Here is a 55,856-nt window from a genome sequence, read left to right as displayed (position 1 = left end):
AACGCTCAACAACAACGCCGGCCTCATCAGCGCCGGCAACACCGCCACGGTGCAAGACAGCGCCGCCATCCCAGCAGCCAGAACGCTGGCCATCACCAACAACGCTGGCACGCTGATCGCCGGCCAGAGCGCTGCCATCACTGCCGCCAGTGCTTCGGGCAACGGCAGGCTACTGTCACGCGGCGCCTTCAGCATGGCGCTGAACACCGACTTCAACAACACCGGCGAGATCATCGCCAACGGCAACGCCAGCTTCAGCACCACCGGCAACATCGCCAACAGCGGAAAGCTGCAGGCCGGCGGTACGCTGGACGTCTCTGCCACCAACATCGACAACACGGCCACCGGTGAAATGACCGGTGCCACCACTCGCGTCACCGCTACCGGCACGCTCACCAACCGCGGCCTCATCGACGGGCAAACCACCGAGATCAACGCCACCACGCTGAATAACATCGGCACTGGCCGGATCTACGGCAATACCCTCAGCATCGCCGCCACTACCGTCAACAACGACGCCGAAACCGTAGGCGGCGTCACCCGCGCCGCCACCATAGCCGCGCGCCAGCAGCTCGACATAGGCGCGACGACGATCAACAACAGCAATGGTGCATTGATCTTCAGCGGAGGCGACATGGCCTTGGGTGGCACCCTGGATGCCAATCGCAAGGCAACGGGCATGGCGCAGGCGATCAACAACAACGGCGGAATCATAGAGGCATTGGGCAAGCTGGATGCGTCTGCGGTCCAGATCAACAACACCAACGCCGGCTTCGCCTACAACCTGCAGGCCACTACCGTAGCGGGCGCGCGGGAATACCTGACCTCCCAGGGCGCATTCAGCAGCGCAGATGGGGCCTGGACATTGGGCGGAGATGCATTGACGCCCGCTGGCCATGGCGGATACTTTACGGGCGGCGGTGCTGCGATCCAGGGCAGAGTGATTCCAGGAAGCAGTCCTTATTCCACGGTTTTTTACCGAAATCTCTACAGCAACGACGGTGCCATTGCACTCGTCAATACCGCCGACAACGGCCTCTCTATGAGAGTAATGCCTCCTGCAGACGCATCGTTGTGGGCTTTTTTTGGGCTGACTGTTCCCACTGTGAGCCCTCCCGCTGGAGACAGGCCCCCCTTCTATTTTTGCTTTGACTTCGAGGGGCTGGGAACATGCCCGCCGATAGGAGACACGCCAGAACAGCTGGCTTGGGATGCAGCGGCTGCACCGTGGCTCGAATTCAATCGCCGGCTAATGGCTGTCAAGGAAACGATCATTGCAAATGCGGTGTCCTACGACGGTTTTCGGGACTACAACAGCACGGCTTACACCGCTGCCATCACGCAAAGCGCCCCCGGCCGCATTCTGAGCGGCGGTGCCATGACGCTGAACGCCCGTGACGCCCTAGTCAACGACCAGAGCCAGATCATCGCCGGAGGCGCGCTCAACATCACGGGCCGCGCCGTTGAGAACCGTGCCCGCGTGATCAATGTGACCGGGCAGCGCAGCGGCACAGCCTACTTTTGGAGTAATTACAACGAGGGCTGCGGCAGCTGGAGCGGCTGCGATTACAACTACGATGCCTACCGCGATACCCCCTATGTGCAGGATGTCCCGCAGACCTTCACCCTCAACCTAGCCCGCAGCCAAAGCCTGACCTCTCCTGCCGCTCAAGGCCTTGCTTCAGGGATGCAGCTCGCGAACGCTGTGATCGCCAACACCGGGGTGAACACCAGTGCCGCTGGCGCCGCTCTCGCGGCTGCGCGCAGCGCCGGGATTGTGCAGGTCACGTCCAGCGTGGCAGCCGTGGGTGGCGTCAGCGGCACCATGCCCGTGGTGCGCACCAGTACACCGAACCTGGGTGTTCCCAATACCAGCCTGTTTCGCACCAACCCCAACCCGGCAGGCAGCTTCCTGATCGAAACCGACCCGCGCTTTGCCAACTACCGCAACTGGCTCAGTTCGGACTACATGTTGCAGGCGCTTTCGCTCGACCCGGCGGTTACGCAAAAGCGGCTCGGCGATGGTTTTTACGAGCAGCGCCTGATCCAGGAGCAAATCGCGCTGCTCACCGGCCAGCGTTTTGTCGGCAACTACGTCAACAACGAAGACCAATACAAAGGCCTGATGGACGCCGGCGTGACCTTCGCCCAGCAGTGGAACCTGCGACCCGGCATTGCCTTGACTGCAGAGCAGATGGCGCGGCTCACCAGCGACATCGTCTGGCTCGTCGAACAGGAAGTCACTTTGCCCGATGGCAGCAAAGCCAAAGTCCTGGTGCCCCAGGTCTATGTGCGCGTGCAGCCCGGCGACATCGACGGTGCAGGCACCCTGCTGGCCGGCCGCGAAATCAACATCAACCTCACAGGCGACCTGACCAACACCGGTACCGTGGCAGGCCGTACTGTGGTCAACCTGACCACCGAGAATGTGCAAAACCTCGGCGGCCGTATCACCGGCAATGCCGTAGCCATTGCCGCGCGCAACGACCTCAACAACATCGGCGGCACCATCAGCGCCGCTAACAGCCTGTCGGCCGTGGCCGGTCGCGACCTCAACATCGTCACCACCACAAGCAGTGCCAGCAACCAGACCAGCGGTACCAGTTCCAACAGCTTCAGCATGACCGGGATAGACCGACTGGCGGGCCTGTATGTCAGCAACCCCGGCGGCACCCTGGTGGCCAGCGCGGGACGTGACGCCAACATCATTGCGGGTGTCATCGCGAATAATGGTGCCAATGGCAGCACCGTGATCAGCGCCGGTAACAACATCAACCTGGGTACTGTAGCCACCAGCAGCGACACCAGCCTGGTCCGCGGCGTGGGTTCTGATTACCTGGAAAGCCACCAAACCGCGGAGGTCGGCAGCCGGATCAAGACTGCAGGCAGCCTGAGCCTGAACGCCGGCAAGGATCTAAACGCCACCGCTGCCAGTGCTCAGGCTGGTGGCGACCTGACGGCCACGGCCGGCAACAACGTCAATATCACTGCGGGCCAGCAGACCAATAACTTTGGCTGGGGCCTGACCACTGCCGAGAGCGACCTTTTCGGTTCCACCAGCACCACCGAGCGCCGCTCCGCAGCGCAGGCCAATGCCGTGAACTCCAGCTTCGGCGGCAACACCGTGACCGTGGTGGCCGGCAAGGACATCAACGTCAAGGGCAGTGCCGTCATCAGCGACCTCGGCACGACCTTGGCGGCCGGCAACAACATCAACATCGAGGCCGTGCAGAACACCAGCAGTGCGACGTCCTTCTATGAAAAGAAGGAATCCGGCCTACTCAGTGGCGGCGCGGGCATCACTATCGGCACGCGCGAGCAGTCCACCGATCAAAAGAGCCAAGGCACCACCGCTGCGGCTAGCACCGTGGGCAGCATTGGTGGCAACGTCACGCTAGTGGCCAATGAGGTTTACAAGCAGGTCGGCAGCGATGTGATGGCACCGGGCGGAGATGTGACTATCGTCGCCAAGAAGGTCGACATCGTTGAGGCCCGTGAGACCAATCGCAGCGAAACCGAGCAAAAGTTCAAGCAAAGCGGCTTGTCGCTGGAGGTCACTTCCCCGTTCCTCAGCGCGATGCAAACCATGAGCCAGATGAGCGAGGCTGCCGACAATACCAAAGACAGCCGGATGAAGGGTCTGGCAGCTGCTAATTCCGCCCTCGCAATCAACAATGTCGCCAATGCCGTCAAAGCAGGTCAAGGCACGAAGATGAACGGCAAGGAAGGGCAAATTGCGACGGGAGGCCAGAACCCCGACGGCACGCCCGCCAGCCGCGACTCAACCGACGCGGACAAAGCGGGCGGCTTCAACGTCGCCCTCAGCATCGGCAGCTCCAGTAGTCAGAGCAACTCCCTCAGCCAAAGCGATACCGCCCGCGGCAGCACCATCAGCGCAGGCGGCACCGTCATCATTGCCGCCACTGGTGCCGGACAAGGCAGCAACTTGACCATTCAAGGCAGTACGGTAGAGGCCCAGCGGGCTGTGCAGCTTCTGGCGGACAACCAGGTCAACCTTCTGGCCGCGCAAAACACCTCCAGCGAGAAAAGCACCAACAGCAGCAGTTCCGGCAGCATAGGCATCAGTTATGGCACAGACGGTCTGCTGCTGAACTTAAGCGCCAGCGCTGGAAAGGGCCGGGGCGACGGCGCAGACACCGGCTACACCAACACCCAGGTCAAGGCCGGCCAGCTGGTCACGATCACCAGCGGTGGCGATACCACCTTGCAAGGCGCGGTTGTCAAGGCCGAGCAGGTCAAGGCCGACGTTGGAGGCGATCTGCTGATCAAGAGCTTGCAGGACAGCAGTACCTATACCAGCAGCCAGCAAAGCTTGGGAGGCAGTCTGAGCGTCGGCTTCGGCAAGATGAGCGGTAGCGTCAGCGCATCGAACAGCAACATCGACTCCAACTTCAACAGCGTCGGCCTGCAAAGCGGCATCAAGGCCGGAAGCGGCGGCTTCCAGGTCAGCGTGGCGGGCAATACCGCCTTGCTGGGCAGCGTCATCGCCAGCGACACCCAGGCTGTCAATGCCCAGAAGAACAGCTTTCGTACAGGCGGCACGCTGAGCATTGCGGACATACAGAACAACGCCAGCTACACCGCCAAATCCGTCAGCATCAGCATGGGGACAAGCCAGCAGCCAACAGGAAAGCTGGACCTGAGCGGCATGGGCTTGGGTCTCGGCAGCGAGAGCGGCAACGCCAGCAGCACCAGCAGTGCGGGCATCAGCGGCATCGCTGGAAACACCGCCGTCAGAAGCACCGATGCGGAGGCGGGACTGCAGAAGATATTTGATGCCGACCAGGTACAGCGAGAAATCAACGCTCGAACCCAAATCACGCAGTACTTCGGACAACATGCGTCCAAGGCCGTAGGCGACTATGCCCAGATCAAACTTAACGAAGCCATTGCGCTGCGAGATCAGGCGGACAACGAAGCCAATGAAGAACGCAAGAATGCATTGAAGGCGCAAGCCACAGATCTCGAAGACAACTGGGGCAGCAAAGGTGTGTTGCGCCTGGCTTTGCATACCGTCATTGGCGGCCTGACAGGTGGCGCCGACGGAGCGGTTGGTGCGGCTGCCGGGACTCTGACTGCGCCGATGGTGGCGCAGGCGCTTGCTGACGCAGGCATCAGTGGACCGTTGGCTAGCACCCTGACGGCTATTGCTTCAACGGCGGTGGGTGCGACTGTGGGCGGCCCTGCAGGTGGGGCTGCTGCGGGTAATGAGGTGGTGAATAACTGGCTGAGTCACGACGAAGAAGCAAAGCGAAATGCCCTGCGGGCAAAAAAAGCCAATGGCACGTTGACCCAGCGAGAAGAGGCCGAGCTCGCGGGTCTGGAACTCGTGGACGGGCTGCGCAATCAAGCTCTGCTTAATGCCTGCATCAACTTATCACCGACAGAGTGCAAAGCTCAACTCGCACTCGATCCGGCGGCAAAAGCTTATGGCCTAAATCACCTGAATATCATTGTTGTGGGGAACATTCTCTCCAAATTTGGTGAGCGTAACGCGGAAGCCTTACAACCCTTGGCTAAAGAGCTGGAAAAATTTCAAATCAAAGCCTTGGTCAACTGGAAAGGCGAAATCACCGGCTGGGCGGTGGACTTGGGTAGCGGGGGCGACCCCACCAGTCTTAAAAACATGCTGGGTGCCGGCGTCTATGTGGGTACGGAGCTTCTCCTTCCCACCAATGCACTTGAAGTCATTCCACTAGGGGCGCTGGGCGTTAAAGTAGCAGTGAGCCAGGGACAGCGCTACCTGGTCGACGCGGCAGGGCGGCGGTTAGCCGGTCAGGAGGCGGAGGCTGCGCTTGCCAGGGTGCGGATTGAAAATAACATTGGGGCAGCTGCCGGAAATGGTGAAGGCCTATTTACGAACACTACCCGTTTGCCGTATACGCCAGCAAACCCGACGCTTGGTCAAGCCTTTGACTTTTCCTGTGCTGCAGCAAGTTGCAGGATGGCCGCGAATCTGACGAATACGCCAGAGGCTTACGTAAGAAGCGCGATACTCACGGACGGTAGTGGGACATCGCTCGCAAATATCCCGGGGGGTCTAAAAAATCTTGGATTCACCGGTACAGCCGAATACTCAACAGCGACCACAGTTGAATCGATTTCTGCAGCTACAAAAAATGGCGCATCAGTTATTGTCAATGTCAAGACTGAAACCGGTGGTGTTCATGCCATTGTTGTGGATTCTGTGAAGGGTGGCATGGCAAATATTCGCGATCCTTGGCCGTTAGGTACAGGATCAAGCTACTCGGTCCCCATTGATTCCTTGGGGTCAGTTCTTACGGGCAAGGGCGTCGTTGTTCGTCCTTGAGCCCACGATTAGTATTGTTGGAGATGATATGCAAAAAAAGTGTGATCTGTATTTTTATGATGCTGTGAAATCAGATCGACTCAAATTCATCGAATTGTTCGATGAGAGCTTTATCTATGACAGCGAGAAGTCGTATGTAGGTTTCTTGCATGCCAACGTAGATAGGCTTAAGTTGGTATCTGTGGTGTCGGACTTGAGGCGTAACGGGATAGCCTGCTTTAGTGTTCCGATTGCATACAGGGATCATGAAACCATAGCAATGGAGACTGCTCTTGATCTCGCTACTAAACATGCAAAAACCTTAGAGGCATCTGTGGCGATCTCAATACGCCATCAGAAGGTTCCACCTCTATTTTGGGCTTTTGATCTCATACCGGGCAACGCAGAGGCAGAAAAATCGGGCGGCGTCGTCATGATTGATAGGTTAGACGGGCACGTTTGGACTTACTCAGAATATGAAGAATATTTGTACGACTACAACAACGTGCTGTAAATGTGTTGAATACCGTCGAAATCTGACACGGTTAAAGCAGAAACGCAATTCAACAGTGGGGTGATCGAAGAGAGAACCATGACCGCTTATGTTCGCGCTACCTATGAGGAGATAAAAAGAGAAGTCGCGTCGTACTACCTTCGAGGCTGTCGAGAGATGGGGATTGCGCAGAATTATTCCCACCAGGATGTCATTTCTTTGGCCACAACGGAGTGGTCATACCGTCTACCAGTTGAGATTCTCATGCTCGAGGTGACTGCTCTGATGTTGTTGGGTGGTTGGTATCCTGAGCAGGCACAGTATCACCTGGGCATAGTTAATAAGCTGCTGGCAGACCCTGGTCTTGATGTTGTGCTTAAAGATATTCCCAAAGAAGAAGTTGACGACTTACTTCATGAGATGCGGGTAATGAAACTCCTTCCTACGGAAGGCAACTAATCGTTCAACTTCCCCGCCGAGCACGACGAAAGCTGGCCGACTTGCTTGTTGAGTTCCGTCGAAATCTGCCCCACTGGGTCAACTAGCGGCGCAACTCAACACCATAAGAGCCGTTTAAAACGGATTAATGTTTTTTTTAGCAGCATTTATGTGATGTCACCCATGAACGTTGTTAACAACTTCACCCTGCACGGCTCCAGCGGCGTAGAGGTATTGGATGCCGAATTCTTGGATTGGTTAAAGAACCACAAGTCTGAAGAACTCGGGGAGAAAATCGTTGCGTATAGCTGGACAGTAGCAGGGCGTCACATAAAGAGACCCGTTGATACTGCAGAGATGACGTGGCATCTCCTTCCTGACGCCAGTGGATTCCTCTGTTGCGAGCGCGCGCATACTCCCAATAATTGCACTCTTCTCGATGCGTTTGGTCAAGAACGCATGCGTCTGACGGTCCCTTGGCCGCTTACCACCGCCAATAATCCCGCATCTAATGCACCCCCAACCTCTTTTTGGGGAGTAAGTGGCCCCTACGCACACCCCACAAACGGACAAGTTGGTCAATTCGGAATCAAGGCTTGGGTAGAACTAGCCGGCGAATACTATTTCGAACTAGATTGGCGGACGGGTGAGTTTCTATGGGGTGGGGAAATTCGTTTCTGAAATACATCAGGCAGGCCGGGAAGGTCCGGCCAGCGTATCAGTTCATCTCTTCCTCGTGGCCCAGTCCAAGGGGTTCACTCCAAACTCGGGTCAGACTTCAGCGCAGTTCAACACGATGGGCACTGCGAGATCAGATGTCTATCCGACTGGGCCTTTCGCATTGAACACGACATTAGAGCTCTTCAATTTGGCCGGGTGCCCGCAGTTGACGGCAGAAGTCAGCGAGTGTGCCAGTGAGCCAGTTGGTGCCGAGTTCAGTGAACTCGCCGCTAGCAAGAGCCTGCTCACGCGCGCGGTTCAATACCGCCGCCAAAGGGCCGAGCGAATCTTCGAGCGATGTGAAATCGACCACCTTGCCGCCCCAGTGTTGAGCTCGTTCTTCGGAAAGAAGTACGGATACCGGATCGCTAATGCCAAGCATCTCAACCGAAAGATCAGCTGCGCGGAATAGAACGTCTTCGATTGCGCCGGACGTTCCCCAGCAGATGGACTTCCCAAACGCGAATGCGGAACTCATTGCGGCCTAGCGTTCGACGTAAGGGCAGCCTGTGCCTTGACGCAAGACGTCCCTTGGACCGATGGATTAAGCACCGCGCATCTCATGAAGCACCTGGCGAGCCAAATAGCCGAAGGATGGGCCTGTTCCGGGTCGTGCCTTGAGGGCTGGATACGACGACGTGGCATTGGTGAATTCCTCAACGTTAAGCATTTGCTGGTTGCCCCGCGAAACCATAACCTCAAACGCCCAGAACTCCAACGAATCGGTAAGCCAGATGCCTGCATGGAGATCGCCTTCTTGCTCGGGCACCGTGAAGTAGCGTGCCAACAGACCGGCTTGTGGCGGCAGGGCGCACTGTTGCAGTGCTGAGCGAAGCCACTGAGGCAGGGCGGCGCCAATGGACGCCGCTCGTCTGATCGTGGCTAGCGTCTCGGCCGCCTGCTGCTGGACGTTGCGTTGGATTGCCATGATGCCTAACGTTCGATACGAGGTGCTGGAAGCAAGCGAGACTTACTGAAAGACGTCCGTTCGATGGGCAGGTTAGATATCGTATGCATAGGGCTCCACCTGGAGGTACGGATCAACCCAAACCCTAAAGCCATAGGGCGCCGGGGCCGTGGGGTCATAGCGACCTACGAACAGATTGGCACCTGCGAACTCAATGAATTTGCTTCGCTTGTCCGAGACGATCCTGGCACCCGGGCAGTTCAACAGATTGAATTTCACAAGAGGCTCGGCTTGAGATGCCGAACATATGCTCAGCGCGACATCGGCGCTCATAGGCCATACAGTGAGTTCGAGGCGCAAATCAGCCCGCATCACGACGTAGTGGTACGAGGTGCCATCTTCCTCTTCATCCGGCGCGACGCCGAGCGTCTCCATGAATTCCAGAGGTTCCCACGCGAATTGAGGCATATTGAGACCTAGCATTGGGGATAAGGGGCGCGCTGCCGGCTTGTTGGCGGGGCGTTCCGCTTGACCGAAGGGCTAAGCGGCGCGGGGTTGAAGAAACTGCACAAAGGTCTCCACCTCTTCCTTGGATTTCCAATTGGGATGACCTAGAGCGCAATACTCGGTGATCAAACCCAAAACGGCGGGTGAATAAACAACCTGAGCGCGCCAGTTGGTGATCCAAGCAGAGGGTATGACCATTCGAACAAAGCGCTTTGACCCACGATGYCTACCGACAACCACAGTATTTTCGTATCCGTCCCCCCACCGCGCGGGAAAACTGTAGACCTTTGTCCCGCCAGAAAAATGCGGTGCGCCATTTTTCTGAAAACCGCCCTCAACACCAGCCCGCCGGTGCTCAACTATGTTTCCAACAAGACACCACTGCGTCGCTGTAGGTTGCTCAGACATGGAGGGGGTCGCCTAACTGAAGCAACCGGGCAACAACCATTGCGGCGACGACGCCTTGCAGTTGTGGCTCGGTGTTGACCGACTTGCTAGCTCGGAGCATCGAAGGCACCGTCAGCCAGCAAAGAATCCAATTCGGTCCACAAGGGGTCACACAGCCCAGCTCGGTAGGCTGCGCCCTTGAATGTGGTGTGCTCACTCCGGTAAAGCTCCCAAAGCGCTTGCTTGTGGTCCTGAACGCAAGCCCGAACATTTGCTAGGCGATCCGCAGCCTTTACCAACAGAGCGAGTTCGGTGGGCCCACTGACGACTGCCAACTTGGCGTATGTCTTGGCCTTTCGCTCTTTTCGATTGGCACCTGACTCATCGGTCAGGAGACTAACGCAGGCTGCGACCTTTGACCCAAACCGGCTGTCAATTTCAGCAACGGTTGCGTCCGTGTCTTCGACCGTGTCGTGCAGATACGCCACCGTAACGGCTTCGGCGCCGTAGGGTGCGGCTATAGCTGCGACGGCATCAAGATGGAACGAATACGGACGGTCACCGTATTTCTGCTCACCGTGTGCGGCAACTGCGAAGGCGCGGGCTTCTTGAAGCGTAGGAGTCGGCATAGGTAGCAGCATACTCAATTGCTGGCAGGGAAGCGATGAAACATGAAAAATTGCTCGTCTTGTTTCCAACCGCGCGCAGTGTAGACCTGCTGAGCCGAGACATTGGTACGCGCAACGTTCAGCGTCACGCGTGATGCGCCAAAGGACCAGGCGTACGACTCGACGGCGGCAAGTAGCTGCGAGGCAGCCTGCTGGCGACGCACAGCTTTCTGTACGAAGAGGTCATTGAGGATGAAGACCCGTGAGAGAGAGACCGACGAGTAGCTTGGATAGAGTTGAGCAAAGCCGACGGCAGTGCCACTGGCCAGGGCGATGAAGACGACAGACTCACTATGAGTGAATCGCTCGATGAGGAATGAACGACCCGCAGCGAGATTGGCTGCCTGGCCTTGGAACTGGCGGTACTCGTCAAACAAAACAGCGAGTGCTTCGAGGTCTTCGACAACAGCTTGGTGAATGGAAATGGTGCGCATGATCGGAGTGAAAAACGGCGTGTCTCTGCTGCCTAACGTCGGACGTAACTGGTGGACAGTAGGCGTGCAACGCTCGCCGATAGTATGTCCGCGTCGATTGAACTGTTAGCCCGTGTAGCACGCATAGACGATATCCGAGACCCTCCGTTCTTTCAAAGTTATCACGAGAACGTCCGCCCCTCCCCCGTGGAAGCGCCACTCTCCGTCTGCCATCTGCCCCTTTCCTACTAGCTTAGCCAATTCGCTAGCCTTTGCACCGACACGGAGCGGCGCGCCAATATCCCAGTCTGGACTTGAGATGTGAATGGTCCCCCACAGGGGAGGAGCTCCGCTTGAAGGCGTGACCAGGTCGATGGAGAGTCCTTTGAATAATAGGCTGCGCGTCTTTGGAGCGAACCGGTTCTCCCCTTCATAGATATTTTCCGATACGAAGCCAGGCAAGTGCCGGAGTTTTCGGTAGTCCTTTGCCAGTCGCAGTGTATATGGCCCCTCATTGCATGCAAACCCGCTCAAGTGGCTTTGCCCGATGGGTGGCTGTTCAGGCGAGCAAGCGCAACAGGCTAATACGACTACTACAGCTGCAGCAGATTTGAAATGCATGTGGGCTAACGTTTGACGTAGGCAGGTCTGCTTTGAGGAAAGGTTAGGCCGCTGCCGCCCTGACAAGACTTCGGCCGCCATTTGCAAGCAGTGCTTTGTGATACTCAAGACTTCGCATGGTTGGACATGCGAGTACCCCCTGAATGAACTCCTCAGGCGGAAGATACCAGTGAGCGGCAATGTAGTGAACAACCGCTACGGGTGCGACGTAGATGCTTCCCTGGTACGGGACAAAGACGTTGTTGCTGAACGAAGGCGCCTCAAACTGACACAGTTCGCACGCATGCCGACCCGCGCTGACTGCGGGTTGCCACGGCTCTGCGCAGAGCTTTTTGAGCTTCTGAAGGAATTCGTCCGACACCCTGCCTCGGGTGTACTCGCTCTCAGGCGAAAGCCAGCCGATAGCCCGGAGTGCGGTGCACTCCAGCGGTAAGTAGTGACACGGCTCGAGGTCTTTGATAGCAGTCATGTGTGAGGGCGGCCTAACGCTGGAGCCGACCGGCGGACAGCAGGCCAGCAAAGCCAGCCAATAGAACGTTCGTGTCGAATGACCTGTTAGGCCGAGATGGGGCGTTAAGCATATGCGGAGATTGCCAAGACAGCAGGCTGGCCCCGTTCGATGCGTCGCCAGTTTACAAAGGCAGCGCATTCAAGTAAATCTCGCCAAAGATCGGGGCAGCGCAACTTGAGGGCGCCGGCATTTTGAACCAGCAGCACAAGGACCTCGCCGGGCTGCACCATCACCTGGGACATGCCGTCGCTCGGATCGTCCAGGGAGCTCATACAGTCGATCCATGCATCCATGTTCCGACCGTACCAGGAAGGAAAGCCCAGAGCTGAGGCAAACACCTCATGGAAGGAAGCCTTGCCGTCAATGGTGCGAGCGTCGATCAAGACGGTTTTCATAGCGGCCTAACGTTTGACACGAGAGGCTTGGCCCGCTTGCCGGGACAAGTCCTCTCGATAGAAGGGTTGAGCGTCTCGTGCATTGTGCTCAGTGCCCTACGAACACGCCAAAGCCGGCTAACTGGCGCTGAAGCTCAGACGCACCGCTTGAGCCAAAGAAAACCATTGCGTTGAGCCCTGCTTGTTTTGCAGCCTCGACGTTTTCAGCTCTATCGTCCAGGAATAGCACGGCGCTTGCATCGCAGCCAAGTTGTGCAACGACTTTCTCGAAGAAACCAGCCTTGGGCTTAGCTACGCCGACGACGCACGAATAGAACTCCGTGTCGAATAGAACCCTGTAGTTCAGCGCTTCAGACATATGCTTTGCGCGAGAGGTCTGCTGATTGCTCGCGATGTGGCATCGAATGCCCGAGCGGCGAATGGATTGGACGGATTGCATGACATCTTGGTGAATTTCGATTGCATGAATTACGCTCAGGGCTTCGGAGAGAAAGCCTGATCGGCCCCACTTTGCTAGTACTGCATCGAGCCGCTCAGTGAAACCGCCTTCGCCTTCGAGCACTTCGGTTTCAGCTTCGAATACGTCAGCTAGGATAGCTTTGGCTTGCGTCTCGTCTTCGAGCTTGAGAACGGACTGAAGCGCAGGTTGCCAGTGTCTTGTTGCGTACTGGAGAACGCCATCAGCATCAAAGAGGATGTTTTCTATGGCCACGAAACACTCATAGGCTTTGGCAAGTATGGAAGGACGCTCAACGAGCCTGCAGTAGAGGGTCCGCCTTGACTGACCTGTTAGAGCTCACCACCTGAGCTCATTGCACGAAACGCACCGAAGTTCTTTCGCCGGCGGAAAAATTGCACGGCCGACGAATAACAGCATAACCGCGAGCGTGATCGCGGGCCAACTCTTACGCCCTACAAACTGCTCCGACCCGCAGCGCGCGCACCGCATGACTTCAGATGGATAGGACTCGGCTAAGGCAGCTTCAAGTTCTCCGCGATCGCGCAATGTCAGGACATCCTGCGCTTGCTCCACATGCTCGCGACGGACGAGCAAACGAACGCCACCGAAAACCATAGACATGGGCCACCAAACCGCCACGATATGCTCGCTTCCAAGGAAGGCCGGAATGCCCTCAGATTCCAGAAGGGCCCGAGCGACGTGAGCTTCCCACGGGCTCGTATGAACCTCGACGACGATGAATGCAATGACTTGGTTCAAAAGTGAGCTCTAACGTTTGAGATGAGAGGCGGCGCCCATCTTGCCGGGAGACGTCCTCTCGATTGAAGGGTTAGGTCTCACGCGCCAGCTTTGGGGTAGAAGGCCTGAAACATTAACTGAACGGCCTGGCGTGCTTCCGATTCCAAAGCCGGACGATCATCGTATTGGTTGTCCAATGTGAGTCCCGGGCTACCCTGAGTAACGTGTACAAGAGCATTGCGGCGAAGACGAAGGTCGTCATACGGCTTTCCAAGTTTCAGTTCCTCCCACAATTTTCCTGCCCGCTTTCGTTGGCCATTTGAAAAGACCTCTACGCCGTTCGCCTCGATTACTGCACATGCGAGTATCAGCACGGCGGCCCACGCTCCGGCACAGAAGCAGCACTGAACTTCAAAGATCAGAGCTGTCGCCTGTTCGCCAGTCAGGCGGGAATGTCGATCGCCGTAGGCATGAATAAGCTGTTCGAACCATTCCCTTCGTTGGTTCCAGAGTTCCTCAATTGGCGGTTCGAGTTGATCCATTTTTGAGGCCTAACGTTTGGCAGGAGGGGCAGCCGAAGGCCGTCCGCTCAATGGAGCTGTTAGACGCTTGTTGGAAAACGAGCGGGCCACGATATTGAGGACGCCACCAAAGAGGCGAACCCGGAACAGAACGTACTTTTCGGCCGCCAGAAGCTTCTTCGGAAGTGGATCAATGCTCCGCTCATAGGAAACGTTCCAGTGGCGCTTTTGTCTTTTCATCGCTTGCCGAATCGCATCGACGTCTGCTGTGGCTTCAAGCATGGCCGTGTTTGACGGCGCGTTGCCTACTAGGACGTCCGCATCCAGGGTAACTTCTAAACTCGCACACTGCCTAAAGCGAAGGTCTCGGCGCTTGTCTTCCCAACGGCGGAATAAAACAACTGACACTTCTGCCCCGGCACCGCGCTTAACTGCCGGGACAAAAGCAAATCCTTCGACGGTTTCGTCGTGCGCGTCAATGGAATTGAACTTCTCAGCTAAGTCGACAGGTGTTGGCATGGGCTAGCGTCTAACGTAAAAATGACCGAACCACCACCCTTTGCGGCGAAGCCGCCTCCTGCAGGTGTGCGTCCGCGTCGATTGACATGTTAAGGCGCACTACTTCCATTGCTCGAAAATCTCCCCGGAGACGAAGGCATCGAGAAACGCCTTCTGCTCCTCGGACACGAGCTTACGCGGCGTGTACCCATGCTCGTCTGGCTCCGCCAGCAGCTGTTTGCGAGTAGCAACGGCGACCGCAACTAGGGCAGATTTCTCTGCCTCAGTGATACCTTCAAATTGAGCAGAGAGCGACTCTTGGCATTGGACAGAGTAGTCCAAATCGATCATGTCTTCTGTACCGAACATGATGAGCCAGATGTACTCGAACGAAAGCTCGGCGAGGGTTTTCATGCGCTTTAACGTCGAAGTTGACCGGCACGCGGCGGCGGTGCGCCGCATGGCGTAGGCTTGTCCACACGCCTTGCGACGCACTGCCGGTGCGTGTCCGCGTCGAACGACCTGTTAGACCCCATGGCGCCCACTAGTGCTTGACGATGGCGCACTTGACTTGCTCGGCCTTCTCCAGGCCTCCGATGATCTCGTCTACGTCACGGATGAACCCCATGTCGTAGACCAGGAACCACACTCTCTCGTAGGCCGTCGAGTAGGCGACGATGTCCGCGTTCATTTCGTCGGTGATCTCGGCGAGTTTTCCGGGGCGGTTGCAGAACTTGACCTCGAGGACCATTTGCTCGTTCTTGAAGAGGAAGTCTGGGATCGACTCTTTCCCGGCATGCTTGACACGTCCGGTCTCGCGGTCGTAGGCCAAGCCCTTTTGCATTCCTTTTCCGATCAGGAGGGCCTCAATCGCGTTCTGAACTTCTTTCTCGTTCTGCGGCTCAACGTGAATCGCCTTCCGTAAGTTCGCACTCAGGAAATTCAGGATGTTCTCAGCTTCAACCTCGCCCAAACCACCGTTCGCCTCGATAAACCCTTTCAAAATAACCAGGTTCGTGTACACCTCATCGAAATAGATGCGCTGCTCAATTGTCGTCGTGCTGCCTGCGGAAGGCACTCTATCCAGGTTGTACAGGTCGATGGGTGCATCGACGGGAATGAGTGCCTGTGTAGCCCGTGCAAGCTCGTCGTACTTCCGCATGAAGGTCTTGAAACTTGAGTGAAGCCATACGTCATCGGCACGCGCCGTGCGAGTTGTGTCCATCGCCATTTGCAGCGCGACGCAGTGATTGCGCAGTTCCTTGAGCTTTGACGAGGAAGTTGCCATGAGATGAGGTCTACCGTTGGAGTTAAGCGACGCCGTCAGGCGTCCGCTTGAACGACCTGTTAGACCGCTTGGCTCCGGAGTCTAGATACCCCTGCTCCTCTGCCAAGCCCAGGAAATCGTCCTGTAGATACACCCGAGATCCCCCGTAATCGAGATTGAATTCTTGATCCAAATCGCCAACAAATGAGCTTCCGTCGATCATTCCGAGGACAAGGGAAGCGGCATCAGAAAGAGGGACAGCCAGAAAAGCCAACAGGGCTTCTCGCGCTGGTGTATCCAGTTCCCTGAACGCACGCATGGCACCAGCGAACACTGGCAATGCCTTATCCGGATCGCCCGCCCCAAGGTAGCTGCGGTAGTCCGCCATCCGCTTAGCGAACAGCTCCTCCACAAGGGCAACTGCTATCCGGCGCTCGATGCGTTCTTGGGTTTCCATGCGGTCTAACGTAATGTATACCGCAAGGTCTGCGGTATAACTTGGCGCCTGCGGTATAACTTGGTCGCTGGAAACCCATCCAAGTGCTTGTTATTAAAAGACTTATTGTCCATTTTGAGTTCCATTCAGCTCGATGAAAAGGGGATCACCCCCGCAAATTGATTCTAGGCGGACAGTGTGGTTACCGCCTCCTCAATATGGACGAGCACAGGCCATGCAGTCGATTCTGTTGCGTTTGACCATCGCTACCTGCAACCCAGCCCGGGTCAAGATTCGATGAAAAGATTGGTTCAGACCTCAACGCAATTCAACAGCTTCTGGCAATTCCGCAGTCTGGATGAAGTTTCACTCTGATAGAGTTTGCAAAAACTTATGGGAGTGATTCTTTGTTCGGCCTAGGGAAAATATTCAACAAGCCACCTACCAAAAACAAGTTCGCCGACCTGGCAACTGAACGGCTCAGGCAAGACTTTTCTCATCTAAGTTTCACTTGCGACGAGGGGACAGTTCTGCCTCCGCGGTGGCAACGGTCAACCTTATCAACAAACCATTCGTTGTAGAGCAATTGATGCTAGTTCCGGATGGTAAAAATTCCCGGGATGAAGGCAAATTCGTCCGAGTATGCTTGTGAGAAGATTCAGAACATCAATCTCTAACCGTGCGTAAAACAGCCATCCCCGTTATTAGCGCGCTTACGGCAATTGCTGCTGCGCTTGTCTTCAGCTCCGCACTTTTGGGCAGGCCCGTCGGACTGTGGGAGTTGATTCTCTGCGGAACAGGCGGGGTGGTGCTCGCGCTCATTATCTTGAAGTTACGACAGCGCCAGGAGCGCAGACATTTGGACTCCATCCGCGATTCAGCTCTCTGGTAGTGCGGCGCGACAGACGGCAGGCAACGATGCGGCTTGACAATTTTGTTGCAAGTAGCGTCTCAGCCGCTTCAAACTCTGCATTTGGAATATCTCATACACGCCCGATTAATTGCCCCTCTAAACCATATCGCGTATGGCATATCTGATTAACACTCTTCCAGCCCAAGATACCTAGGGTTGAAATCAGTATCGGCATATGGAATATCACATACACGTACGCAGTTGCTTGGTTCGGCAACTTATTTCGGAGCGGTGTATGACATATCGTCTGTGCGAACCATCAAAAGGACGGCGCAGCAGTGGAGCAGTTTCTTAACAAGCTCTATCGACAAATCGCCAGCTTGCCAACACGCCAACGCTAAGCGTGGATGTATTCGACCGAACGGAAAGTTATGACCATCGATTCCGATGCCTTGAGCACTGCCTATTCACGTCTTGCTGCCATGTTGGATGAGTCTGCGGCACTAGACCACGATGTCGCCCACCTTCTTGAAGCCGCGTGGGCGACTTCAAATTCGCGGCAAACGGTTTGCTTTGCCTATTGCAAGGCGGCACTGGGCCATGCAGTGAGTCAACGGACTTTGCTGAACATTGGCCAGAACGGAACGGCACTGGCCCTCACGCGTCTTCACTTTGAGACGGTGGTGCGTGCAGCTTGGATTGATCAGTCTGCGACCGACAAATGGCTCAATGAGTTTACTGCGCCAGTTCCTGCCGGTGAATTCGAAGAACCAATACATGCGCCACCAATTCCTGCAATGTTGGATTCGATTGCCCTCAAACAACCGGACTTTTCGAGGCGACTCCGGAAGCTGAATGAGACGGTAAAGGTCATGCATTCTTTTGTGCATGGCGGAGTACATCTTGTCGCGCATGCACTTCGCGGATATCCGCCTGACAATCTTATTTCTCTGCTACAGAATAGAAACCTTCTTACTCTGCAGCTTTGCTGTTGAATTCCGCTGAAGTCTGACCCGAGTTTTCCATCGAATTTTGACCCACACTCTTTGTGAGCAGAAGGTGCTCACGATGTGGATAAGTTCTTGGTTTTCTCCTTTTTGGGCTGAGTCTGTGTGGATCTGCCTCAAAGTGCGCCGCTGTTTCCGCGATTTTGTTGCCTCGATATCCAGCCAGGTGGCTAGCTTCTCGGCGTACGGATCGAGCTTGCTTGAGCTGACCCGCCTTGGGTAGCTGGGCTCGCTCTCTTCCGATCGCAGGTGCTTCTTCACTGTGTTGCGAGCCAGGCCTGTACGCCTTGAGATCTCGCGGATGGACATCTGATCCCTCAATGCCCAACGTCTGATGACATTCAATGTCGCCACGTCTATCACTCCTAATTTCCCCTGCTTTTAAAACAAGCAGGGTAGTGCCTACGTGGGTCAGTTTTGGATGGAAATTACTGCGCGAAGTGGGTCAGATTTCGACGGAATTCAACATATTGGAACTCCGATTTTTTTCTACACCCGGGGGTGGCATTTGATGATGGAGTCTCGCTCTTAATTCATTTAGAAGAGATGGGATTTGATACAGTGCCTGAGACGTTTGTTCAAGCAGCGATCGGAAGAATTTCCGAAGCAACGTACTTCACTGATAGCCAAATTACGATCATGGGCTACGAGAAACAAAAACATCGCAAAGAGATACGGCACGCTTCCGATGCGGCCAGATTGGCTAGTGAGCGAACACAGGAAGAAGTCTTTGATGATGTCGGAAGACATATCTTCTTCGTTTCAGCGGCCGGTAAGGCTATTGAATTGCGAACAAGAGGTTCCCGTTTTAAAAGCCTGGCCAAGCGTGAATCCGTAGAGTGTGACTACTGCGGTTGCCAATACACAAAAGGTGATCCCGCGTCGAGTCTCTACCATCGGACGATGCATGCGCGGGAAAAGCGATTGCTCGATCCCCCGCCTATAAAGCAGTTTGCGGATCGTCTTTCATCCACGTTGGAGCCTGAGTTGGTCGTGCCTTCCTCGCCAATGTGGATGCACCGAGAGATGTATGAACGAGCACTTCGCTTCAAGCGAGATTTTCATTATGACCACGTACAGTGGGATGGATCACACACTCGAAAAAATCTCAATCGAAAAATTCGAGGTTATCTATTTACAGATTACTCAGGGCTTCTTCCGCGGGGCACTGCAGTCGGTGCCTGCGCTTTCGCATTGGAGCTAGAAGGTTGGAGCTTGATCTGGGTATGGATTTGTCCAAAGATGAGACGATCCGGTGCGCTTAGTCGTCGGTGGCCGGCATTCCTAAACGAGTATGGCAATTTCCATGTGGGATATCCTCTTTCCGAAGCGATGCAGGAATTTTTACGGAAACAAGGCACCCCTACGCAGAGGGCGATAGTAGAACAAACCTATCCGAAGGATGGGTAAAAATGAATACGTAACTGCTTAAAGTTCGGGTCTCAACTGGCCAGCGAGAAATCCAGGGCCAGGATTCCTATCCGTTTTGCATCCTCCGGCGGGATCATTGCTCTAAGCATGGTCTCAAGTTCCACAGCACTTTTAGGCTGAATGCCGTTTGGTGAAGCTCGAGTTGCCACGCCGAACCACATCACAACGTAGAGTCCGGTCCCCTCGGCATATGGATCATTTGCGTAGAGCGCATCTAATTGATGTCGCCATGCAGTCCATAGGTCGCGGTGACTATCTTTTTTGAGTTCAATCGGGACCACAATGCGGTTGCCCTCAATAACCGCTGATACTCTCAGGTCAGCACGCTTTTCATTGGCTGCATGTGCCTCTTTCTCGACTTGTACCTTCTTTGGAAGTAGTCGAGGCCGCAGAAACTCCAACAGGACATCTCGGCACTCATTCTCCGATCTCGGAACTCCCGCGTCGCCTTCAGAGAATCCCCAGAAGAGCTTTAATCCATTGGAGTCCCCATGGCGGACATGCTTTCCGAGGACAACGAAGACGTCCGTAGTTAACGAAGCGAGGTCGAGAGAGTTCGCCGGGTTCTGATTCGAAAGCGTTGTTGCGACTTGCTCCGGGAGGGGATGAACAAAGCGTGCCGCTCGCAGTATGCGTGTGTGATCGTGCAGCGCTCCATCCAACTGATTCTTCCACTGTTTCAGCAGCGGTAGCTTTCGTAGTGCCACCAAGGCTTCACCAGCATCATGACTTGATGACGATGCCAACTGCGAGATCATTCCACTCACAAGACCTCCGCGGGTATCGAAATCGGTCGCACCCCTGATATGTGGCCAATCCGGCGACGCTGTTGGCCCTAGCAGCTCCACTAGCTTGGCTACAGGTTCGGTCGGGAGTTTTTCAGCAATATTTGTTTTGTTGGACTGATCCGACACGGCTATTCCGAGCTGCGCCGCGCGTACTTGATTTTTACCAACCGTCTTAACCAGCGCTGGTAAATATGTATGCGGCTCGACATTGAGTCCTCCCACAAGCCAGCTAATTCGCTGTGCAGCGCTTATGCCTTTCAATGCCAATCGGGCATTCAAGATGCCCAGAAGCTCCGCCTTCTCTAAGTGTTTTACTGCGGAAGGAATAAGGCTTCTGTTCAGCAGATTTAGATGGGACTGCGTCGCCCGAACCGGAAAGTTCTTCAGCAAGCTAGGCACGGTTAACCTGGCAAACTCCTCGATGCGGCTTTCTTGTCCAAGATCCCAGATTCCTGTTATATGTCTTTCGGGGGACTGATGAATTTTCGAACGTGCGTAGCTTAGGAATAGAGGAGCGGCGACAGTTGGATGTTGCTGAAAAACCTCTCGCAGCCATGGGCTGCTTTCATCAAGCCCATCGGTCAAAGCAAACATCAGAAGTGTTTCGATTGTCGATTTTGGTAGAGTGGAAAAAATATCTTCACCACGTGAGCGCCGGAGCTGCAGTCCTACTAAGCATGCCGGCCTTAACAGATGGTATCTACTGTCCAAGTCCAACTTTATGATTTCTTCGGGGCGAGGGAGGTCCTCTCGCTCAAGCGCCTTCGCCATACCTTCGATTGCTTGTTTCGCCTCGGCGATGGAGACTCCAAGGAGCTTCCCAACGCGCTGCTCCGGCGTATCACCTTGGATGTCATAAAACCTTTTGTTGTAAGCCAGCGCAATTTGATGAAGGATTCCAGCAGCCCCTCGACCCGAGTAGACGGCCTCCAGGTGAGGTTGATACTGAGCGTGGCGTTCAAGCTCTTGGCGTGCTTCTTTGACTTTGCGCGCCGCGTCGTCGCGGTACTGCTCACCACGATAGTCATCCAACTTTGAACTAAGCACCTCGGAAAGCCAATCTTCCGCGCGAGGCCATGTTTTCTTGTGCAGGACAACCCAAGCTTCCAGGTCTTCGAGCGAAATGTCGAAGCGCTCAAATTGATGAAGAACCGCGTAGGCAGCTTCATCGAAAAAATATTTCGCTACTTCTACGTTAGTTGCTGTCGCGGCTTGCTCCAGCGACCACTGGTACCAGTCGCGTGGCCTCGATGCGCGAAAAAGGCGTTCATAGACGGGCCAGAAGTTGAGTCGACCATCCTTTCTAGGTTCAACTTTACTCATTCCATAAGCGATGACCGCTTTTTGAAGGTGTGGTCGAGCGGAAAGCCAGTCGGCAAGTTGCGTCGCTTCGTCTTGCTCCAGACGAGCGGAACCATACTTATCAATGCCCGCACCAAGCCAATCGTAAAGTTGTGCTGGGCTAGCTCGTTCGCCAGCCTCAGTCACCAGGCGTACGACAAGTTTGCTAAGCAAGCTTCTAACTTCGTAGCCGGTGTTGTCATCTTCCTTGAACTTGGCAATCTTCTGAAAAGACTCGTCTGCGATGCACACGAGGTCATCAGTCGAAATATCTCGTACGTACTTAGAGCTCCAGAATAGATGGAATGAGCCGATCAAGCTCTGATTTTTTCGAGGATGAAAGTGCTCTAGCGCGGCCAAAGGCGTCAGAAATCGAGGAAAAAGTTCCTCTAGCAGCTTCCCCGATATTTCATCGTTTGCGTCATCAACTAGGCCGTCTTTTATCTGCTGAAGAAGGAGCAGTCCCAGGTCCGCGAAGTCGGGCGCCTGAGCAATCCATGCGTCGAGCGCCGATAGTCGTACGCGCTCCCAATACGACTTGTCTTGGACGATCGAAAGAAGTCTCGGAGCTAACGTTGGTAGATGCTCGCCGAATTCGATCGCGTCCAAAATACATTCGAGAATTGCTTGGTGAGCCGGGTCTCGATCTGGCTTAAGCATCTGTTCGCTCAAGTAAGCGGCCATGTCAGAAGTGCCCAGTGCGCCAAATGGATGCTGCTGCCAATTCCCGCTTCGGAACCATGTAAATCGCAACGCCTCCTGGTGGAGACCTTTGAAAACCTGTACTTTCTCCGATGGTTGGAAATTCCTAACGTCGCCATATAGAACCACGCCTAGTGGATCGTGGTCGATCAAGATAGGACGGTCGCTTATGCAATGTACTGACAGCCACGCATGGAGGCCACGAAGTGGTTCAGTGGTTCTTCCATCAAACCCAGAGATCAATGAAAGGACTCTTTCTACTGGGAGGCCCTTGCTGTCAATTAAGTGTGCGATGGACCGAGCCGCGAGAAATTCTGCAATGCTTCGGTGTCTGGGAGCGCGGACGTCGTCTACTGCCGCGAATAAATTGCAGTCCAGTACTGCTCTTGGATCCTCAATTTCATAGCTGGCGGGAATCTCCTCTAGCGTCAATTGGCTTTCCTGAATTTTCTCCGCGCTATATGTGAAGGCGACCTTATCCGCGATCAAAAGCATCGCGCATAGAAGGCCCGCCTGAAAAAGAATTGCTTCCTTCGAGGTACGGATCCCCCCCAGCGCTCTGCGATGAGTATTGTTGTACTCGGTTACTAGCTGACCACAGGCTAGTTCATACAGCTCGCTCCGACTTGTGGGCATTTTTCCCGAGCCAGCCACCTCCGCGACCAATTTAAGTAGCAATGGATTGCCAAGAAGAGGCTCCAGTTCTGCGCTTAGCGTTGAGATGTCGACGTGTTTGTGCTGAAGGAGTTCACTTTGCTCACTCTGGCTCAAAGGCTCAAGTTGCAGCACGAGCACGGTTTCGCTCGGTGCGACAGCCTCAAGGTGTTGCGTGTCCGCTGCGATCCAGTCCGCCTCCCTGCATGCCAGTCTAAAACGGGGCCGTCCGATCTCATCTAGCTTCGCCCGGATCGCGTCAAGTGGCCCGTCATGGTCGCGTGAAGTTGCCCGCACTTCGTCGATGCCATCGATAAAAACGATTCGATCTTCTGCTTGCTGGTGTGCTTTGAAAGTGAGAAGGTCGCGGGCGGTTACGTACCACCCACCTACCCGATCACATTCGTATTTCAATGCAAGCGATTTCCCAGCGCCAGGCTCACCAAGCAGGACGTAAGCATCAACGCCGTGCCAATCAGCTATTGACCGTGTTTGCGGGGCTTTACCAGCCTCGCGTGAAGCTGCTCGCCTTGAAATAAAGAGGTCGGTTTCCATACCTTACTCAACCCAATGTTCGGGTGGGTACCGGAGGAATTCCCCTATCTCGATCGCTCCTGGCCCCACTACAAGAGAGCGACAGGCTCCATTGCGCCTGATAAATTCGGACATTCCCCTGGTCGCGTTACGTAGCTTCCCGCTCTTGACTTCAATCAACGCAATTTTTCCAGCGCGGCAGATCACAAAATCGACCTCGAAGTTTCCCTCGCGCCAGTAAAAAATTTCGGTACCATCGCGCGCACCATTGATGAGATGTGCACCGATGGCGCTTTCGACCAAGTGGCCCCAATAAGTGCGATCACCTCGAGCTTCAAGGAATGTGCGACCTATCGTTGCACTGATGAAGGCCGTGTTGAGCGCATGGAACTTTGGAACAGAGTTACGTTTGCGTATTTCTTTGGTCGCGTATTTTTGGAGTCCGGCGACCAGTCCAGCTTGCTGCAGTAAGTCTAGGTAACGTGCCAGAGTAGTGACATTCCCGGCATCATCAAGTTGTCCCAGAAACTTTGTGAGCGCAACAATCTGCCCAGAGTGTGCGCACGCCAGCAAGAACAACTGCTTCAGTAGCGCCGGTTTACCTACGCGCACCATCTGAAGAATATCCCGTTCCAGGTTTGGATAGATCAAACTGCCGTTGATGTAATCCCGCCACCTGGGTTCATCGCCAATGTCAGTTCCACTTCCAGGGAATCCACCGAAATAGATGTACTGATCCAGGTCGAAATCGAACGCACCGTTCATTTCCTCAAAAGACCAGTGCGTCATGCGCAGTTGCTCGTAGCGGCCGGCGAGACTATCAGACAGCCCGCGGTTGATCAGAAGCGGAGCGGAGCCGAGGAGGACTACTTGCATTGGGGTTTTGAGGGCTAGGCTTTTGTCCCATAACCCCTTCACTGCAGCGGACCAATTAGGAATGTTTTGTATCTCGTCGACGATAAACACGAATGGAACATCGGTCCCGCTTTGCGCCCACTGGGCTGCCAAAACCATTGCTTGATTCCAATGTTCTTCAAGCCAACGTGTGTCAGCGGGCGCGCCGGGTAATGCGGCTGAGGTTAACCCGATTGGCATGGCATAGGACAGCACGGGCGGAGTCTGCAGGTCCGCAGACACGAAAGCTGCCGACTGCACTGAACGGCGCTCTAAGAGCTGGGTGACAAGCGTAGTTTTGCCCACTTGGCGGGGGCCTGCAAGGATCTGAATACGCCTAGGAGTTTCGCGAAGTCGCGTCTCAATCTGCGCATAGATTGGTCGAATAAACATGATATTGAGTTAATTTACTCAATACTATACATGGCTTGTTGATGACCGCAAACATCGGGGAAATTCGAATAGAAGCGGCTCACGCCGAAAACGAGCCGCGAAAAGCGTTCCCTCTTCTAATGTCTTGATTTGATTGAATATTTACTCTTTTAACAGTTAACAACGCGCCAGAAGTGTCGATACTGGGCAGGTAGCGTATGGAATACTTAATTGGTAACTTCAACTTGGCTAGAAGCAAAACCGGTGTATATCTATGAGGGGTAAATAAAATCCTTGGGAAGGTCGGCGGGTGCCAGATTGACCGTAATGCGTTTATTGGCGGGAAATTCCAGTCCGGCGTTCTGGATGGCCGAGCGCACGCGTTCACGCGCTTCCTTGACTTCCGTTTCCGCAAGCCCGACCAGCGTAAAGCTGGGCAAACCGTTGGCAAGATGCACCTCCACCTGCACCGGCCTTGCTTCCAGGCCCAACAAGGCGCGGCTATGCACTAAAGACAAGCTCATTCGAAACTCCCTCCCTCAGAGGCGGCATCACAACTGAACCCGAGGCCATCCCGGGTTGCAGGCGCACCAGACCTTCACGTAAGACGAGTATCGCCTAGCGAGGGAAGCCACCCGCCGGTTCACCAGAAAGGTGTGCCCCACTGCATCCGATAGCGGCACTCACTTTTGTCCCGCGCACTTGCCTGGTTGTGTCAGTGCCGGGATCCGCCGTGGCATTCCTGCCGCCGATCTCCTGGTGCTGACCGTCCCAGAAACGAACGTTGCAGAAGACCGCCGTGCACTAAAGACAGGCTTGGTGATGCCTTTTTGGTTTTATGCTCCAAAATTGTGCGCTTGACTGCCCTTTATTGGTGCATCATATCCGGCGCAATTCGCGGAGGTTCGCTCGAAGTTCAAGGGCAGGCCGGTCATCCATGCAAAGCGTCTTTGGCACGTTACCTGCTAAGAATCCACGCAAGTTGCCAACCTTTGGAGCTTCTACGGAGACTCCATCAGCAATGACTCGTACAAAAGCCTTAATCCGGCTGAGGTGGTGCTTGACGATGCTGCTTCCCTATTCATCCCTGGAGGAAACCTGAAAATGAAACTCGTAACGGCCATCATTAAACCGTTCAAGCTGGACGAAGTGCGTGAAGCGCTTTCCGGCATTGGCGTGCAAGGCATTACTGTGACTGAAGTCAAAGGCTTCGGCCGCCAGAAAGGCCATACCGAGCTGTACCGCGGCGCCGAGTATGTCGTCGATTTTCTGCCCAAGGTCAAGATCGAAGCAGCAGTCTCCGACGAGCTGGTGGATCGCGTGATTGAAGCGGTTGAGGGCGCCGCCCGCACCGGCAAGATCGGCGACGGCAAGGTTTTTGTTTACAACCTCGAGCAGGTCGTGCGCATCCGTACCGGTGAAACCGGCAAGGAAGCGCTGTAAGGCTTACCCCAAAAAACGAAGAGAACATAGACATGAAAAAACTACTTGCCTCCCTTGTACTGGGACTGAGCCTGCTGACGACCGGCGCCGTGATGGCGCAGGCCCCGGCAGCTGCACCCGCCGCTTCCGCCGCAGAAGCCAAGCCGGCTGAAGCTGCTGCTTCCGCCGCCGCGCCTGCCGCAGCGACAGCACCCGCCGCTGCAGCAGCAGCCTCTGCACCGGCTGCCGCTGCGCCCGTTCCCAACAAAGGCGACACCGCCTGGATGATGGTTTCCACGCTGCTGGTCATCATGATGACCGTGCCCGGCCTGGCGCTGTTCTACGGCGGTCTGGTCCGCAGCAAGAACATGCTGTCGGTCCTGATGCAGGTCATGGTGACGTTCTCGATGATCGTCGTGCTGTGGTTTATCTATGGCTACAGTCTGGCCTTCACCGAAGGCAACGCCTTCTTCGGCGGCTTCGACCGGCTCTTCATGAAGGGCATCTGGGACAACGTTGCGGGCACCTTTGCCAATGGCGCCACCTTCAGCAAGGGTGTCGTGATCCCCGAGATCGTGTTCGCCGCCTTCCAGGCTACATTTGCCGGCATCACCTGCGCGCTGATCGTCGGCGCCTTTGCCGAACGCATCAAGTTCTCCGCAGTGCTGCTGTTCATGGCAATCTGGTTCACCTTCAGCTACGCACCTATCGCCCACATGGTCTGGTTCTGGATGGGCCCTGACGCCTACACCGGCAAGGAAGTCGCCGACGCCATGAGCGCCAAGGGCGGTTATATCTGGCAAATGGGCGCCCTGGATTTTGCGGGCGGTACTGTGGTGCACATCAACGCCGCTGTCGCCGGCCTGGTCGGCGCCTTCTGCATCGGCAAGCGTATCGGCTACGGCAAGGAAGCCATGGCCCCTCACAGCCTCACGCTAACCATGGTCGGTGCCGCATTGCTGTGGGTGGGCTGGTTCGGCTTCAACGCCGGCTCCGCCCTGGAAGCCAACGGCTTCGCCGCCCTGGCCTTCATCAATACGCTGGGTGCTACCGCTGCCGCTGTGCTGGCATGGTGCGTCGGTGAGGCGCTGATGCGCGGCAAGGCCTCGATGCTGGGCGCAGCGTCCGGCGCCGTCGCCGGCCTGGTGGCCATCACGCCCGCAGCCGGCAACGTCGGCATCGGCGGCGGCCTGATCATCGGCCTGATCGCCGGCTTCGCCTGCCTCTGGGGTGTGAACGGCCTGAAGAAACTGCTGGGCGCCGATGATTCGCTCGACGTGTTCGGCGTGCATGGCGTGGGCGGTATTCTGGGCGCGCTGCTCACCGGCGTTTTCAACTCGCCAGCCCTGGGTGGCCCAAGCTTCGTGGGTGACTGGGTGACCGCCACGGCCGTGACGCCTGACGCTTACACCATCGCCGGCCAGGTCTGGATCCAGGCCAAGGCCGTGCTGATCACCATCGTCTGGTCCGGTGTGGTTTCCTTCATCGCCTTCAAGGTGGTTGACCTCACGATCGGCCTGCGCGTCAGCGAAGAAGACGAACGCGAAGGCCTGGACATCACCTCGCATGGTGAGACCGCCTACAACCGTTAATTCATAGTCAGACGAATTCGGGCTGCCCCAGGGCAGCCCCCTGATTGAGTATCTCCTTTGGATGTTCAGCCCGCTGGCGCAAGCCGGTGGGCTGTTTTTTTTGGCGCGTGCCTTGTGGGCGTTGCATGATCGCCGGGATTGGGTTGCGGGGGCGTTTCCGGCTGTGGCCCTGCCGGTGCTAACCTTGGGTGCCTATCCACTTTTCAGCCTTTCAAGGAACGCCGCATGACATGGCAAACCGTTGTTGCACAACCCAGTGAACTGGGTGAATCGCCGTTCTGGCATCCCGACGAGCAAATGCTGTATTGGGTTGACATTCCAGGCCGGCAGATTCACCGCTGCAACGTCTTTATGGGGACGGTACAAAGCTGGCCCATGCCGTCGGAGCCCGGCAGCATTGCGCCGGCCCGTACACAGGGGCAAGGCAGTGGCCTGGTGATCGCATTGCGCGACGGCATTTACCGCGCCCGCGAGTGGGGCGCCGAGCTCCAGCAACTCATGCGGGCCGGCCATGACACTGCCACGACGCGGTTCAACGACGGCAAGGCCGATCCGCGCGGCCGCTTCTGGGCCGGCACGATGTACGAACCACGGGACAAGTCCGTGGCCGAGCTTTTTTCCATCGACTGCCGCAATAGCCTTGTGCCTGCGGTAGAACGCAAGGCAGGCGGCGCCATCATCGCCAATGGCCTGGCGTGGTCGCCGGACGCCGCAACCGTGTACTGGACGGACACCCCCACGCACACCACACATGCCTGGGACTGGGATGCCGACAGCAACGCCATGGCAAACCGCCGCGTTTTCCACCAATGGCCCGGCAAACCCGCCGGCTGGCAGTTCGGCATGCCCGGTTACGGCGGGCGGCCCGACGGCGCTGCGGTGGATATCCAGGGCAACTACTGGGTGGCCATGTTTGAAGGTGCGCGCCTTCTCAAGCTGTCGCCGGCAGGAGAGTTGCTGGCTGAAATTCCCGTGCCGGCGCAATGCCCGACCATGCCGTGTTTTGGCGGCGACGACCTGCAAACGCTTTACATCACCACGGCACGCTACAACCGGCCAGCTGCCGAGCTGCAGGCCTATCCCGAGTCGGGCTGCGTGTTTTCGATGCGGGTGGATGTGCCCGGCTTGCCGGTGAATTTTTTCGAGGATTGAGCTTCGCCTCTGAAAAAACCGAACAGGCGGCATGCAAAAAGATCAACTCCCCAGGCGCGATACCCACGTACCATCCCAGCCATGCCTTCAGATACCGATGATGTGATGGAGTCCCTGCGCGGGCGAATACGCACTGCCGCTGCCGCCGGTACGCCGCTGCGTATTCGGGGTGGCGGCACCAAGGACTTCTACGGCCAATCCCTGGAAGGTGACATCCTCGACATGACGCCATACGCGGGTGTGATCAGCTACGAACCCAGTGAACTGGTCGTGACTGCGCGCGCCGGCACGCCGCTGGCTGAACTCGAAACCTTGCTGGCGGCCCAGGGCCAGTGCCTGCCCTTCGAGCCGCCGCGTTTTGACGATTCTGGGGCAAAAGCCACCGTGGGCGGCATGGTCGCCAGCGGCCTGAGCGGGCCGGCACGCGCCAGCGTGGGCGCGGTGCGTGATTACATGCTGGGCCTCAAGCTCATCAACGGGCGTGGCGAACTGCTCACGTTTGGCGGGCAGGTCATGAAAAATGTGGCGGGTTATGACGTCTCACGGCTCATGGCGGGTGCCCTGGGTACCTTGGGCGTGCTCACTGAAGTGAGCCTCAAGGTGCTGCCGGTGGCGCCTGCCGAGGCCACCCTGCGTTTTGAATGCAGCCAGGCGCAGGCGCTTGACTGGCTGAACGCCTGGGGCGGCCGGCCCTTACCGCTCAACGCGAGCTGCTGGTCGGAAGAAGCCGACATCGGTACGCTCTATCTGCGATTGCGCGGCGCTGTCGCCGCCGTCGAAGCCGCCTGCAAGGTGCTGGGCGGCGAGAAACAAGGCAGCGCCGAAGCTGCCGGCTATTGGCAGGACTGTCGCAACCAGCAGCACCCGTGGTTCCGGGCACGCCAGGCCGACCAGGACTTGTGGCGGCTGTCCTTGCCGCAAACGGCCCATGTTCCGGATTTGCCCGACTCGCCGCTGGTGGAATGGCATGGCGCCCAGCGATGGGTACGGGCAGGCGCCGGGCAGGCAGAGGCACTGCGCGCGGCCGCTGCTCAGGCCGGCGGGCATGCTACTCTTTTTATAGCTGTCAGCGCAATGCCAGCGGGAGCTACAGCCCGATTTGATGCGTCAAAGCCGCCGCTGGACCGGATCCACCGGGACCTCAAGCGCGAGTTCGATCCCGCCGGAATCCTTAACCGCGGCCGCATGGCGGCGGGCTGGTAGTTCATGCGTCGCCTGCGCCATCTCACCGGGCAGCACCGCACGCCCACCATCAACCGCCTGCTCGGCGGCGTGCTTGCGTTCAATGCCGGAGCTGTCAACGCGGGGGGCTTCCTGCTGGTCAGCATGTACACCTCGCACATGACGGGGTTTGTCTCCATCGTGGCCGACAACCTCATCCTCGGGAACCTGACGCTGGTGCTCGGTGCGGTGGGCGCCTTGCTGGCCTTCACCCTGGGTGCGGCCGTGACGGCCGTGCTGGTCAATTGGGCGCGCCACCGGCACCTTCGCAGTGAGTTCGCCCTGCCGCTGTTGCTCGAGTCAGTTCTTTTGCTGGTCTTCGGCCTGCTTGGCGCAACGCTGAACCGGCAGACGCCGTTCGCCGTGCCCCTGACCGTGCTGGTGCTGGCCTTCACCATGGGCCTGCAAAACGCACTGGTCAGCAAAATCTCGTCCTCCCAGATCCGCACCACGCATATGACCGGTGTCATCACTGACCTCGGCATCGAGCTCGGCAAGATGTTTTACTGGAACCGTACCGCCAGCTCCATGGAGTCCCGTGTGCGCGCCAACCGTATCAAGGTGCGGCTCTTCGGCACCTTGCTGGCCATGTTCATTGCCGGCGGCCTGGTCGGTGCGGCCGGCTTCAAATACGTCGGTTTCATCTGGGTCGTGCCCCTGGCCCTCATGCTGTTGACCTTGTCCTTGCCGCCGCTGTATGCGGATTTCCGGCGCGCTGCCCGGCGCAAGGCCCTCGCTCTGGCCCTGAAAGAAGGGTCCTGACACCATGCAAACCCACCTCGCCCCTGAATTCAAAAACACCGCTGACGGCCTGGAGGCTGAAGCCATCTTGCGCAAATGTGTGCATTGCGGTTTTTGCACGGCCACCTGCCCCACCTACCAATTGCTGGGCGACGAGCTTGACGGCCCGCGTGGACGCATCTACCTCATCAAGCAAGTGCTGGAGGGTGAAGCGCCCACGCGCAAGACCCAGCTGCACCTGGACCGGTGCCTCACCTGCCGCAACTGCGAAAGCACCTGCCCCAGCGGGGTGGAATACGGCCACCTCGTGGATATCGGCCGCAAGCTGGTTGACGAGCGCGTGCCGCGCCCGGCCGGTGAGCGTGTCGTGCGCTGGGCTCTCAAGGAAGGCCTTCCGTCGCCGCTTTTTGCGCCCGCCATGAAGGCCGGGCAAGCCGTCCGCGGCCTCTTGCCCGCATCGCTCAAAAACAAGGTGCCGGCCAGGCAGGCCGCCGGCCCATGGCCCGCGCGCCAGCACGCCCGCAAGATGCTCATGCTCGAAGGCTGCGTGCAGCCCGCCATGATGCCCAACATCAATGCCGCCACGGCGCGCGTGCTCGACGCGGCCGGCATACAAACGGTGGTGGCGCAAAAAGCCGGATGCTGCGGCGCCGTCAAATTCCACCTGAACGACCAGGAGGGCGGCAAGGAAGAAATGCGGCGCAACATCGACGCCTGGTGGCCGCATGTGGAAGGCACAGGGGTAGAGGCCATCGTCATGAACGCCTCGGGCTGCGGCGTCACCGTCAAGGAATACGGCCACCTCCTCAGGGACGATCCCGCCTACGCGGCCAAAGCCGCACGCATCAGCGGGCTGACACGCGACCTCAGCGAGCTCATGCCGGAGCTGGTCGGTGAGCTGCAGGGCAAGGTCAGGGCGCAAGCCGGCACGCTGGCGTTTCATCCGCCCTGCACGCTGCAGCACGGCCAGCAGCTGCGCGGCGGTGTCGAGACGCTAATGGGCGCACTCGGCTTTAACGTCAAGCTGGCGGCCGGTGAGTCGCACCTGTGCTGCGGTTCGGCTGGCACCTACTCCGTGCTGCAGCCCGACATCGCGTATCAACTGCGCGATCGCAAGCTCGGCAACCTGCAAGCCACTGCACCCGAAACCATCATCTCAGCCAATATCGGCTGTATTACGCACCTGCAAAGCGGCACGGCAACGCCGGTGCGGCACTGGGTCGAAGTGCTCGACGCTGCGCTGAAGTCCTGAAGGGGAGCGAACACCAGCCAGCCGGGGCCGCGGAACCGGCTTAGCCGGGCCGCAGGCGCAGCGCCCCCTCGGGGGGCAGCGCATTACACGCAGCCGAAGGCGAAGTGAAAAGCGTGGGGGCCAACACCCTCCTGACACCACGTTGTCAGTAGCCCCTCGGCACCATCAAGGCTTCTTCAACACAAGGAGCCTCCCATGAAAAACGCCATCACCTGGTTTGAAATCCCCAGCACCCAACTCGACAAAGCCCAGGCCTTTTACGAAGCCGTGCTCGAGTGCAAGATGCGCCGCGAGCCCATGGGCCCGTCCGAAGGCGCGGTGTTTCCCTATGAGGCGGAGGAGGGCGTGGGTGGCGCGATCCTGACCGGCCCTACAGCGCCTGCTCCGGCGTCCGGCGGCACCTTGATTTACCTCGATGCTTCGCCTTCGCTGGATGCCGCACTGGCGCGCGCCGTCAAGGCCGGCGGCAAGGTCGCCTTGCCGCGCCAGGCGCTGCCGCCCGGTCTGGGGTTTTTTGCGCACATCACCGACCTGGACGGCAACCGCGTCGGCCTGCACGCCGCGGCTTGAGCGTGATGGGCCGCAAGAACTGGATAGCCGTCGCCGGTGCCGAACATGCGCGGCGCGGCTGCGCGGATCCGCACAACGGCTACATGCAGGTGTGCCATGGCAAATGCGCTCCGCTTAAACGGGTGCTGGCTGGGGATCGCGTGGCTTATTACTCGCCCGCACTGACCATGGGCGGCAAAGACAAATTCCAGCGCTTTGTTTCCATCGGCGTGGTGCGGGCCGGCGAGCCGTATGCCTTCGACATGGGCGGCGGCTTTGTACCCTTCCGCCGCGACGTGACCTATGCGGCCGCGCGGGAGGTGTCCATATTGCCCTGGCTGGACGAGTTCGAGTTTGTGGAAAGCCGCCAGCACTGGGGCTACAAGTTTCGCTTCGGCCTGTTCGAGGTCAGCGACCACGACATGCGGCTGGTCGCGCGGGCCATGCGCGCGGACCTCGCGGCGCTGGACTTTGAGGCGGCTGGTACAGCAGCTGCGCCTATGCGCCCCATGGCACTGTTCCCGGACCTGTAGTTACCAGGTCAGCTCGCGATAGAACACCGTGGTGCCCACCAGGCCGCCGCGCGGCAACAGCGCATAGCCGGGAATCACGCCCACGCGCTGCCAGCCCAGGCGTTGGTACAGGCGCTCGCCGTTATCGCCGGTCACGGTGTCCAGCACCAGCAAGGTCTTGCCGCAGTCGCGCGCCATGCTTTCGGCGGCGCGCATCAAGGCCTCGCCGAGGCCCTGGCGCCGGCAGCGGCGGTGCACCAGCATCTTGGCCAGGTCGGCGCGGTGCGGCTGGTTCTCGGGCTGGGCCAGCACCAGCTGCACCGTGCCGCAGATACCCTGTGCATCCTCGGCGACCAGCAGCGCACGTTCGCCCGCGGCAACGCCTTGCGCTACATCGCGCCAGAAGCCCGCGGCACGTTCGCGCGACAGCGGGTGCATAAAACTCACCGAGGCATCGCCTTCGACGCAGTCGATCAGCACATCGACCAGTCCGGCAATCTGTTCGTCATTGACGGCAGGCAGGCGCCGCAGCGACCAGGGTGTAGTGTTCATCATGGTGTTCAAGCCGCTTCGGTGGCGATCACCACCGCATAGCGCGCGGGCTTTCGCGTGGGATTGTGGAACATGGTGGGCCGGTCCAGCTGCATGGCCAGGCAGTCGCCCTCGCGCAGCGCGTGGCGCTCGTCGCCTATGGTGATGTCGATGGCACCTTCGAGCACCCATACCTGCTGGTGCACACGCGCATCGCGTACGCCGGTTTCAAACGCCACGCGCCCGCCCGGCGGGAAATGCACTTCGACGATCTGCATGGGCTGCGGCACGCCGGGCGGCGAGATGTTGCGCCGCAGGTAGCCCGAAGCCGGGTCCTGCCACTGCAGTTGCTCAGCGTGGCGCGCCACCGGGCTGGCGGGCGCCTGGGCGGCGGGCGCATCGAACAGTGAGGCCAGCATCACGCCCAGACCGGTGGCCAGACGCTCCAGCACCACGGCGGTAGGGCTGCTTTCGCCGCGCTCTATCAGCGAAATCATGGAGCGGCTCACACCGCTTTTGGCTGCCAGCGCGTCAAGCGACAGGCTTTTGGCGGCGCGCAGCTCGCGTACGCGCTCGGCGATGCGCTGGTTCAGGCCGGAGGGGACTTCTGTCATGATGGAATTTATTTTCCATCATATTGGAGGTCATGTCCAGTGCCTATGACGCTTGCCGCTCTGCGCCAGCTGCCGTTTTGCTAGCCCGCGCCGGATTTGCACGGAATGGCGAAGTCCACGTGGTAATGCTCGTCGTGGCGAACCCAGGGTTTGCCTTTCATGAAGTTCAGGTTCTGCTTCAGGTAGAGGCCGCGCGGCGTGGCGAACAGCCGGGGCAAAAACGGTGCGTCAAAGATGACCAGGGCAATGCCGACGCCGTGCGCCTTCGAGGCCAGGTGCAACTGGTACAGGTGCTCGGCGGTCGCGGGGAAGTCGATGACGTACTCGCCGTACCGGGCGTCGGCATTGAACTCAAGGTCATAGCCGAAGCGGTTGCCGATGCTGCTTGGTAGCGGCACGGACTTTCCCTGCGCGTCGCGGACCGGCACAAAGAAGTCCACGGACAGGCCGTTCTGATGCGTACGGTGCGGCCGGAAACGCCCGCCGGAAGGCCAGCCCGTTTCGCCATAGACATAGGTGGCCGATGGGCTGGTGGCGTGGAGCGCCGCGTAGGACGCGGTGATGACGTCCGCGACCTTGGCATGCACATGCGTGCGGCCTGCCGTGGCGGCCATCGCGCTGTACACCGAGAAGTTGGGGCCGCTGGTCGGCAGCTTGACGCTGCCTTCGATGCGGCCCTTGCTGACCGTGCCGAAGCATTGGCTGTCGGCGGCAAGGGCTCGGACGGACAGGGTCGCCAGCATTGCGGCGATCAGGCAAGTGAGCTTATGCATGGAAGATCGGTTACCAGGCCCCGCGACCATACGAAACAGCAAGCGCTCCAAGAGTAAGTGAGCCGGCCACAAGGCCTCCCAGCGCCAGCCACTCAGCGGTGTTGAAATCCTTGAACGGAGGATCGAATGGGTTCAGGGCCTGCCACCATTTCTTCCCGAGCCGCCTGCGGTTCAGATAGAGCAGTAAATTTCCGCCGCCGACCCAGAGCACCGCTATGAGCGAGAGCAGGATCAGTTGACCGGGTGGCATGCTTGCCAGGACATCCTCAGCCGTCGGGATCGCGGATGGCGGTGCTGAGGCTTCCGGTATGAGACCGGAAGCCTTGGCCAGGAGGAAGGTCAACAGCATAGGCGCCACAAAGAGCGCCATGTTCTTCCAATAGACCGACTGCGTCTGGGCTCGCACCATGCGGAACCATGCGATGGGCGCTATCACCAGGGTCGCCACGATTGCGACGCAAGCGAGAATTAGAAGAAGCAGTGGCATGGTGATCACGGTTTGCACTATAGCCGGGTGGGCGCTCCCCTATCATCTGCAAACCATGCGCCGCGCCGATCGCCTTTTCCATCTCGTCCAGCTGATTCGCGGCCGCCGCCTGAGCACCGCGGAATTCCTCGCCAAGCGGCTCGAGGTTTCCGAGCGCACGATTTACCGCGACGTGGCGGACCTGCAGCACCAGGGTGTGCCGATCGAGGGCGAGGCCGGAGTGGGTTACCGGCTGGGCGCGGGTTTTGATTTGCCGCCGCTGATGTTCACGCAAAAGGAAGCCAATGCGCTGGCCGCGTCGGTGCGCCTGGCGCAGGCCTGGCTGGACCCGGCCATGGCGGGTGATGCGGAGGCCGCCTGGGGCAAGATTTTTTCGGTGCTGCCGCCCGCGGCGCGCACGGCGGCCGAAGGCGTGCCGCTGTATGCGGTGGTGATCAATCCCGATGAGGCCACGCAGCGCCGCCTGCAGCTTTTGCGTGAGGCGATTCATGCGCACTGCAAGGTGGGCCTGCGCTACCTCGATGCGGCCGGGCGTGAAAGCCGGCGCGTGCTCTGGCCGCTGGGCTGTTTTTACTGGGGCAGCGTCTGGACGCTGGGCGCCTGGTGCGAAGCGCGGCAGGACTTCCGCAACTTTCGCGTGGACCGCATGGCCGCGATCGACGTGCTGGACGAGCGCATGGGCCATGAGGCCGGCCGTACGCTGGCGGATTATTTGCGCGCTGTCAAAGCCGGCCCCAAACCCCCTTGATGTGGGGCGCTGGCGGCTCAGGCCGCTAGCGCAGCCTCGATGTCCTTGGCCAGGTCTGCCGGCTTGTCGCTGGGCGCATAACGCCGTATGACTTTGCCGTCCTTGCCGACCAGGAACTTGGTGAAGTTCCATTTGATGGACTTGATGCCCATCAGGCCGGGCGCCTCGGCCGACAGCCACTGGTACAGCGGGTGGGCGGCGGGGCCATTGACGTCGATCTTGGACATCATGGGGAAACTCACGCCGTAGTTGACCTGGCAGAACTCGGCGATCTGGTCGTCGCTGCCGGGGTCTTGGGAGAGAAACTGGTTACTGGGAAAGCCCAGCACCGCCAGGCCTTTGCCTGCATATTGTTTGTACAGCTCTTCCAGACCCGCGAACTGCGGAGTAAAACCGCATTTGCTGGCCGTGTTGACGATCAGCATGACTTTGCCTTTGAAGGCGCCCAGTGCAACATCCTTGCCCGTGATGTCTTTGGCCTGGAAGTCGTAAACCGTTTTTTCTGCGCCCATGGTGTGTCTCCTTGTGAATCGCTATCGGAAAGCGTGAGGCTTGTTCCTTAGTGCGATTTTGCGTCATTCGAAGACGACGGTGCTGTCGCCGCCAGTACAGCAGCCAGCACGATCAGGCTGCCACCCAGCAGCACGCGAGGAGTCAGTTCGGCAGCGCCCATCGCAGCCGACGAGAGGCTCGCAAAGAGGATCTCGGTCAACATCACGATGGCGGTGGTGCCTGCCGCCAGCCGCGCCGCGCCGTACTGCAGGCCGGCGTTGCTGGCCATGAAGGCCAGCGCCAGCCCCAGCACCACCGGGACGCCGGCCAGCGCCAGCGCCGGTGCGGGCACCAGGGCCTGCGACATACCCATCAGCGCCGCTGCCGCCGCCATCAGGCCGCTGCCGCCAAACATGGCCAGCATGCGCGATTCGCTGGGGGTGTGGTTGTATTTGCGCAGCACGGCGTTGGTCACTGCAAAACTGAAGCCGCCCATGATGGCCAGCCAGTCGGCGCCACCTTGGGGTACGGGCCAGGGCGAGTCGGGCGATTTGAGCACGATCAGCACGCCCGTCATGGCCAGCAAGAGGCGCAGCAGCGAGGCGGCCGAGGGCTTTTCACCTAGCATGACCCAGGCCACCAGCACCGACCACGCGGGCATCAGGTAAAACAGCAGCACCACGCGCACCACATCGCCCACGGTCACGGCCCAGTTGAAGCCGACGTTGGTCAGGCCCGAAGCCGCCGCCAGGAACCACAGCTGCGGGTGGGCCACAAAGCCGCGCCAGGCGGCGGGGCGCAGGGTGAGCAGGCCGGTAACCACCACTGCATAGACGAGCGCCGTGGTCCACAGCGGGTGCAGGCCATGGCCCTGCAGCTCGCGCAGCGGCCACCAGGACACGCCCCAGACGAGGGCGTTCAGTGTGAGGGCGAGAACGGCTTTGGAGGTGCCCTTCGCAGCGGCACCGTGTGTCGCATCAGACTGCACAGTGTTAACAGTTCCTAGTGCGAGTTATCGCTGCGGGCGATGTTCAGCAGGTGGTCGACCTGCTCTTTGTGCTTGATGCAGTTGTTTTTGTGCCACCGCTGGATCACCCACATGAAGCCGGCCACCACCACACCAAAGGCGGTAATGGCACCAAAGGCCGACAGGCCCAAGCCGGTAGAGAGGCTGTAGAAAGCCCCCAGGCTCAGGATGCAGGCCTGTTCGTTGAAGTTCTGCACGGCGATCGAGCGGCCCGCGCCCATCAGGTTGTGGCCGCGGTGCTGCAGCAGCGCGTTCATGGGCACGACCAGGAAGCCGCCCAGGCCACCCAGCAGGATCAGGAAAGGCGCGGCCACCCAGACATTGCCGATGAAGTTCATCAAGATGACCAGAAGGCCCATGGCAATACCCAGCGGCATCACGCTGGTGGCCTGGTCCAGCCGCATGCGCATGGAGGCCAGTACGGCACCGACGGCGGTGCCGATGGCGACCACGCCGACCAGGGAAGAGGCTTGTGTCGTGCTGTAGCCCAGGGCGGCCGCGCTCCAGGCCAGCACGATGTAGCGCAAATTACCCGACACCCCCCAAAACAGGGTGGTGGTGGCCAGGGAAATCTGCCCAAGCTTGTCGCGCCACAAGGCTGAGTTGCAGTTCCAGAAATCGGGCAGCAGCTCAAGCTTGTTGCGCGGCATGGGCCGCATCTCCACGCCGGTGTCGGGGATACGGGTGTTGAACCAGGCCGCGATGATGTAGAGCAGGATCAGCACGGCAATCGCGGCTTCAGGGGCGGTGTCGATGCCGGTAGTAAAAATGGGAAAGTCAAACGAAAGCAATAGCGACGACACCGAATGACCCACCAGCTGGCCGCCCAGCAAAACACCCAGGATGATGGACGAAATCGTCAAGCCTTCAATCCAGCCGTTGGCCTTGACCAGCTGCGAAGCCGGCAGGAGTTCGGTGAGGATGCCGTATTTGGCGGGCGAATAAGCCGCCGCCCCGAGTCCGACGATGGCATAGGCCAGCAGCGGGTGGGAGCCAAACAGCATCATCAGGCAGCCGATCACCTTGATGGCGTTGCTGACGAACATGACGTTGCCCTTGGGGCGCGCATCGGCAAAAGCGCCTACAAAAGGCGCCAACACCACGTAAAAGAGCGCAAACATGGGCACCAGCGCCGCCGGCTGCCATTTGGGCGCGCCGCTGGTTTTCAGCAGCTCCACGGCGGCCACAAACAGCGCGTTATCAGCCAGCGAGCTGAAAAACTGGGCCGCCATGATGGTGTAGAAACCGCGCTTCATTAAACTGTTGTGGTCACTGCATCAATGCATCAGCGGATCTGATGCGGCAAGATATGGGTGAATGTCTCCAGACGATTCCGGTTTATAGCATGGGGGGCGGTGTCAGAATGCAAAAGACCTCATCCAGAGGCCTTTCGTCCCGACGGGCCCGCCAGCCTGCCACGCTCCCGGAAAACAATTTACTGCGCCATGCCACGTCCCATTCTTGCCACCATTCACACCGCCGGGCTTGCCCACAACCTTGCCCGCGCGCGCGCTGCCGCGCCCGATGCGCGGGTCTGGGCCGTCGTCAAGGCCAATGCCTATGGTCACGGCATCGAACGTGTTTTTGATGCGCTGCGCAGTGCCGACGGATTTGCGCTGCTGGACCTGGCTGAAGCGCAGCGCCTGCGCGCGCTGGACTGGCGCGGCCCCATCCTGTTGCTGGAAGGCTGCTTCGAGGCGCGGGATCTCGAGTTGTGCTCCCGCCTGGGCTTGTGGCATGCCATTCACTGCAACGAGCAGATCGACATGCTGGCTGCCCACAAGACGCAGCTGCCGCACCGTGTCTTCCTCAAGATGAATTCGGGCATGAATCGGCTGGGTTTCGCGCCCGAACGCTACCGTGCGGCGTGGACGCGCCTGAATGCATTGCCCCAGGTCGAAGAGATCACGCTGATGACGCATTTTTCCGATGCGGACGGCCCTAAAGGCATCGCCGCGGCGCTGAAGGCCTTTGACGCCGTCACGCACGACCTGCCGGGTGAACGCACTCTCAGCAACAGCGCCGCCACCTTGCGGCACGGCGATGTGCTGGCCGGGCGCTCCGACTGGGTGCGGCCCGGTATCCTGGTTTACGGCAGCGCGCCCGACTTCCCTGAGCACAGCGCGGCCGACTGGGATTTGCAGCCCACCATCACGCTGTCATCGAAAATCATCGGCATCCAGGAGCTCAAAGCCGGCGATACCGTGGGTTACGGCTCCTGTTTCACGGCCGACGGCCCGCTGCGCATCGGCGTGGTGGCCTGCGGTTACGCAGACGGCTACCCGCGCCACTGCAGCACAGGTACGCCGATGCTGGTGAATGGCGTGCGCACCCGCATGGTGGGGCGCGTCAGCATGGACATGATCACGGTGGACCTCACTCCCGTGCCCGGCGCGGGCATCGGCACCGAGGTGACGCTGTGGGGCCGCGCCTCCAGCGGCGCGGTGCTGCCGATCGACGAAGTGGCGCACGCCGGCGGCACCGTCGGTTATGAGCTCATGTGCGCGGTGGCACAGCGTGTGCCGGCGGTGGCGGACTGAATCCGCTGTGACTGCAAACTTGTTCAGGAAAAAAGAGCCATGGAAACATCAGAACTTGAATATGCCGGCTTCTGGATACGCGTCTGGGCATCGCTGATTGATACCGTATTGTTCTGTGTGCTGATCTTCCCGCTACTGACGGTCATTTACGGCACCGCTTACTGGAACAGCACAAAGCTGGTTCAGGGACCGGCGGATTTCCTGATCTCATGGGTTATTCCGGCTGTAGTGGTCGTGGGCTTCTGGATCGTTCGGCAGGCGACACCCGGGAAAATGGCGATTGCTGCCCGCATCGTGGACGCCAGGACCGGCCTCAAGGCCACGCCAGGCCAGTTCGTCATCCGCTACATCGGTTACGTGCTGTCCACCATTCCCTTTTGCCTGGGTTTTTTCTGGGTGGCTTTCGACGCCCGCAAGCAGGGCTGGCACGACAAGCTCGCCGGCACGGTTGTCGTGCGCAACAAGGCCGGCACTACCCAGCCTGTCGCGTTCAACGACTGATACCCGCTCTCTCCGGCATCAACCCTGCCTGCCATCATCAAGAGGTGTCCATGCCAGTGGCTTCATCCATCACCGTTCGTCCCATAGCGCCGCAGGATTTCGAGGCCTGGTTGCCCCTTTGGCTGGGCTACAACAAGTTCTACGGCCGATCCGGTGAGACGGCGCTGGCTGACGACATCACCGCCATGACCTGGTCGCGCTTTTTTGATGCGTATGAGCCTGTCCACGCCCTGGTGGCGGAGTCTGACGGCGAACTTGTGGGCCTCACGCATTACCTGTATCACCGCAGCACTACCCGCATTGCGCCGGTCTGTTATTTGCAGGATCTGTTCACCGCCGAAGCCGTGCGCGGCCAAGGCGTTGGCAAGGCGCTGATTGAAGCCGTGTACGAGAAGGCCCAAGCCGCCGGTTCTACCCGCGTTTATTGGCAAACCCACAAAACCAACACCACGGCCATGAGGCTGTATGACCAGGTGGCGGAAAACTCCGGCTTTGTCGTATACGCCAAGGCGCTTTAGGCGCCGTCGAACCGCGGCTCACTGCGGCGTGATTTTGGCGCCTGTGAGTTTTTCCTGCGCCGTCACAAGGGCGGTGACAAATTTCTTGCCCTGGCCCAGCGCGCTGGCGGTGGCCAGGCTTTGGTGCACGGCCTCGCCCACGAGAGAAGGAACATTCACCATCTCGGCCAGGTGGGTGTAGTAGCGCAGGTCCTTGCGGGCGTTGTCCAGCTCAAACTTCAGGGCGTTGAAGTCACCGTTCAGTGTCTTGGCCATGGCCTGGAAGAGGCCCGAGTTCACCGCGCCGGCCGAAATCACTTCCACCAGCTTTTGCGGCTGAATACCCGCCAGCGCGCCCACGGCAAAGGCCTCGGCGGTAGCCGTGCAAATCGCCTGGCCGATGAAGTTGTTGAGCAGCTTGATGATGTGGCCGGCACTGGGGCCGCCCACGTGAAAAATGTTTTCGCAATAGGCCGCCAGCACCGGTTGAATTTTGTCGAACACGGCCTGCTCGGCGCCCACCATGGTGTTGAGCTTGCCGAGCTCGGCTTCGACTGGTGTGCGCGCCAGCGGTGCGTCTACCAGCGTCGCGCCACGTTCGGCGCAGAGGGCGGCCAGGCGGCGTGTGGATTCGGGTTCGCTGGTGGAGGTATCGATCACGATCAACCCTGCGCGCGCCTTTGACAGTACGCCATGGGCCCCGAGCAGGGTCTCCTCGACCTGCGGCGATCCCGTCACGCAAATGATCACCGCGTCGCACGCGCCCAGCTCGGCGGGGCTTGCGGCCTGCTTCGCGCCGGCGGCCAGCAGGTCGGCCACGCGTTCCGTATTGCGGTGCACGGTCAGGCTGACGTTGAATCCCTTGGCCTGCAGGTTGCGTGCAATACCGTGTCCCATGAGGCCCGATGCGCCGATAACGCCGATGTGTTTCATGCTGTCTCCTGAAAAGTGGTTGAGAAAAATCCGGAAAATCTTTGGGTCAATAAAGACCCTTGACGCGCGCCTGCAACCGGGCCAGCCCGAGCAAAGCGTCGGTATAGGGTGTGGGCACCGCCGTCAGTTGCCCCAGTTCGCGCACGGCCGTCACCAGTGCGTCCAGCTCGACCGGTTTGCCGGCTTCCACATCCTGCAGCATGGATGTCTTGAAGGCACCCAGCTTGCGCGTGACGACATGGCGCTCCGCAGGGGTCTGGTTGATCGGGATGCCGATGCGCGCGCCGATTTCCTTGGCCTCAAGCATCACGCTGTGGGTAAAACCGGTCACCAGTTCGTCGTCAAGAACAAGGTCCATGGTTGCACCGGTCAGCGCGCTGATTGGGTTGGCGGTCATGTTGCCCCAGAGCTTGAACCAGATGTCTTTCTGGATCTGCTCCGACACCGGCGCTTCAAAGCCGGCTTTTTCAAGCAGGGCCGCAAGCTGCTGCACCCGGGCGGTTTTCTCGCCGGAGGGCTCGCCGATGATGAGCTTGTTGCCGAAGTGGTGGTGCACCTGTCCGGGCTCATCCAGCGAGCAGCTGGCATGCACCACGCAGCCGACGATGTGCTTTGCCGGAATGGCCTGCGCCAGTTCGCCGCCGGGGTCCACTGAAGTCAACTGGGTGCCTTCAAGCGTCCCGCCGAAGCCTTGCAAGAACCACCAGGGCACGCCATTCATGGCGGTCAGGACCATCGTTTCCGGGCCAATCAGCGGCGCGATCCGGCGCACCACCTCGGGCAGAGAAGGCGCTTTGACGGCCAGCACCACCAGGTCCTGCACGCCGAGGTCGGCCGGCGCGGCGCTGGAGGACACAGCTTGCGACGTGATCTTGCCGCCCTGGTTCAGCCGCAGACCGTGCAGCTGCAGGGCATCGAGCGTGGCGCCGCGCGCCACCACGCTGACGCGGCAACCTGCGTGAGCGAGCCCGTGGCCTATCCAGCCGCCAATGGCGCCAGCGCCATAAATACATACCTTCATCGTTTCATGTCTCCATTTCCTAATCCCAAAAGCGAAAGGCCAGCAGGGGCCGCAGGCGCAGCGCCCCCCTCGGGGGGCAGCGCATTACACGCAGCCGAAGGCGAAGTGAAAAGCGTGGGGGCTCAACCCTCTGGTGTGAAACCCACCGCCTTGACCAGCGGGCCCCACAACTCGGTATCGGCCTTGAGCATGGCGGCCAGCTGTGCGGGCGAGGTCGGGGCCGCTTCCAGGTACGACACCGCGAGGCCGTCGATCACGTCCTGCGAGGCCAGCGCGGAGCGGATGCCGGCATTCAGCCGCTGCACCACATCCTGCGGCGCTTTGGCGGGCAGGAAGAAGCCGAACCATTCGGTGAACGCCATGTCCTTGAAGCCTTGCTCCAGCAGCGTCGGCGTGTTGGGGGTAAAGCGGCTGCGTTTGGGGCCGCTGGTCGACAGCAGGCGGCACTTGCCCGACGCGACATGCTGGGTGAACTCGCCGGTCGGCCCCGACACGGCGGCAATCTGGCCGCCCACCATGTCCAGCACGGCGGGCTGGGTGCCGCGAAAAGCCACGTGGCGCAAGTCCACGTTGCCGGCACGGCCCAGCAGCGCGCCGATGAAGTGCGGCGATGAGCCGGCGGCCGGTGAGCCGAAGTTGGCCTGGCCTGGGTTGGCCTTGCACCAGGCAAGAAAATCCGGCACGTTTTTGACGCTGGCCGGCACCATGGGGCCGACGGCGAAGCCGTAGTCGAAGATCGCGCCGGCAGATACCGGGGTCAGGTCGGCTACCGGGTCGTACGGTAGCTTCTTGTAGGTGTGCGGGTAGATGCCCAGCATGGACATGGGCGTCAGCAAAACGGTGGCGCCGTCGGGCGCGGCAGATTTGACGAACTGCACGGCGATTTGCCCGCCCGCGCCGGTCTTGTTCTCCACCACGGCGCTTTTGGCATAACCGGGGTGCAGCTTGTCGGCGACGCGCCGCGACACGATGTCGGCGGTGCCGCCGGGCGCAAAGCCGACGATGACTTTGGTGCTGTCAATGGCCTGGGCCCAGGCGCGCTGGCCGATGCTTGTGAGCAGTGCTGCAGCGCTGGATGACTGGATGAGCTGGCGGCGCGAAATGTTCATGGTGTGACCTCGTGGAATGGGTGGGGGCTGCTGTGGCGCCGCTGGCGGGCGCGAAAAAGCCATTGTTGTGCAAGATGCGATTTTGTGCAGGATCAGGCGGTATCCAGATGCGCGGCGAGGTTGTTGCGCTTGCCTTCATACACGGGGGCGCCTTCGTCGATTTGCAATGTCATGCCCACGGCGTGCTGCGCGAACACCCCATCCAGGTGTGCGCTGGCGCTGGCCAGCAGGGCGTCGCCGGCCCGCTTTTTCATGGCTTCGCTGCGGCCGGGGGTGATCAGGAGGTTCAGGTAGATAAAGGCGCGGTCGGGCTGGCCGTCCGCCACCGCAAAGTGCGGCGCCGGCCAGGCCATGACCCGCGTACCGGCCACCGGGAAAAGCGGCGCCACGCCGTCTTCGCCGCGCAGGGCCACCAGTGTGGCGGCCAGCGTGTGGCACATGGCGTTCATGTCGGTGAGGTTATCCAGGTTGGCGGTGTATTGAATGTTCAGGTGAGGCATGGCGGAGGTTGGTGGGGGTTGGCAGGTTGCGCGGATGAACAGGACCCGCCATCATTACCAAAACGCAAAGGCTGGTTATTTATACAGTAATATCGTGCATGGCCAAAGACAAAACGATTTACACCTGCACCGAATGCGGTGGCACCAGCCCCAAATGGCTGGGCAAATGCCCGCACTGCAACGCCTGGAACACGCTGATCGAGTCGGCCGCGGAAAACAGTGCGCCGGTCAAGAACCGCTACAGCAGCCAGTTCCAGTCACTGGCCAAGGCCTCCGACGTGACCGCCCTGGCCGACATCGAAGCCACCGACATGGAGCGCACGCCCACCGGGCACGAAGAGCTGGACCGCGTGCTGGGCGGCGGCATCGTCGAGGGCGGCGTGGTGCTGATTGGCGGCGACCCTGGCATCGGCAAGTCCACCTTGCTGCTGCAGGCGCTGGATTCGCTGCAACGCGCCGGGCTCAACACACTTTACGTGACCGGCGAGGAAAGCGGCGCGCAGGTCGCGCTGCGTTCACGCCGGCTGGGGCTGGACGGCTCGCAGGTCAAGGTGCTGGCGGAAATCCAGCTAGAAAAAATCCTCGCCACGCTGGAGGCCACGCAGCCGGCCATTGCCGTGATCGACTCCATCCAGACGGTGTATTCCGACCAGCTCACGTCGGCGCCGGGTTCGGTGGCGCAGGTGCGTGAATGCGCGGCGCACCTGACGCGTGCCGCCAAGTCCAGCGGCGTGTGCATCGTGCTGGTTGGCCATGTGACCAAAGAGGGCGCACTCGCCGGCCCGCGTGTGCTCGAGCACATGGTGGACACCGTGCTGTACTTTGAAGGCGACACGCATTCAAGCTTTCGCCTCGTGCGCGCCATCAAGAACCGTTTCGGTGCGGTCAACGAGATCGGTGTGTTCGCCATGACGGAAAAAGGCCTCAAGGGTGTGGCCAATCCGAGCGCGATCTTTTTGAGCCAGCACAGCGAGCCCGTGCCCGGCAGCTGCGTGCTGGTCACACTGGAAGGCACGCGCCCCATGCTGGTTGAAATCCAGGCGCTGGTCGACAACGGCGGGCCCAGCCCGCGGCGCCTTTCGGTGGGTCTGGACCGCGACCGCCTGGCCATGCTGCTGGCGGTGCTGCATCGCCATGCCGGTGTTGCCTGCATGGACCAGGACGTGTTCGTCAACGCCGTGGGCGGCGTGCGCATCAGCGAGCCGGCGGCCGACCTGGCCGTGATGCTGGCCATCACCTCCAGTTTGCGCGGTAAACCGTTGCCCAAGGGTTTCATTGCCTTTGGTGAGGTCGGGCTGGCCGGAGAAGTGCGCCCGGCCCCGCGCGGCCAGGAGCGCCTGAAGGAAGCGGCCAAGCTGGGCTTTAGCGTTGCCGTGGTGCCCAAGGCCAATGCGCCCAAGAAACCGATTGAAGGCCTCACCATCCACGCCGTCGAGCGCGTGGAAGAGGCCATGGAAGTGGTGCGCAGCCTGAGCTGAGGCATTGCACAATCAGGGCCATGAAACTCGCCGTCATCTCCGACATTCACGGTAACCTGCTGGCGCTTGAGGCCGTGCTGGCGGACATTGCCGGGCAGGGTGTTGACCAGACCGTGAACCTGGGCGACATCCTGAGCGGCCCGTTGCAACCCGCGGAAACGGCCGACCTGCTGATGGCCCGCAACTTCACCACCATTCGCGGCAACCACGAGCGGCAGGTGCTGGAATTGCTGGACCAGGGCCAGCATCTCGACCCACTCGGCACCGACGGCTATACCGCGGGCCAGCTGACGTCGGCGCAGGTGGCGTGGATCAGGTCGCTGCCCGCGCGCCTGGAGCTGGCGGGCGGTGACGTGCTGCTGTGCCACGGAACGCCCGGCAGCGATTTGATCTACTGGATGGAAACCACGGTGTCCGGTTTTCCTGACGCGCATCCGACGGGTATCCGGCCTGCCACTGCCGAAGAAGTTTTCCTGCGGCTTGGCGACGAGAGCCCCCAGACGCATTCGCTGGTCCTTTGCGGTCACACCCATGTGCCGCGCATGGTCCAGTGTGGCAACCTGCTTGTCGTCAATCCCGGCAGCGTCGGCCTGCAGGCCTATGACGACGACCATCCTCACCCGCATGTGGTGGAAAACGGTGCGCCGCACGCGCGCTACGCGCTCGTGGAAAAAACCGCCCAGGGCTGGCGGGCGGACCTCCGCGCAGTGCCCTATGACCACATGGCGGCATCCAAAGCGGCATTTAGCCGAGGCCGTCCTGACTGGGCGTATGCGCTGGCGACCGGTTGGGCACAACGCGGCAGTTAACAAGCGCTATTAAAAACATAGCTGCTGGCGCAATATCTGATTGGGTAGCAGCCGCTTTTGGCTTAAAAAGAGCTCTCCACGCTGTCTGGAGGCCGCTTTCGGCGGTTTTTTCATGCCGCTACGCACTCCCCGCAGCGTTGGCGTCCCCGGTGGCTGCGAAAATACGGCCATGAACTTCCAGAAAATCATTGTTCCCGTGGCCGGCATCGCCGGGGTCTTGCTGGCGTACCGCTTTTACGGCTGGGCCGGTGTAGCCGCCGCTGCCAGCGCCCTCGTGATGTGGGTGCTGCTGCATTTCACCCGCATGATGCAGGTTTTGAAGCGTGCAGCCAACCGGCCCATCGGTTATGTCGACAGCGCGGTCATGCTCAACGCCAAGCTCCGGCCCGGCATGACATTGCTACATGTGGTAGCGATGACGCGGGCGCTGGGCCTGCTGCAGTCGGCCAAGGACGAACAGCCCGAAATCTTCCGCTGGACAGACGGTTCCGAGTCGCATGTCACCTGCACCTTTGTGGGCGGCAAACTGTCGCACCATGAACTCTTCCGCCCCGTGCCCGCGGATTCGCCTGAGGCCGGGGGCACAGCGCCGCCCGCACCGTAAAATCAGACTTTCGGGTTTTGCCCGGCCTGGCACCGCATTCCCGGCTGCTGCTGCCGGCGGCGCGCCGATACAGCACAACCATTCCACGACATTCACCACAGGATCAGCACCATGTCCCCAGTTATTCCTTCCATGGCAGACCGCGACGGCAAAATCTGGATGGACGGCCAGATGGTCGACTGGCGCGACGCCAAGATCCACGTGCTGAGCCACACCCTGCATTACGGCTGCGGCGCGTTTGAAGGCGTGCGGGCCTACAACGCCCAGGGTGGCACGGCGATTTTCCGGCTCGAAGAGCACACCGAGCGCCTCTTCAACAGCGCCAAGATCTTGCGTATGAAGATTCCCTTTACCCAGGCCGAAGTCAACGAAGCCACGAAAGCCGTCGTGCGCGAGAACAAGCTGGAGTCCTGCTACATCCGCCCGCTGACCTGGATCGGCTCGCAAAAACTCGGCGTCAGCCCCAAGGGCAACCAGATTCACCTGATGGTCGCGGCCTGGGCCTGGGGCGCCTACCTTGGCGAAGAAGGCATGAAGCGCGGCATCCGTGTGAAGACCTCCAGCTACACCCGCCACCATGTCAACATCACCATGACGCAGGCCAAGGCGGTGAGCAACTACACCAACTCCATCCTCGCCAACATGGAAGCGCTGGATGACGGCTACGACGAAGCGCTGCTGCTCGACGCCTCAGGTTTTGTCAGCGAAGGCGCGGGTGAAAACATTTTTGTGATCAAGGGCGGCGTGGTCTACACGCCCGACCTGTCTGCAGGCGCGCTCAACGGCATCACACGCAACACCATCCTGCACATCTGCAAGGACCTGGGCCTGGAGCTCGTGCAAAAACGCATCACGCGCGACGAGGTGTATATCTCCGACGAGGCCTTCTTCACCGGCACGGCCGCCGAAGTCACGCCGATTCGCGAACTCGACCGCATTGAAATCGGCGCCGGCTCGCGCGGCCCCATCACCGAAAAAATCCAGAGCGCGTTCTTTGACATCGTCAACGGCCGCAATCCGAAATACGCCCACTGGTTGGCCAAAGTCTGAAGCGCTTACTGAAAGTCCCGCGATGAGCACCCCCACAACGACCCACGCCTCCTCCTCTGTCGAACTGCTGGCTTCGGACCTGAACGCCCAGGGCGGCGTCTACTGCCCCAGCCCCAAGGCCGACATGAAAATCTGGAATAGCCACCCGAAGGTTTACCTGGACGTGGCCCGAACCGGCCAGGCCAAGTGCCCGTATTGCGGCACGGTTTACGCGCTGAAAGCCGGCGAGCACTTCGGCGGACATCACTAATCGCGGTCGCCTTTCATTCTGATGGGCAGCTTCAAACATCACAGCTATTTTGTAAAAGAGAAACACGTTCAAGGTGTTCTCTTTCCGCACGCCTGCCTGGACTGCCGAAAGACATTCAAAAAACCGCGGAGTGTGACCGCCCGCTTATGCCCAGAATGTGGCGGCCAGCTCGTCGTTTTGAGCCGCAAATTCTCGGCACCTAAATCCCGCGATACCCGGCAGTGGGAAAAAGTAAGATTCCTGGTAATCAACGGATTTCTTTTTCAGCCCGTTCGGGAAGGCAACGAAACTGTCCGTTATCCAAAGACATTGGACGAGGCGAGAGAATTTGTCGCCAAGTATCGCAAGCAGGCCATCCCGTGCGCTCGCAAAGATTTTGATGTTGCCATCCTTCGCAATGAGCCATAAATCCGACGACAGATCTGGCTCACAGGGTGCAATTCACTCGCTTGTGATCGCACCTCAGTGGATTGGTGACGCCGTCATGACCGAGCCGCTCATGCGCCGCTTGCATGCGCGCGGCGAACGTCTCACGGTAGGTGCCTTGTCCTGGGTGGCGCCGGTTTACCGGGCGATGCCGCAGGTGGCCGATGTCATTGAATTTCCCTTTGCACACGGCGGCTTGCAGTTCCGCGAACGTCGCGCGCTTGCCAGGCGCATCGAGGGACGTTTCGACAAAGCTTATGTCCTGCCCAATTCGCTGAAAAGCGCACTGCTGCCTTTTCTGGCCAGCATCCCGGAACGCATCGGTTATTTCGGTGAAGCGCGAGTGGGCCTGCTCACGCACCGGCTCAAGAATCCGAAGAACAAGCCGCCCATGGTGGCGTTTTATTCAGCGTTGAGCGGTGGGGCGGACCTCGACAAAGACCGGCCGCAACTGCAGATGGCACCCGCTGAAATTGAGCAGGCGCTGGCTGAACTGGGCCTGCAACGCGGCGGCTATTACGTGTTTGCGCCCGGCGCCGAATACGGTCCTGCCAAGCGCTGGCCCGCCCGTCACTTTTCAGAACTCGCCGCGCGGCTGGCTTTGCCGGTAGTGTTGCTGGGCTCCGGCAAGGAGGCGGCGCTCTGCGAAGAAATCGCCGCGCCCGTGAACGCGGCGCAGCCCGGCAAATGCCTGAACTTCGCGGGCAAGACCTCATTGGTGCAGGCGCTGTGCCTGATCGCCGCAAGCCAGAGCACGATCAGCAATGACTCGGGACTGATGCACGTGGCTGCGGCCTTCGGTGTGCCGCAAGTGGCGATTTTCGGCTCGTCCAGCCCCCTGCATACGCCGCCGCTAAGCGACAAGGCCACCGTGCTGTGGCTCAAAGCTGATGCCGCCTACCAGCCGCCGCTGGACTGCGCACCCTGCTTCGAGCGCGAATGCCCGCTGGGCCATACGCGCTGCCTGAACGATATGGGCGCCGAGCGGGTGCTGGCGGCGCTGCCACCGGTTCCCCGGGTGGGAAATTAGGCCGGTCAGGCGGGGAAGGCCGCCAGCGGCGAAAAACCCGGTTTGCCCTGGGTCGGCGTACGCGCCACGTTCATCACCCAGCACACCATCACAAAATAGCCGGCGAGGCTGACCAGCTCGACCACACCCTGTTCGCCGAAAGTTTTCACTGCCGCGGCGTAGGTGGCGTCGCAGCAGCCGTGCTGGCGCAGCACTTCGAACGTGAGGTCCAGCGCGACGGCCTCATCGGCGGCCAGTTCGCGCGGCTGCCTGCCTTCGGCGATCGCGTCCACAGTGGCCTGGCTCACGCCCGCAGCCACCGCCAGCGGCGCATGCATCAGCCATTCAAACTGGTTGGCGGTATGGCGGGCCGCCACGCAGGTAACGAGTTCGCGGATGCGCGCGTCCAGCGCGCTTTCAAAGCGCAGGTAAGCCCCCACGTCGCCGATGCGGCCCATGAGCTGCGGGCTGCGCAGCAGGGGAATGAACGGGCCAAACACGGCCTTGCGCGGGCCGGCGATCAGTGTGTCTGCAGCGGCCTGCTGCGCGGGTGACATGGCCTCCCGCGGCATCAGCGGCATCCGGTCTTCGGCAAGCTGGAAGAAGCCCTGGGGGACGGCGGGAGCTGGGGGTGTGGTGGCAAGGCTCATGGGGTTCCTGTGGGTGGCTGAATCCCTGAGCGTATCAAAGGGCGCGCCGCCATGTCTTCAGGCAAAAAAAAGCCACCGCGAGGTGGCTTTTGCAAACTTCTTCCGTGAGGAAGATGTCGTTGGGAATCATTGAAATGTTTCACCGACGTTTTGGTTTTTAGTCCCTTTTAGTTCCCCTTTTCCCCTATCCATTGTTGTGACAGCAACGGGAAGAAATGTCGGCGATTACACGCTGTCTGACCATTCTCCAAATAGAGGAGACCGCGCGGTTTAGTGTTGCTGGAGGCCGTACTTCGTGATTTATTTCACGTTTATGGGTGGGCGACCGGCAATTCAACAACAAAAGTCGCGCCGCCGCCAGGCCGGGCTTCGCAACGAACGCTGCCGCCATGGCGCTGGCTGATCGACTTCACCAGGGCCAGGCCGAGCCCCACGCCGCCTTCGCGTTCACTGGCGCCGGGCAACCGGTAAAAAGGTTCGAAAATGCGCTCCCGCTGCTCGGCGGGCACGCCCGGGCCGCGGTCATGCACCTTGATCACGGCCCGCTGTTTTGCGCCGGCCCGGGCCTGTGCCAGCTCGAGGTTAATCTCGCCGGTGCTATAGCGCCGCGCGTTTTCCAGCAGGTTGCGAATCAGCCGGCGCAAGAGGCGTGGAGAGCCCTGTACTGTCAGGCTGTGGCTATCGGCATCAATGCCAAGGCCGGCGCCGCTGGAATCCTGGCTCAGCTCTGCGCTCAACTCCGCATTGACGCGCGAGCATTCTTCGGCCGCCAGGCCCGTGAGGTCCAGGGTTTCAAAAGGCTCCGCGTCGGCCTGCTTGGCGTCGAGGCGGCTGGCCAGCAATATCTCGTCGATCAGCTGGTCGAGTTCGGAGATGCTGCGGGAAATTTCCTTGCGCTGCGGTGATGCGGCGTCGGTGCCCATGAGTTCCAGCCCCATGCGGATACGCGCCAGTGGTGAGCGCAATTCGTGTGACGCGTTGGCCAGCAGCGATTTGTGCGACTCCATCAGGGTTTCGATGCGCTCGGCCGCGTGGTTGAAGCGCCTGGCCAGGAAGGCCACCTCGTCCTTGCCGTCTGCGTTAACGCGGGCCGACAAATCACCGGCGCCCCAGCGCTCTACGCCGCGCTGCAGGGCTTCCAGCCGCAGCGTCAGCCTTCGCATCACGGGGTAGGCGCCCAGCGCCACGGCCAGGCCGACCACGACCAGCATCCAGCCAAAACCAAACGGAGGGCGGTTCCACGGGTTGTTGCCGGGTGGGCGTTTGGGCCGCGGCAACACCAGGTTCAGGGTCTGGCCGTCTTTGGTCAGCACGTCAAATTCCAGGCCGTCACCGGGTTTGCGGTCGGGCTTGGTTTGCGCTGTGCCGATGACTTCGCCCTTGTCGTTGTGCACCAGCACTTCGCGTATCGGCAGCTGCGGCGGGTCGGCGCTCAGGCGCCACGCCGCGCCCACCAGAAAAGTGAGGACCAGCACTGTAGCGACAACAGCCAGCCAGATTCGCACATACAGGTGCGAGGTAAAACGTCCCCACATATGGAGCTCCTATAAGTCCAATTTTCGGGCGGATGGCATCGTTGCGCGGTGCTCGGAATCCTCATGTACCCAAGTGCATTCCGGTGTCCTGCGCTCCGGGCGCCTCGCCCTGCATCCCGACAATTGCATTTCTAGGAGCTCCATAGCCATTTCCCTCCTTAGTCCTGCTGTTTGGCAAAAACGTAGCCGACGCCCCGCACCGTCAGAATGCGTTTCGGGTCTTTTGCGTCGGCCTCGATGGCGCTGCGGATGCGGCCCATGTGCACGTCGATGGAGCGGTCAAAGGCCTCGAGTTCGCGGCCGCGTACGGCTTCCATGATCTGGTCGCGGCTTAGCACGCGGCCGGCACGTTCGGCCAGCGCCACCAGCAGGTCGAACTGGTAAGACGTCAGCTCGCAGGGGTTGCCGGACACCGATACGGTGCGTGCATCGCGGTCGATCTCCAGCGAACCGAAGCGCATGACCTTGTGGCCGCCGCTGGAGGCTGCCGCACCCGTTTCGCCGCCGCGGCGCAGCACGGCCCGGATGCGCGCCAGCAACTCGCGCGGCTCGAAAGGTTTGGGCAGGTAGTCGTCAGCGCCAATTTCCAGGCCGACGATACGGTCCATCGGGTCGCCCTTGGCCGTCAGCATCAGCACGGCGGTATTGGCGTTTTCGCTGCCCTGGCCCTTGATGCGCCGGCACACTTCCAGTCCATCCATGTCGGGCAGCATCAGGTCCAGGATGACCAGGTCGGGCGTTGCGGCTTCCAGTGCTGCCAGACCTGCCGCGCCGTCGGCTGCGTGGGTAAAACCGTAGCCCGACTGGCGCAGGTATTCGCCCACCATATTGGCCAGGCGGGTATCGTCTTCAATCATCAAAAGCTGTTGGGTCATGGCTGGTCCTCGTGTGCAGGTGTTCCCCTTGGGGTGGGATCACAATGAAATTCATGGTGCGCCGGGCGCAACAATCCCGCTTGAAGCCACCGTAAAGTTACGGTAAACCGGGGCAGCGAGCCTCCAGCATACTCCGTGCACGGCACGTCCGCCATGGTGCGGAATTGCTATTGAATTAATAGCTGATTGCGCTTATTCCTTCTGGGTTTGCGGCGTTTTAAGTCTTGAGGCAAAACCCACCAGAACCAGCACCGGCAGGCCCAGCAGGGCCGTTGCGGTGAAGAAGTTGCTGTACCCGAAAGAGTCCACATACTTGCCCGAATAGCCGGCCAGAAACTTCGGCAGCAACAGCATCATGGAGCTGAAAAGGGCGTATTGGGTGGCCGAATAATTGATGTTGGTGAGGCTCGACAGGTAGGCGATGAAAGCGGCTGAAGCAATGCCGCTGGAGAGGTTGTCGGCCGAGATCACGAAGATCAGCGCGTTGACGTCGTGGCCCCGCGTGCCCAGCCAGGCAAACAGCAGGTTGCTGGCGGCACTCAGCACGGCGCCCAGCATCAGCACGCGCATGACGCCGAAGCGCATGGCCAGCGCGCCGCCCACGAAGGCACCGACCAGTGTCATCACCACGCCGTAAATTTTGGTCACTGCAGCTACTTCGTCTTTGGTGTAGCCCATGTCGACATAGAACGGGTTGGCCATGATGCCCATGACAACGTCGCTGATGCGGTAGACCGCGATCAGGGCCAGGATCAGCAGCGCCTGCTTGCCGTAGCGGCGCAGGAAATCGGCGAACGGGTCGACCAGCGCGGTTTTAAGCCACTCTGCAGCGTTGCGCGACGGCGCCAGCGGGCGCGGCGCTGGTTCAGGCGACAGCAGCACCGTCGCCATGCCCAGCAGCATGGACGCCGCCATGACCAGGTAGGCCACTTGCCATGCGCCGTGCTGGTAAGTGACGGCGTCGCCTGCGACTTCGGCACGCGCTGCAATCCACAACGCCCCGGCGCCGGCCCAGATCATCGCGATGCGGTAACCCGTTTGGTAGGCGGCAGCCAGTGCGGCCTGGCGCTGGATGTCGGCCGACTCGATGCGGTAGGCGTCCAGCGCGATGTCTTGTGTAGCCGACCCGAATGCCACGGCCAGTGCACACCACACGACGGGTTGCAGTGCCAGCTTGGGGTCCGTCAGTGCCATGCCGACAAGCGCCGCCACGATGACCAGCTGCGACAGCAGCAGCCAGCTGCGCCGGCGCCCAAGCAGACGCGTGAGCAGCGGAATGGGCATGCGGTCCACCAGCGGCGCCCACACCCACTTGAAGCCGTAAGCCAGCCCGACCCAGCTCAGGTAGCCGATGGTGGTGCGGTCTATGCCGGCTTCGCGCAGCCAGAAGCTCAGCGTGCCAAACACCAGAAGCAGGGGCAGGCCGGCGGAAAAACCCAAAAACAGCATGCGCAGCGTGGCGGCTTCGGCATACACGCGCCAGACATCGCGCCAGGCGGGTTTGGGTGCGGCTTTAACAGTGGGGGCTGTAGATGCCGCGCTGTGCGCAGCGACAGGGGCGGATGATGGCAGTTCGGAGGAGGGGGTTTTGTCTGACATGGGCATTTTGATTTGTGACTATTATTCACCCATGTGCTTTTTATGCGAGGCCAAACACTCTGCCTGGGCTGGCCGCCGGGCGTTCCTGCTGGCTGCCGGCGGCGCCGCAGCGACGGCCGTCACCACCCCGCTGCTTGCGCAGGTTGATGTCGGGCCGTCATCGGGGCTGCGCAAGCTGATCCCTGCCGAGGAACTGGAAAACGCCGCCACGCAGGAATATGCCAAGCTGCTGGCGGAGGCAAAGTCCAAAGGGGCGCTGGCGTCGCCGGGCAATCCCCAGCTGCAGCGCATACGCGGCATCGCTACCCGGCTGGTGCCGCAGGCCGCACAGTGGAACGACCGTGCCAACCAGTGGCGCTGGGAGGTCAACCTGCTCGGCAGCAAGCAGATCAACGCCTTCTGCATGCCCGGAGGCAAGATTGCGTTCTACACGGGCATCATCGATCAGCTCAAGCTCACCGACGATGAAATTGGAATGATCATGGGCCACG

57 protein-coding genes and 2 pseudogenes (2 of these 59 cut by a window edge) are annotated in these 55,856 nt (G+C 59.7%); 26 read left to right on the top strand and 33 right to left on the bottom strand.

Annotated elements, in window-relative coordinates; genetic code table 11:
* From AC1DY9_RS21335 to AC1DY9_RS21320, 4 genes are all read left to right on the top strand, one after another.
* Nucleotides 1–6,331, top strand: partial view of a hemagglutinin repeat-containing protein gene (locus AC1DY9_RS21335; RefSeq protein WP_477667592.1) — the 3' portion only. 2,663 nt of this gene lie to the left of the window's left edge; the window shows 6,331 of its 8,994 coding nt (coding positions 2,664–8,994); its start codon lies off the left edge, out of view; its stop codon occupies nt 6,329–6,331.
* Between the two features lie 28 nt (nt 6,332–6,359).
* Complete coding sequence (locus tag AC1DY9_RS21330; protein WP_477667590.1) at nt 6,360–6,824, top strand: hypothetical protein; 465 nt, start codon at nt 6,360–6,362, stop codon at nt 6,822–6,824.
* Between the two features lie 78 nt (nt 6,825–6,902).
* Entirely contained in the window at nt 6,903–7,262 is a 360-nt protein-coding gene (locus AC1DY9_RS21325) for a hypothetical protein (RefSeq protein ID WP_477667589.1), read from the top strand.
* A 48-nt stretch (nt 7,263–7,310) separates the two neighbouring features.
* Nucleotides 7,311–7,922, top strand: a complete 612-nt coding sequence (locus tag AC1DY9_RS21320) for a hypothetical protein (RefSeq protein WP_477667588.1) — start codon at nt 7,311–7,313, stop codon at nt 7,920–7,922.
* Nucleotides 7,923–8,094: 172 nt separating this feature from the next.
* Here the strand turns inward: AC1DY9_RS21320 and AC1DY9_RS21315 are convergent, their stop codons facing one another.
* The 14 genes from AC1DY9_RS21315 to AC1DY9_RS21250 all read right to left on the bottom strand — a co-directional run bounded on the left by AC1DY9_RS21315 (nt 8,095) and on the right by AC1DY9_RS21250 (nt 16,311).
* Nucleotides 8,095–8,439, bottom strand: coding sequence for a hypothetical protein (locus tag AC1DY9_RS21315; protein ID WP_477667587.1), 345 nt, complete (start codon nt 8,437–8,439; stop codon nt 8,095–8,097).
* A 66-nt stretch (nt 8,440–8,505) separates the two neighbouring features.
* On the bottom strand, nt 8,506–8,889 hold the full coding sequence (locus tag AC1DY9_RS21310) for a hypothetical protein (RefSeq protein ID WP_477667586.1): 384 nt from the start codon (nt 8,887–8,889) through the stop codon (nt 8,506–8,508).
* A gap of 72 nt (nt 8,890–8,961) precedes the next feature.
* On the bottom strand, nt 8,962–9,303 hold the full coding sequence (locus AC1DY9_RS21305; RefSeq protein WP_477667585.1) for a hypothetical protein: 342 nt from the start codon (nt 9,301–9,303) through the stop codon (nt 8,962–8,964).
* Nucleotides 9,304–9,869: 566 nt separating this feature from the next.
* Nucleotides 9,870–10,391 (bottom strand): HD domain-containing protein, encoded by a 522-nt coding sequence (locus AC1DY9_RS21300; protein ID WP_477667584.1) that lies wholly within the window; start codon nt 10,389–10,391, stop codon nt 9,870–9,872.
* 14 nt (nt 10,392–10,405) lie between these two features.
* On the bottom strand, nt 10,406–10,864 hold the full coding sequence (locus tag AC1DY9_RS21295) for an N-acetyltransferase family protein (protein WP_477667583.1): 459 nt from the start codon (nt 10,862–10,864) through the stop codon (nt 10,406–10,408).
* A gap of 643 nt (nt 10,865–11,507) precedes the next feature.
* Nucleotides 11,508–11,933: a DUF7919 family protein gene (locus tag AC1DY9_RS21290; protein WP_477667582.1), complete on the bottom strand. Its 426-nt coding sequence runs from the start codon at nt 11,931–11,933 to the stop codon at nt 11,508–11,510.
* 104 nt (nt 11,934–12,037) lie between these two features.
* Complete coding sequence (locus AC1DY9_RS21285; RefSeq protein WP_477667581.1) at nt 12,038–12,358, bottom strand: barstar family protein; 321 nt, start codon at nt 12,356–12,358, stop codon at nt 12,038–12,040.
* 100 nt (nt 12,359–12,458) lie between these two features.
* Nucleotides 12,459–13,082, bottom strand: a complete 624-nt coding sequence (locus AC1DY9_RS21280) for an HAD family hydrolase (protein ID WP_477667580.1) — start codon at nt 13,080–13,082, stop codon at nt 12,459–12,461.
* Nucleotides 13,083–13,166: 84 nt separating this feature from the next.
* Nucleotides 13,167–13,589, bottom strand: coding sequence for a putative signal transducing protein (locus tag AC1DY9_RS21275; RefSeq protein WP_477667579.1), 423 nt, complete (start codon nt 13,587–13,589; stop codon nt 13,167–13,169).
* 77 nt (nt 13,590–13,666) lie between these two features.
* Nucleotides 13,667–14,110 (bottom strand): hypothetical protein, encoded by a 444-nt coding sequence (locus AC1DY9_RS21270; RefSeq protein ID WP_477667578.1) that lies wholly within the window; start codon nt 14,108–14,110, stop codon nt 13,667–13,669.
* Nucleotides 14,111–14,119: 9 nt separating this feature from the next.
* Complete coding sequence (locus AC1DY9_RS21265) at nt 14,120–14,608, bottom strand: hypothetical protein (protein WP_477667577.1); 489 nt, start codon at nt 14,606–14,608, stop codon at nt 14,120–14,122.
* 99 nt (nt 14,609–14,707) lie between these two features.
* Nucleotides 14,708–15,001 carry a hypothetical protein gene (locus AC1DY9_RS21260; protein ID WP_477667576.1) on the bottom strand — a complete coding sequence of 98 codons (294 nt, stop codon included), beginning with the start codon at nt 14,999–15,001 and terminating at the stop codon, nt 14,708–14,710.
* A gap of 130 nt (nt 15,002–15,131) precedes the next feature.
* Entirely contained in the window at nt 15,132–15,875 is a 744-nt protein-coding gene (locus tag AC1DY9_RS21255) for a PD-(D/E)XK nuclease domain-containing protein (RefSeq protein WP_477667575.1), read from the bottom strand.
* Between the two features lie 22 nt (nt 15,876–15,897).
* Entirely contained in the window at nt 15,898–16,311 is a 414-nt protein-coding gene (locus AC1DY9_RS21250; protein WP_477667574.1) for a hypothetical protein, read from the bottom strand.
* Between the two features lie 1,263 nt (nt 16,312–17,574).
* On the opposite strand from AC1DY9_RS21250, the gene AC1DY9_RS21245 reads away from it, so the two are divergent.
* The gene (locus AC1DY9_RS21245; protein ID WP_477667573.1) at nt 17,575–18,138 is read left to right on the top strand and encodes a DUF6988 family protein; all 564 of its coding nucleotides are present in this window, start codon (nt 17,575–17,577) and stop codon (nt 18,136–18,138) included.
* Nucleotides 18,139–18,234: 96 nt separating this feature from the next.
* Here AC1DY9_RS21245 and AC1DY9_RS21240 read toward each other — a convergent pair.
* Nucleotides 18,235–18,513 (bottom strand): annotated as a pseudogene (locus AC1DY9_RS21240) (IS21 family transposase); the annotation flags it as partial.
* 138 nt (nt 18,514–18,651) lie between these two features.
* Between AC1DY9_RS21240 and AC1DY9_RS21235 the strand changes: the two are divergent.
* Nucleotides 18,652–19,560, top strand: a complete 909-nt coding sequence (locus AC1DY9_RS21235; protein ID WP_477667572.1) for a hypothetical protein — start codon at nt 18,652–18,654, stop codon at nt 19,558–19,560.
* Nucleotides 19,561–19,592: 32 nt separating this feature from the next.
* On the opposite strand, the gene AC1DY9_RS21230 is transcribed toward AC1DY9_RS21235, so the two are convergent.
* From AC1DY9_RS21230 to AC1DY9_RS21220, 3 genes and pseudogenes are all read right to left on the bottom strand, one after another.
* Nucleotides 19,593–23,621, bottom strand: a complete 4,029-nt coding sequence (locus AC1DY9_RS21230; protein ID WP_477667571.1) for an NACHT domain-containing protein — start codon at nt 23,619–23,621, stop codon at nt 19,593–19,595.
* Nucleotides 23,622–23,624: 3 nt separating this feature from the next.
* Entirely contained in the window at nt 23,625–24,887 is a 1,263-nt protein-coding gene (locus AC1DY9_RS21225; RefSeq protein ID WP_477667570.1) for an ATP-binding protein, read from the bottom strand.
* Between the two features lie 269 nt (nt 24,888–25,156).
* Nucleotides 25,157–25,390: pseudogene (locus tag AC1DY9_RS21220) on the bottom strand (magnesium chelatase domain-containing protein); the annotation flags it as partial.
* Nucleotides 25,391–25,970: 580 nt separating this feature from the next.
* Here AC1DY9_RS21220 and glnK point away from each other — a divergent pair.
* The 8 genes from glnK to AC1DY9_RS21180 all read left to right on the top strand — a co-directional run bounded on the left by glnK (nt 25,971) and on the right by AC1DY9_RS21180 (nt 33,328).
* Nucleotides 25,971–26,309: a P-II family nitrogen regulator gene (gene glnK / locus AC1DY9_RS21215; RefSeq protein WP_077591625.1), complete on the top strand. Its 339-nt coding sequence runs from the start codon at nt 25,971–25,973 to the stop codon at nt 26,307–26,309.
* A 32-nt stretch (nt 26,310–26,341) separates the two neighbouring features.
* Nucleotides 26,342–27,880, top strand: coding sequence for an ammonium transporter (locus AC1DY9_RS21210; protein ID WP_457281749.1), 1,539 nt, complete (start codon nt 26,342–26,344; stop codon nt 27,878–27,880).
* A 225-nt stretch (nt 27,881–28,105) separates the two neighbouring features.
* The gene (locus AC1DY9_RS21205) at nt 28,106–29,032 is read left to right on the top strand and encodes an SMP-30/gluconolactonase/LRE family protein (protein ID WP_457281748.1); all 927 of its coding nucleotides are present in this window, start codon (nt 28,106–28,108) and stop codon (nt 29,030–29,032) included.
* 81 nt (nt 29,033–29,113) lie between these two features.
* Nucleotides 29,114–30,235, top strand: a complete 1,122-nt coding sequence (glcE, locus tag AC1DY9_RS21200) for a glycolate oxidase subunit GlcE (RefSeq protein ID WP_477667569.1) — start codon at nt 29,114–29,116, stop codon at nt 30,233–30,235.
* A 3-nt stretch (nt 30,236–30,238) separates the two neighbouring features.
* Nucleotides 30,239–31,015 (top strand): YoaK family protein, encoded by a 777-nt coding sequence (locus AC1DY9_RS21195; protein ID WP_457281746.1) that lies wholly within the window; start codon nt 30,239–30,241, stop codon nt 31,013–31,015.
* 4 nt (nt 31,016–31,019) lie between these two features.
* Nucleotides 31,020–32,246: a glycolate oxidase subunit GlcF gene (gene glcF, locus AC1DY9_RS21190; protein WP_477667568.1), complete on the top strand. Its 1,227-nt coding sequence runs from the start codon at nt 31,020–31,022 to the stop codon at nt 32,244–32,246.
* 195 nt (nt 32,247–32,441) lie between these two features.
* A complete protein-coding gene (locus AC1DY9_RS21185; RefSeq protein WP_477667567.1) occupies nt 32,442–32,816 on the top strand; it encodes a VOC family protein in 375 nt (124 codons plus the stop codon).
* A 5-nt stretch (nt 32,817–32,821) separates the two neighbouring features.
* On the top strand, nt 32,822–33,328 hold the full coding sequence (locus tag AC1DY9_RS21180) for an EVE domain-containing protein (RefSeq protein WP_457281743.1): 507 nt from the start codon (nt 32,822–32,824) through the stop codon (nt 33,326–33,328).
* Here AC1DY9_RS21180 and AC1DY9_RS21175 read toward each other — a convergent pair whose 3' ends face one another.
* The 4 genes from AC1DY9_RS21175 to AC1DY9_RS21160 all read right to left on the bottom strand — a co-directional run bounded on the left by AC1DY9_RS21175 (nt 33,329) and on the right by AC1DY9_RS21160 (nt 35,712).
* Nucleotides 33,329–33,862: a GNAT family N-acetyltransferase gene (locus AC1DY9_RS21175; RefSeq protein WP_457281742.1), complete on the bottom strand. Its 534-nt coding sequence runs from the start codon at nt 33,860–33,862 to the stop codon at nt 33,329–33,331.
* A gap of 5 nt (nt 33,863–33,867) precedes the next feature.
* A complete protein-coding gene (locus AC1DY9_RS21170; RefSeq protein WP_477667566.1) occupies nt 33,868–34,452 on the bottom strand; it encodes a helix-turn-helix domain-containing protein in 585 nt (194 codons plus the stop codon).
* Between the two features lie 80 nt (nt 34,453–34,532).
* On the bottom strand, nt 34,533–35,225 hold the full coding sequence (locus tag AC1DY9_RS21165) for a penicillin-insensitive murein endopeptidase (RefSeq protein ID WP_477667565.1): 693 nt from the start codon (nt 35,223–35,225) through the stop codon (nt 34,533–34,535).
* A gap of 10 nt (nt 35,226–35,235) precedes the next feature.
* Nucleotides 35,236–35,712, bottom strand: a complete 477-nt coding sequence (locus AC1DY9_RS21160) for a hypothetical protein (RefSeq protein WP_477667564.1) — start codon at nt 35,710–35,712, stop codon at nt 35,236–35,238.
* 55 nt (nt 35,713–35,767) lie between these two features.
* On the opposite strand from AC1DY9_RS21160, the gene AC1DY9_RS21155 reads away from it, so the two are divergent.
* Nucleotides 35,768–36,460 (top strand): helix-turn-helix transcriptional regulator, encoded by a 693-nt coding sequence (locus AC1DY9_RS21155; RefSeq protein ID WP_457281738.1) that lies wholly within the window; start codon nt 35,768–35,770, stop codon nt 36,458–36,460.
* A 17-nt stretch (nt 36,461–36,477) separates the two neighbouring features.
* Here the strand turns inward: AC1DY9_RS21155 and AC1DY9_RS21150 are convergent, their stop codons facing one another.
* The 3 genes from AC1DY9_RS21150 to lplT are packed head-to-tail and all read right to left on the bottom strand — an operon-like array spanning nt 36,478 to nt 39,235.
* Nucleotides 36,478–36,972, bottom strand: coding sequence for a glutathione peroxidase (locus AC1DY9_RS21150; protein ID WP_457281737.1), 495 nt, complete (start codon nt 36,970–36,972; stop codon nt 36,478–36,480).
* Nucleotides 36,973–37,019: 47 nt separating this feature from the next.
* The gene (locus AC1DY9_RS21145) at nt 37,020–37,940 is read right to left on the bottom strand and encodes a DMT family transporter (RefSeq protein ID WP_477667563.1); all 921 of its coding nucleotides are present in this window, start codon (nt 37,938–37,940) and stop codon (nt 37,020–37,022) included.
* 14 nt (nt 37,941–37,954) lie between these two features.
* Complete coding sequence (lplT, locus tag AC1DY9_RS21140; RefSeq protein ID WP_457281735.1) at nt 37,955–39,235, bottom strand: lysophospholipid transporter LplT; 1,281 nt, start codon at nt 39,233–39,235, stop codon at nt 37,955–37,957.
* A gap of 189 nt (nt 39,236–39,424) precedes the next feature.
* Here lplT and alr point away from each other — a divergent pair, with 189 nt between their 5' ends.
* The 3 genes from alr to AC1DY9_RS21125 are packed head-to-tail and all read left to right on the top strand — an operon-like array spanning nt 39,425 to nt 41,538.
* Nucleotides 39,425–40,519, top strand: coding sequence for an alanine racemase (gene alr, locus AC1DY9_RS21135; protein WP_457281734.1), 1,095 nt, complete (start codon nt 39,425–39,427; stop codon nt 40,517–40,519).
* Between the two features lie 39 nt (nt 40,520–40,558).
* Nucleotides 40,559–41,020 (top strand): RDD family protein, encoded by a 462-nt coding sequence (locus AC1DY9_RS21130; RefSeq protein ID WP_457281733.1) that lies wholly within the window; start codon nt 40,559–40,561, stop codon nt 41,018–41,020.
* Between the two features lie 50 nt (nt 41,021–41,070).
* Entirely contained in the window at nt 41,071–41,538 is a 468-nt protein-coding gene (locus AC1DY9_RS21125) for an N-acetyltransferase family protein (protein WP_477667562.1), read from the top strand.
* An 18-nt stretch (nt 41,539–41,556) separates the two neighbouring features.
* Here AC1DY9_RS21125 and AC1DY9_RS21120 read toward each other — a convergent pair whose 3' ends face one another.
* The 4 genes from AC1DY9_RS21120 to AC1DY9_RS21105 all read right to left on the bottom strand — a co-directional run bounded on the left by AC1DY9_RS21120 (nt 41,557) and on the right by AC1DY9_RS21105 (nt 45,080).
* On the bottom strand, nt 41,557–42,450 hold the full coding sequence (locus AC1DY9_RS21120) for an NAD(P)-dependent oxidoreductase (RefSeq protein WP_477667561.1): 894 nt from the start codon (nt 42,448–42,450) through the stop codon (nt 41,557–41,559).
* Nucleotides 42,451–42,496: 46 nt separating this feature from the next.
* Complete coding sequence (locus tag AC1DY9_RS21115) at nt 42,497–43,471, bottom strand: 2-dehydropantoate 2-reductase (RefSeq protein WP_457281730.1); 975 nt, start codon at nt 43,469–43,471, stop codon at nt 42,497–42,499.
* 122 nt (nt 43,472–43,593) lie between these two features.
* The gene (locus AC1DY9_RS21110) at nt 43,594–44,580 is read right to left on the bottom strand and encodes a Bug family tripartite tricarboxylate transporter substrate binding protein (RefSeq protein ID WP_457281729.1); all 987 of its coding nucleotides are present in this window, start codon (nt 44,578–44,580) and stop codon (nt 43,594–43,596) included.
* A gap of 92 nt (nt 44,581–44,672) precedes the next feature.
* A complete protein-coding gene (locus AC1DY9_RS21105) occupies nt 44,673–45,080 on the bottom strand; it encodes a 5-carboxymethyl-2-hydroxymuconate isomerase (protein WP_457281728.1) in 408 nt (135 codons plus the stop codon).
* A 98-nt stretch (nt 45,081–45,178) separates the two neighbouring features.
* Between AC1DY9_RS21105 and radA the strand changes: the two genes are divergently transcribed.
* From radA to waaF, 7 genes are all read left to right on the top strand, one after another.
* The gene (gene radA / locus AC1DY9_RS21100) at nt 45,179–46,558 is read left to right on the top strand and encodes a DNA repair protein RadA (protein WP_457281727.1); all 1,380 of its coding nucleotides are present in this window, start codon (nt 45,179–45,181) and stop codon (nt 46,556–46,558) included.
* A 20-nt stretch (nt 46,559–46,578) separates the two neighbouring features.
* Nucleotides 46,579–47,367, top strand: coding sequence for a metallophosphoesterase family protein (locus tag AC1DY9_RS21095; protein ID WP_477667560.1), 789 nt, complete (start codon nt 46,579–46,581; stop codon nt 47,365–47,367).
* 169 nt (nt 47,368–47,536) lie between these two features.
* The gene (locus AC1DY9_RS21090) at nt 47,537–47,971 is read left to right on the top strand and encodes a glycerate kinase (RefSeq protein ID WP_477667559.1); all 435 of its coding nucleotides are present in this window, start codon (nt 47,537–47,539) and stop codon (nt 47,969–47,971) included.
* Between the two features lie 111 nt (nt 47,972–48,082).
* A complete protein-coding gene (locus tag AC1DY9_RS21085; protein WP_477667558.1) occupies nt 48,083–49,021 on the top strand; it encodes a branched-chain amino acid transaminase in 939 nt (312 codons plus the stop codon).
* Nucleotides 49,022–49,043: 22 nt separating this feature from the next.
* Nucleotides 49,044–49,271: a zinc-finger domain-containing protein gene (locus AC1DY9_RS21080; RefSeq protein ID WP_477667557.1), complete on the top strand. Its 228-nt coding sequence runs from the start codon at nt 49,044–49,046 to the stop codon at nt 49,269–49,271.
* Between the two features lie 21 nt (nt 49,272–49,292).
* The gene (locus AC1DY9_RS21075; RefSeq protein ID WP_457281722.1) at nt 49,293–49,679 is read left to right on the top strand and encodes a hypothetical protein; all 387 of its coding nucleotides are present in this window, start codon (nt 49,293–49,295) and stop codon (nt 49,677–49,679) included.
* Nucleotides 49,669–50,727 carry a lipopolysaccharide heptosyltransferase II gene (gene waaF / locus AC1DY9_RS21070; RefSeq protein ID WP_457281721.1) on the top strand — a complete coding sequence of 353 codons (1,059 nt, stop codon included), beginning with the start codon at nt 49,669–49,671 and terminating at the stop codon, nt 50,725–50,727. Before AC1DY9_RS21075 ends, waaF begins: the two co-directional genes overlap by 11 nt.
* Nucleotides 50,728–50,732: 5 nt before the next feature.
* On the opposite strand, the gene AC1DY9_RS21065 is transcribed toward waaF, so the two are convergent.
* The 4 genes from AC1DY9_RS21065 to AC1DY9_RS21050 form a co-directional block, all read right to left on the bottom strand.
* Nucleotides 50,733–51,356, bottom strand: a complete 624-nt coding sequence (locus AC1DY9_RS21065; RefSeq protein WP_457281720.1) for a carboxymuconolactone decarboxylase family protein — start codon at nt 51,354–51,356, stop codon at nt 50,733–50,735.
* A gap of 311 nt (nt 51,357–51,667) precedes the next feature.
* Nucleotides 51,668–52,891: an ATP-binding protein gene (locus AC1DY9_RS21060; protein WP_457281719.1), complete on the bottom strand. Its 1,224-nt coding sequence runs from the start codon at nt 52,889–52,891 to the stop codon at nt 51,668–51,670.
* Between the two features lie 158 nt (nt 52,892–53,049).
* The gene (locus AC1DY9_RS21055; RefSeq protein ID WP_457281718.1) at nt 53,050–53,766 is read right to left on the bottom strand and encodes a response regulator; all 717 of its coding nucleotides are present in this window, start codon (nt 53,764–53,766) and stop codon (nt 53,050–53,052) included.
* 192 nt (nt 53,767–53,958) lie between these two features.
* Entirely contained in the window at nt 53,959–55,365 is a 1,407-nt protein-coding gene (locus AC1DY9_RS21050) for an AmpG family muropeptide MFS transporter (protein WP_477667556.1), read from the bottom strand.
* 31 nt (nt 55,366–55,396) lie between these two features.
* Here AC1DY9_RS21050 and AC1DY9_RS21045 point away from each other — a divergent pair, with 31 nt between their 5' ends.
* Nucleotides 55,397–55,856: the 5' portion of a M48 family metallopeptidase gene (locus AC1DY9_RS21045; RefSeq protein ID WP_457281716.1), read on the top strand. It continues 383 nt past the right edge of the window; the window shows 460 of its 843 coding nt (coding positions 1–460); it begins with the start codon at nt 55,397–55,399; its stop codon lies beyond the right edge, outside the window.

It is taken from the genome of Polaromonas sp. P1_F6, from assembly GCF_056405695.1.
This window is presented reverse-complemented; position numbering and strand designations above follow the sequence as displayed.

Excerpts from the sequence above, each read along its gene's own strand:
- AC1DY9_RS21330 (WP_477667590.1), top strand. The coding sequence starts at position 6,360 with ATGCAAAAAAAGTGTGATCTGTATTTTTATGATGCTGTGAAATCAGAT.
- AC1DY9_RS21325 (WP_477667589.1), top strand. The coding sequence starts at position 6,903 with ATGACCGCTTATGTTCGCGCTACCTATGAGGAGATAAAAAGAGAAGTC.
- AC1DY9_RS21315 (WP_477667587.1), bottom strand. The coding sequence starts at position 8,439 with ATGAGTTCCGCATTCGCGTTTGGGAAGTCCATCTGCTGGGGAACGTCC.
- AC1DY9_RS21310 (WP_477667586.1), bottom strand. The coding sequence starts at position 8,889 with ATGGCAATCCAACGCAACGTCCAGCAGCAGGCGGCCGAGACGCTAGCC.
- AC1DY9_RS21305 (WP_477667585.1), bottom strand. The coding sequence starts at position 9,303 with ATGGAGACGCTCGGCGTCGCGCCGGATGAAGAGGAAGATGGCACCTCG.
- AC1DY9_RS21300 (WP_477667584.1), bottom strand. The coding sequence starts at position 10,391 with ATGCCGACTCCTACGCTTCAAGAAGCCCGCGCCTTCGCAGTTGCCGCA.
- AC1DY9_RS21295 (WP_477667583.1), bottom strand. The coding sequence starts at position 10,864 with ATGCGCACCATTTCCATTCACCAAGCTGTTGTCGAAGACCTCGAAGCA.
- AC1DY9_RS21290 (WP_477667582.1), bottom strand. The coding sequence starts at position 11,933 with ATGACTGCTATCAAAGACCTCGAGCCGTGTCACTACTTACCGCTGGAG.
- AC1DY9_RS21270 (WP_477667578.1), bottom strand. The coding sequence starts at position 14,110 with ATGGATCAACTCGAACCGCCAATTGAGGAACTCTGGAACCAACGAAGG.
- AC1DY9_RS21265 (WP_477667577.1), bottom strand. The coding sequence starts at position 14,608 with ATGCCAACACCTGTCGACTTAGCTGAGAAGTTCAATTCCATTGACGCG.
- AC1DY9_RS21260 (WP_477667576.1), bottom strand. The coding sequence starts at position 15,001 with ATGAAAACCCTCGCCGAGCTTTCGTTCGAGTACATCTGGCTCATCATG.
- AC1DY9_RS21255 (WP_477667575.1), bottom strand. The coding sequence starts at position 15,875 with ATGGCAACTTCCTCGTCAAAGCTCAAGGAACTGCGCAATCACTGCGTC.
- AC1DY9_RS21250 (WP_477667574.1), bottom strand. The coding sequence starts at position 16,311 with ATGGAAACCCAAGAACGCATCGAGCGCCGGATAGCAGTTGCCCTTGTG.
- AC1DY9_RS21245 (WP_477667573.1), top strand. The coding sequence starts at position 17,575 with ATGACCATCGATTCCGATGCCTTGAGCACTGCCTATTCACGTCTTGCT.
- AC1DY9_RS21230 (WP_477667571.1), bottom strand. The coding sequence starts at position 23,621 with ATGGAAACCGACCTCTTTATTTCAAGGCGAGCAGCTTCACGCGAGGCT.
- AC1DY9_RS21225 (WP_477667570.1), bottom strand. The coding sequence starts at position 24,887 with ATGTTTATTCGACCAATCTATGCGCAGATTGAGACGCGACTTCGCGAA.
- glnK (WP_077591625.1), top strand. The coding sequence starts at position 25,971 with ATGAAACTCGTAACGGCCATCATTAAACCGTTCAAGCTGGACGAAGTG.
- AC1DY9_RS21210 (WP_457281749.1), top strand. The coding sequence starts at position 26,342 with ATGAAAAAACTACTTGCCTCCCTTGTACTGGGACTGAGCCTGCTGACG.
- AC1DY9_RS21205 (WP_457281748.1), top strand. The coding sequence starts at position 28,106 with ATGACATGGCAAACCGTTGTTGCACAACCCAGTGAACTGGGTGAATCG.
- glcE (WP_477667569.1), top strand. The coding sequence starts at position 29,114 with ATGCCTTCAGATACCGATGATGTGATGGAGTCCCTGCGCGGGCGAATA.
- AC1DY9_RS21195 (WP_457281746.1), top strand. The coding sequence starts at position 30,239 with ATGCGTCGCCTGCGCCATCTCACCGGGCAGCACCGCACGCCCACCATC.
- glcF (WP_477667568.1), top strand. The coding sequence starts at position 31,020 with ATGCAAACCCACCTCGCCCCTGAATTCAAAAACACCGCTGACGGCCTG.
- AC1DY9_RS21185 (WP_477667567.1), top strand. The coding sequence starts at position 32,442 with ATGAAAAACGCCATCACCTGGTTTGAAATCCCCAGCACCCAACTCGAC.
- AC1DY9_RS21180 (WP_457281743.1), top strand. The coding sequence starts at position 32,822 with ATGGGCCGCAAGAACTGGATAGCCGTCGCCGGTGCCGAACATGCGCGG.
- AC1DY9_RS21175 (WP_457281742.1), bottom strand. The coding sequence starts at position 33,862 with ATGATGAACACTACACCCTGGTCGCTGCGGCGCCTGCCTGCCGTCAAT.
- AC1DY9_RS21170 (WP_477667566.1), bottom strand. The coding sequence starts at position 34,452 with ATGACAGAAGTCCCCTCCGGCCTGAACCAGCGCATCGCCGAGCGCGTA.
- AC1DY9_RS21165 (WP_477667565.1), bottom strand. The coding sequence starts at position 35,225 with ATGCATAAGCTCACTTGCCTGATCGCCGCAATGCTGGCGACCCTGTCC.
- AC1DY9_RS21160 (WP_477667564.1), bottom strand. The coding sequence starts at position 35,712 with ATGCCACTGCTTCTTCTAATTCTCGCTTGCGTCGCAATCGTGGCGACC.
- AC1DY9_RS21155 (WP_457281738.1), top strand. The coding sequence starts at position 35,768 with ATGCGCCGCGCCGATCGCCTTTTCCATCTCGTCCAGCTGATTCGCGGC.
- AC1DY9_RS21150 (WP_457281737.1), bottom strand. The coding sequence starts at position 36,972 with ATGGGCGCAGAAAAAACGGTTTACGACTTCCAGGCCAAAGACATCACG.
- lplT (WP_457281735.1), bottom strand. The coding sequence starts at position 39,235 with ATGAAGCGCGGTTTCTACACCATCATGGCGGCCCAGTTTTTCAGCTCG.
- alr (WP_457281734.1), top strand. The coding sequence starts at position 39,425 with ATGCCACGTCCCATTCTTGCCACCATTCACACCGCCGGGCTTGCCCAC.
- AC1DY9_RS21130 (WP_457281733.1), top strand. The coding sequence starts at position 40,559 with ATGGAAACATCAGAACTTGAATATGCCGGCTTCTGGATACGCGTCTGG.
- AC1DY9_RS21125 (WP_477667562.1), top strand. The coding sequence starts at position 41,071 with ATGCCAGTGGCTTCATCCATCACCGTTCGTCCCATAGCGCCGCAGGAT.
- AC1DY9_RS21120 (WP_477667561.1), bottom strand. The coding sequence starts at position 42,450 with ATGAAACACATCGGCGTTATCGGCGCATCGGGCCTCATGGGACACGGT.
- AC1DY9_RS21115 (WP_457281730.1), bottom strand. The coding sequence starts at position 43,471 with ATGAAGGTATGTATTTATGGCGCTGGCGCCATTGGCGGCTGGATAGGC.
- AC1DY9_RS21110 (WP_457281729.1), bottom strand. The coding sequence starts at position 44,580 with ATGAACATTTCGCGCCGCCAGCTCATCCAGTCATCCAGCGCTGCAGCA.
- AC1DY9_RS21105 (WP_457281728.1), bottom strand. The coding sequence starts at position 45,080 with ATGCCTCACCTGAACATTCAATACACCGCCAACCTGGATAACCTCACC.
- radA (WP_457281727.1), top strand. The coding sequence starts at position 45,179 with ATGGCCAAAGACAAAACGATTTACACCTGCACCGAATGCGGTGGCACC.
- AC1DY9_RS21095 (WP_477667560.1), top strand. The coding sequence starts at position 46,579 with ATGAAACTCGCCGTCATCTCCGACATTCACGGTAACCTGCTGGCGCTT.
- AC1DY9_RS21090 (WP_477667559.1), top strand. The coding sequence starts at position 47,537 with ATGAACTTCCAGAAAATCATTGTTCCCGTGGCCGGCATCGCCGGGGTC.
- AC1DY9_RS21085 (WP_477667558.1), top strand. The coding sequence starts at position 48,083 with ATGTCCCCAGTTATTCCTTCCATGGCAGACCGCGACGGCAAAATCTGG.
- AC1DY9_RS21080 (WP_477667557.1), top strand. The coding sequence starts at position 49,044 with ATGAGCACCCCCACAACGACCCACGCCTCCTCCTCTGTCGAACTGCTG.
- AC1DY9_RS21075 (WP_457281722.1), top strand. The coding sequence starts at position 49,293 with ATGGGCAGCTTCAAACATCACAGCTATTTTGTAAAAGAGAAACACGTT.
- waaF (WP_457281721.1), top strand. The coding sequence starts at position 49,669 with ATGAGCCATAAATCCGACGACAGATCTGGCTCACAGGGTGCAATTCAC.
- AC1DY9_RS21065 (WP_457281720.1), bottom strand. The coding sequence starts at position 51,356 with ATGAGCCTTGCCACCACACCCCCAGCTCCCGCCGTCCCCCAGGGCTTC.
- AC1DY9_RS21060 (WP_457281719.1), bottom strand. The coding sequence starts at position 52,891 with ATGTGGGGACGTTTTACCTCGCACCTGTATGTGCGAATCTGGCTGGCT.
- AC1DY9_RS21055 (WP_457281718.1), bottom strand. The coding sequence starts at position 53,766 with ATGACCCAACAGCTTTTGATGATTGAAGACGATACCCGCCTGGCCAAT.
- AC1DY9_RS21050 (WP_477667556.1), bottom strand. The coding sequence starts at position 55,365 with ATGTCAGACAAAACCCCCTCCTCCGAACTGCCATCATCCGCCCCTGTC.